This window comes from Streptomyces sp. NPDC025806 (genome assembly GCF_055558275.1).
In genome coordinates this window covers 1-54,759 of sequence record NZ_JBVHMU010000021.1, presented here as the reverse complement: position 1 = coordinate 54,759, position 54,759 = coordinate 1, and the positions used below count along the sequence as shown (strand labels likewise).

At 71.2% G+C, this 54,759-nt stretch carries 53 protein-coding genes and 3 pseudogenes (1 of these 56 only partly in view); 25 read left to right on the top strand and 31 right to left on the bottom strand.

Annotated features, from left to right (window positions below):
- Positions 1–487: the 3' portion of an alpha/beta fold hydrolase gene (locus tag ACZ4E1_RS34335; RefSeq protein WP_467546885.1), read on the top strand. The gene continues 359 nt to the left of window position 1, outside the view; 487 of the gene's 846 nt are visible here — the last part of the coding sequence; its start codon lies beyond the left edge, outside the window; it ends in the stop codon at positions 485–487.
- Positions 488–595: 108 nt separating this feature from the next.
- Here ACZ4E1_RS34335 and ACZ4E1_RS34330 read toward each other — a convergent pair whose 3' ends face one another.
- Positions 596–1,138 carry a GlcG/HbpS family heme-binding protein gene (locus ACZ4E1_RS34330; protein ID WP_467547009.1) on the bottom strand — a complete coding sequence of 181 codons (543 nt, stop codon included), beginning with the start codon at positions 1,136–1,138 and terminating at the stop codon, positions 596–598.
- 203 nt (positions 1,139–1,341) lie between these two features.
- Entirely contained in the window at positions 1,342–2,160 is an 819-nt protein-coding gene (locus ACZ4E1_RS34325) for an SAM-dependent methyltransferase (protein ID WP_467546884.1), read from the bottom strand.
- A 219-nt stretch (positions 2,161–2,379) separates the two neighbouring features.
- Between ACZ4E1_RS34325 and ACZ4E1_RS34320 the strand changes: the two genes are divergently transcribed.
- Positions 2,380–3,690, top strand: a complete 1,311-nt coding sequence (locus ACZ4E1_RS34320) for a hypothetical protein (RefSeq protein WP_467546882.1) — start codon at positions 2,380–2,382, stop codon at positions 3,688–3,690.
- Positions 3,691–3,714: 24 nt separating this feature from the next.
- Here the strand turns inward: ACZ4E1_RS34320 and ACZ4E1_RS34315 are convergent, their stop codons facing one another.
- The 3 genes and pseudogenes from ACZ4E1_RS34315 to ACZ4E1_RS34305 form a co-directional block, all read right to left on the bottom strand.
- Entirely contained in the window at positions 3,715–4,671 is a 957-nt protein-coding gene (locus ACZ4E1_RS34315) for a helix-turn-helix transcriptional regulator (RefSeq protein WP_467546880.1), read from the bottom strand.
- A 108-nt stretch (positions 4,672–4,779) separates the two neighbouring features.
- A pseudogene (locus ACZ4E1_RS34310) lies at positions 4,780–5,364 on the bottom strand (rhodanese-like domain-containing protein).
- A 54-nt stretch (positions 5,365–5,418) separates the two neighbouring features.
- Positions 5,419–6,807 (bottom strand): MBL fold metallo-hydrolase, encoded by a 1,389-nt coding sequence (locus ACZ4E1_RS34305; RefSeq protein WP_467546878.1) that lies wholly within the window; start codon positions 6,805–6,807, stop codon positions 5,419–5,421.
- A 173-nt stretch (positions 6,808–6,980) separates the two neighbouring features.
- Here ACZ4E1_RS34305 and ACZ4E1_RS34300 point away from each other — a divergent pair, with 173 nt between their 5' ends.
- Positions 6,981–7,244: a metal-sensitive transcriptional regulator gene (locus ACZ4E1_RS34300; protein WP_467546876.1), complete on the top strand. Its 264-nt coding sequence runs from the start codon at positions 6,981–6,983 to the stop codon at positions 7,242–7,244.
- A 61-nt stretch (positions 7,245–7,305) separates the two neighbouring features.
- Here the strand turns inward: ACZ4E1_RS34300 and ACZ4E1_RS34295 are convergent, their stop codons facing one another.
- Together ACZ4E1_RS34295 and ACZ4E1_RS34290 are read right to left on the bottom strand one after the other, a co-directional pair.
- Complete coding sequence (locus ACZ4E1_RS34295) at positions 7,306–7,671, bottom strand: hypothetical protein (RefSeq protein ID WP_467546874.1); 366 nt, start codon at positions 7,669–7,671, stop codon at positions 7,306–7,308.
- A 39-nt stretch (positions 7,672–7,710) separates the two neighbouring features.
- Positions 7,711–8,166, bottom strand: a complete 456-nt coding sequence (locus tag ACZ4E1_RS34290) for a MerR family transcriptional regulator (protein ID WP_467546873.1) — start codon at positions 8,164–8,166, stop codon at positions 7,711–7,713.
- A gap of 27 nt (positions 8,167–8,193) precedes the next feature.
- Here ACZ4E1_RS34290 and ACZ4E1_RS34285 point away from each other — a divergent pair, with 27 nt between their 5' ends.
- Positions 8,194–8,964: a methyltransferase domain-containing protein gene (locus tag ACZ4E1_RS34285; RefSeq protein ID WP_467546871.1), complete on the top strand. Its 771-nt coding sequence runs from the start codon at positions 8,194–8,196 to the stop codon at positions 8,962–8,964.
- Between the two features lie 627 nt (positions 8,965–9,591).
- The gene (locus ACZ4E1_RS34280) at positions 9,592–10,857 is read left to right on the top strand and encodes a ricin-type beta-trefoil lectin domain protein (protein ID WP_467546869.1); all 1,266 of its coding nucleotides are present in this window, start codon (positions 9,592–9,594) and stop codon (positions 10,855–10,857) included.
- 239 nt (positions 10,858–11,096) lie between these two features.
- Here ACZ4E1_RS34280 and ACZ4E1_RS34275 read toward each other — a convergent pair whose 3' ends face one another.
- Positions 11,097–12,599 carry a glycosyltransferase gene (locus tag ACZ4E1_RS34275; protein WP_467547007.1) on the bottom strand — a complete coding sequence of 501 codons (1,503 nt, stop codon included), beginning with the start codon at positions 12,597–12,599 and terminating at the stop codon, positions 11,097–11,099.
- Between the two features lie 420 nt (positions 12,600–13,019).
- Here ACZ4E1_RS34275 and ACZ4E1_RS34270 point away from each other — a divergent pair, with 420 nt between their 5' ends.
- Positions 13,020–14,282, top strand: coding sequence for a DUF6056 family protein (locus ACZ4E1_RS34270; RefSeq protein ID WP_467546867.1), 1,263 nt, complete (start codon positions 13,020–13,022; stop codon positions 14,280–14,282).
- A gap of 53 nt (positions 14,283–14,335) precedes the next feature.
- Here ACZ4E1_RS34270 and ACZ4E1_RS34265 read toward each other — a convergent pair whose 3' ends face one another.
- Entirely contained in the window at positions 14,336–15,013 is a 678-nt protein-coding gene (locus ACZ4E1_RS34265; protein WP_467546865.1) for a hypothetical protein, read from the bottom strand.
- Positions 15,014–15,127: 114 nt separating this feature from the next.
- The gene (locus ACZ4E1_RS34260; protein WP_467546863.1) at positions 15,128–15,649 is read right to left on the bottom strand and encodes a hypothetical protein; all 522 of its coding nucleotides are present in this window, start codon (positions 15,647–15,649) and stop codon (positions 15,128–15,130) included.
- Positions 15,650–15,841: 192 nt separating this feature from the next.
- On the opposite strand from ACZ4E1_RS34260, the gene ACZ4E1_RS34255 reads away from it, so the two are divergent.
- The 4 genes from ACZ4E1_RS34255 (at position 15,842) to ACZ4E1_RS34240 (ending at position 18,411) form a co-directional block, all read left to right on the top strand.
- Positions 15,842–16,339: a hypothetical protein gene (locus ACZ4E1_RS34255; protein WP_467546861.1), complete on the top strand. Its 498-nt coding sequence runs from the start codon at positions 15,842–15,844 to the stop codon at positions 16,337–16,339.
- 54 nt (positions 16,340–16,393) lie between these two features.
- Positions 16,394–16,819, top strand: coding sequence for a BlaI/MecI/CopY family transcriptional regulator (locus ACZ4E1_RS34250; RefSeq protein ID WP_467546859.1), 426 nt, complete (start codon positions 16,394–16,396; stop codon positions 16,817–16,819).
- Positions 16,816–17,721, top strand: coding sequence for a M56 family metallopeptidase (locus ACZ4E1_RS34245; RefSeq protein WP_467546857.1), 906 nt, complete (start codon positions 16,816–16,818; stop codon positions 17,719–17,721). Before ACZ4E1_RS34250 ends, ACZ4E1_RS34245 begins: the two co-directional genes overlap by 4 nt.
- Before the next feature lie 234 nt (positions 17,722–17,955).
- The gene (locus tag ACZ4E1_RS34240; protein WP_467546855.1) at positions 17,956–18,411 is read left to right on the top strand and encodes a hypothetical protein; all 456 of its coding nucleotides are present in this window, start codon (positions 17,956–17,958) and stop codon (positions 18,409–18,411) included.
- Positions 18,412–18,798: 387 nt separating this feature from the next.
- Here the strand turns inward: ACZ4E1_RS34240 and ACZ4E1_RS34235 are convergent, their stop codons facing one another.
- On the bottom strand, positions 18,799–19,287 hold the full coding sequence (locus ACZ4E1_RS34235) for a glutathione peroxidase (RefSeq protein WP_467546853.1): 489 nt from the start codon (positions 19,285–19,287) through the stop codon (positions 18,799–18,801).
- 166 nt (positions 19,288–19,453) lie between these two features.
- On the opposite strand from ACZ4E1_RS34235, the gene ACZ4E1_RS34230 reads away from it, so the two are divergent.
- Complete coding sequence (locus tag ACZ4E1_RS34230) at positions 19,454–19,699, top strand: Chromate resistance protein ChrB (protein ID WP_467547005.1); 246 nt, start codon at positions 19,454–19,456, stop codon at positions 19,697–19,699.
- 38 nt (positions 19,700–19,737) lie between these two features.
- Positions 19,738–20,898 (top strand): MFS transporter, encoded by a 1,161-nt coding sequence (locus ACZ4E1_RS34225; protein ID WP_467547003.1) that lies wholly within the window; start codon positions 19,738–19,740, stop codon positions 20,896–20,898.
- A 37-nt stretch (positions 20,899–20,935) separates the two neighbouring features.
- Here ACZ4E1_RS34225 and ACZ4E1_RS34220 read toward each other — a convergent pair whose 3' ends face one another.
- Positions 20,936–22,303, bottom strand: coding sequence for a sensor histidine kinase (locus ACZ4E1_RS34220; protein ID WP_467546851.1), 1,368 nt, complete (start codon positions 22,301–22,303; stop codon positions 20,936–20,938).
- Positions 22,300–22,968 carry a response regulator transcription factor gene (locus tag ACZ4E1_RS34215; RefSeq protein ID WP_467546849.1) on the bottom strand — a complete coding sequence of 223 codons (669 nt, stop codon included), beginning with the start codon at positions 22,966–22,968 and terminating at the stop codon, positions 22,300–22,302. Before ACZ4E1_RS34215 ends, ACZ4E1_RS34220 begins: the two co-directional genes overlap by 4 nt.
- Positions 22,969–23,118: 150 nt before the next feature.
- On the opposite strand from ACZ4E1_RS34215, the pseudogene ACZ4E1_RS34210 reads away from it, so the two are divergent.
- From ACZ4E1_RS34210 to ACZ4E1_RS34200, 3 genes and pseudogenes are all read left to right on the top strand, one after another.
- A pseudogene (locus ACZ4E1_RS34210) lies at positions 23,119–23,538 on the top strand (DUF4956 domain-containing protein); the annotation flags it as partial.
- 229 nt (positions 23,539–23,767) lie between these two features.
- Positions 23,768–24,592, top strand: a complete 825-nt coding sequence (locus tag ACZ4E1_RS34205; protein WP_467546847.1) for a polyphosphate polymerase domain-containing protein — start codon at positions 23,768–23,770, stop codon at positions 24,590–24,592.
- Positions 24,589–25,449, top strand: a complete 861-nt coding sequence (locus ACZ4E1_RS34200) for a phosphatase PAP2 family protein (protein ID WP_467546845.1) — start codon at positions 24,589–24,591, stop codon at positions 25,447–25,449. Before ACZ4E1_RS34205 ends, ACZ4E1_RS34200 begins: the two co-directional genes overlap by 4 nt.
- A gap of 79 nt (positions 25,450–25,528) precedes the next feature.
- Here the strand turns inward: ACZ4E1_RS34200 and ACZ4E1_RS34195 are convergent, their stop codons facing one another.
- From ACZ4E1_RS34195 to ACZ4E1_RS34155, 9 genes are all read right to left on the bottom strand, one after another.
- Positions 25,529–26,089, bottom strand: a complete 561-nt coding sequence (locus ACZ4E1_RS34195; RefSeq protein WP_467546843.1) for a hypothetical protein — start codon at positions 26,087–26,089, stop codon at positions 25,529–25,531.
- A gap of 121 nt (positions 26,090–26,210) precedes the next feature.
- Complete coding sequence (locus tag ACZ4E1_RS34190) at positions 26,211–28,772, bottom strand: ATP-binding protein (protein ID WP_467546842.1); 2,562 nt, start codon at positions 28,770–28,772, stop codon at positions 26,211–26,213.
- Between the two features lie 7 nt (positions 28,773–28,779).
- Positions 28,780–29,472, bottom strand: a complete 693-nt coding sequence (locus ACZ4E1_RS34185) for a response regulator (RefSeq protein WP_467546840.1) — start codon at positions 29,470–29,472, stop codon at positions 28,780–28,782.
- 61 nt (positions 29,473–29,533) lie between these two features.
- A complete protein-coding gene (locus ACZ4E1_RS34180; RefSeq protein WP_467547001.1) occupies positions 29,534–30,202 on the bottom strand; it encodes a potassium-transporting ATPase subunit C in 669 nt (222 codons plus the stop codon).
- Positions 30,203–30,227: 25 nt separating this feature from the next.
- A complete protein-coding gene (gene kdpB / locus ACZ4E1_RS34175; RefSeq protein WP_467546839.1) occupies positions 30,228–32,402 on the bottom strand; it encodes a potassium-transporting ATPase subunit KdpB in 2,175 nt (724 codons plus the stop codon).
- A complete protein-coding gene (gene kdpA / locus ACZ4E1_RS34170; protein ID WP_467546837.1) occupies positions 32,402–34,063 on the bottom strand; it encodes a potassium-transporting ATPase subunit KdpA in 1,662 nt (553 codons plus the stop codon). The genes kdpB and kdpA overlap by 1 nt, the downstream gene beginning before the upstream one ends.
- 8 nt (positions 34,064–34,071) lie before the next feature.
- A complete protein-coding gene (gene kdpF, locus ACZ4E1_RS34165; RefSeq protein ID WP_467546835.1) occupies positions 34,072–34,161 on the bottom strand; it encodes a K(+)-transporting ATPase subunit F in 90 nt (29 codons plus the stop codon).
- Positions 34,158–34,295 carry a hypothetical protein gene (locus ACZ4E1_RS34160; RefSeq protein ID WP_467546833.1) on the bottom strand — a complete coding sequence of 46 codons (138 nt, stop codon included), beginning with the start codon at positions 34,293–34,295 and terminating at the stop codon, positions 34,158–34,160. Before ACZ4E1_RS34160 ends, kdpF begins: the two co-directional genes overlap by 4 nt.
- A gap of 125 nt (positions 34,296–34,420) precedes the next feature.
- The gene (locus tag ACZ4E1_RS34155; protein WP_467546831.1) at positions 34,421–36,265 is read right to left on the bottom strand and encodes an APC family permease; all 1,845 of its coding nucleotides are present in this window, start codon (positions 36,263–36,265) and stop codon (positions 34,421–34,423) included.
- Positions 36,266–36,574: 309 nt separating this feature from the next.
- Here ACZ4E1_RS34155 and ACZ4E1_RS34150 point away from each other — a divergent pair, with 309 nt between their 5' ends.
- Both ACZ4E1_RS34150 and ACZ4E1_RS34145 read left to right on the top strand, forming a co-directional pair.
- Positions 36,575–37,099, top strand: coding sequence for a hypothetical protein (locus ACZ4E1_RS34150; protein ID WP_467546830.1), 525 nt, complete (start codon positions 36,575–36,577; stop codon positions 37,097–37,099).
- Between the two features lie 454 nt (positions 37,100–37,553).
- Positions 37,554–38,374, top strand: a pseudogene (locus tag ACZ4E1_RS34145) (SDR family NAD(P)-dependent oxidoreductase).
- 80 nt (positions 38,375–38,454) lie between these two features.
- On the opposite strand, the gene ACZ4E1_RS34140 reads toward ACZ4E1_RS34145, so the two are convergent.
- Complete coding sequence (locus ACZ4E1_RS34140; protein ID WP_467546828.1) at positions 38,455–39,510, bottom strand: hypothetical protein; 1,056 nt, start codon at positions 39,508–39,510, stop codon at positions 38,455–38,457.
- Positions 39,511–39,666: 156 nt separating this feature from the next.
- On the opposite strand from ACZ4E1_RS34140, the gene ACZ4E1_RS34135 reads away from it, so the two are divergent.
- Complete coding sequence (locus ACZ4E1_RS34135; RefSeq protein WP_467546826.1) at positions 39,667–40,065, top strand: DUF6193 family natural product biosynthesis protein; 399 nt, start codon at positions 39,667–39,669, stop codon at positions 40,063–40,065.
- 34 nt (positions 40,066–40,099) lie between these two features.
- On the opposite strand, the gene ACZ4E1_RS34130 is transcribed toward ACZ4E1_RS34135, so the two are convergent.
- On the bottom strand, positions 40,100–40,732 hold the full coding sequence (locus tag ACZ4E1_RS34130; RefSeq protein WP_467546824.1) for a vWA domain-containing protein: 633 nt from the start codon (positions 40,730–40,732) through the stop codon (positions 40,100–40,102).
- 86 nt (positions 40,733–40,818) lie between these two features.
- Positions 40,819–41,784, bottom strand: coding sequence for a pirin family protein (locus ACZ4E1_RS34125; RefSeq protein WP_467546822.1), 966 nt, complete (start codon positions 41,782–41,784; stop codon positions 40,819–40,821).
- Between the two features lie 210 nt (positions 41,785–41,994).
- Here ACZ4E1_RS34125 and ACZ4E1_RS34120 point away from each other — a divergent pair, with 210 nt between their 5' ends.
- The 3 genes from ACZ4E1_RS34120 (at position 41,995) to ACZ4E1_RS34110 (ending at position 44,401) form a co-directional block, all read left to right on the top strand.
- Positions 41,995–42,678, top strand: a complete 684-nt coding sequence (locus tag ACZ4E1_RS34120; RefSeq protein ID WP_467546999.1) for an ABC transporter permease — start codon at positions 41,995–41,997, stop codon at positions 42,676–42,678.
- Between the two features lie 77 nt (positions 42,679–42,755).
- Positions 42,756–43,427, top strand: coding sequence for an ABC transporter permease (locus ACZ4E1_RS34115; RefSeq protein WP_467546820.1), 672 nt, complete (start codon positions 42,756–42,758; stop codon positions 43,425–43,427).
- On the top strand, positions 43,424–44,401 hold the full coding sequence (locus tag ACZ4E1_RS34110; protein ID WP_467546818.1) for an ABC transporter substrate-binding protein: 978 nt from the start codon (positions 43,424–43,426) through the stop codon (positions 44,399–44,401). The genes ACZ4E1_RS34115 and ACZ4E1_RS34110 overlap by 4 nt, the downstream gene beginning before the upstream one ends.
- Before the next feature lie 47 nt (positions 44,402–44,448).
- Here the strand turns inward: ACZ4E1_RS34110 and ACZ4E1_RS34105 are convergent, their stop codons facing one another.
- The 4 genes from ACZ4E1_RS34105 to ACZ4E1_RS34090 are packed head-to-tail and all read right to left on the bottom strand — an operon-like array spanning position 44,449 to position 48,527.
- Positions 44,449–45,612 (bottom strand): betaine/proline/choline family ABC transporter ATP-binding protein, encoded by a 1,164-nt coding sequence (locus tag ACZ4E1_RS34105; protein WP_467546816.1) that lies wholly within the window; start codon positions 45,610–45,612, stop codon positions 44,449–44,451.
- Between the two features lie 22 nt (positions 45,613–45,634).
- Positions 45,635–46,282, bottom strand: coding sequence for a LutC/YkgG family protein (locus tag ACZ4E1_RS34100; RefSeq protein ID WP_467546814.1), 648 nt, complete (start codon positions 46,280–46,282; stop codon positions 45,635–45,637).
- A complete protein-coding gene (locus tag ACZ4E1_RS34095) occupies positions 46,279–47,757 on the bottom strand; it encodes a lactate utilization protein B (RefSeq protein WP_467546812.1) in 1,479 nt (492 codons plus the stop codon). Before ACZ4E1_RS34095 ends, ACZ4E1_RS34100 begins: the two co-directional genes overlap by 4 nt.
- The gene (locus tag ACZ4E1_RS34090; protein WP_467546810.1) at positions 47,754–48,527 is read right to left on the bottom strand and encodes a (Fe-S)-binding protein; all 774 of its coding nucleotides are present in this window, start codon (positions 48,525–48,527) and stop codon (positions 47,754–47,756) included. Before ACZ4E1_RS34090 ends, ACZ4E1_RS34095 begins: the two co-directional genes overlap by 4 nt.
- Before the next feature lie 261 nt (positions 48,528–48,788).
- Here ACZ4E1_RS34090 and ACZ4E1_RS34085 point away from each other — a divergent pair, with 261 nt between their 5' ends.
- A complete protein-coding gene (locus ACZ4E1_RS34085; protein ID WP_467546808.1) occupies positions 48,789–50,093 on the top strand; it encodes an alpha/beta fold hydrolase in 1,305 nt (434 codons plus the stop codon).
- 262 nt (positions 50,094–50,355) lie between these two features.
- Positions 50,356–51,105 carry a PIG-L deacetylase family protein gene (locus ACZ4E1_RS34080; RefSeq protein ID WP_467546806.1) on the top strand — a complete coding sequence of 250 codons (750 nt, stop codon included), beginning with the start codon at positions 50,356–50,358 and terminating at the stop codon, positions 51,103–51,105.
- Here ACZ4E1_RS34080 and ACZ4E1_RS34075 read toward each other — a convergent pair.
- Together ACZ4E1_RS34075 and ACZ4E1_RS34070 are read right to left on the bottom strand one after the other, a co-directional pair.
- Positions 51,095–52,489, bottom strand: coding sequence for an MFS transporter (locus ACZ4E1_RS34075; protein ID WP_467546804.1), 1,395 nt, complete (start codon positions 52,487–52,489; stop codon positions 51,095–51,097). The two genes, ACZ4E1_RS34080 and ACZ4E1_RS34075, sit on opposite strands and share 11 nt — an antisense overlap.
- The gene (locus ACZ4E1_RS34070) at positions 52,486–53,106 is read right to left on the bottom strand and encodes a TetR/AcrR family transcriptional regulator (protein ID WP_467546802.1); all 621 of its coding nucleotides are present in this window, start codon (positions 53,104–53,106) and stop codon (positions 52,486–52,488) included. The genes ACZ4E1_RS34075 and ACZ4E1_RS34070 overlap by 4 nt, the downstream gene beginning before the upstream one ends.
- A 180-nt stretch (positions 53,107–53,286) precedes the next feature.
- Between ACZ4E1_RS34070 and ACZ4E1_RS34065 the strand changes: the two genes are divergently transcribed.
- Both ACZ4E1_RS34065 and ACZ4E1_RS34060 read left to right on the top strand, forming a co-directional pair.
- Positions 53,287–54,126 carry an enoyl-CoA hydratase/isomerase family protein gene (locus ACZ4E1_RS34065; RefSeq protein ID WP_467546800.1) on the top strand — a complete coding sequence of 280 codons (840 nt, stop codon included), beginning with the start codon at positions 53,287–53,289 and terminating at the stop codon, positions 54,124–54,126.
- A gap of 99 nt (positions 54,127–54,225) precedes the next feature.
- The gene (locus ACZ4E1_RS34060) at positions 54,226–54,657 is read left to right on the top strand and encodes a PPOX class F420-dependent oxidoreductase (protein ID WP_384627361.1); all 432 of its coding nucleotides are present in this window, start codon (positions 54,226–54,228) and stop codon (positions 54,655–54,657) included.
- Positions 54,658–54,759: the final 102 nt, after the last annotated feature.

Here is a 54,759-nt window from a genome sequence, read left to right as displayed (position 1 = left end):
CCTGGCCGGGACCCGGCCGGTCGCGCCGGGCCCGGTCGACGACGACCTCCCCGACCACGATCAGGCGGCGCTCGGCCGGCTGTTCTCGCGGACCCTGCCCGACTGGAGCGACCGGGCGGCGGTGGCGGAGTTCGCCGCGGCCGGCGCCGAGGTGCTCGGCAACGACCCGGACGCCGCACGGGAGAACGCGGCGCGCGTATGGGACCGCACCCCCGGCACCGACCCCCGGGTCCACGCGGCCAACCAACTGGGCATGGTGTTCTCCCGGCTCGACTGCGGCCCCCGATGGCGCGAGCGGCTGCCCGGCCTCGCGCGCCCCACGCTCGTCGTCCACGGCCGCCGCGACCCGTTCTTCCCCGTGGGCAACGGGGAGGCGCTCGCCCGCGAGATCCCCGGGGCGCGGCTGCTCGTCCTGGAGGAGTGCGGCACCGCGATCGGCGCCGCGGCCTTCGGCGAGGTCGCCGAGGCGATGCTCGCGCTCGGGTAGGGGCGGGGCGGGACCTCGACCTGAATTCCGGGTACGACGAAGCGGCACCCGAGTCAGGAAAACCCGGGTGCCGCTTCGGTGTTGCCGCAGTGCGGCGGGGGACGCGGACTACTGCTCCAGCGCCGCGACGCCCGCCTTCGCGAACTTCTCGTCCAGGTCGCCCGACGGGGCGCCGGCCACACCGATGCCCGCGATCGGCGCGCCCTCCGCGGCGACCGGGGCACCACCGGCCAGGAACAGGGTGCCCGGGATGTCCTTCAGGGTCGGGGCGTTCGTGAGGCGCTTGGCCAGCTCGGAGGTCGGGGCGTTCCAGGAGACGGCGGTGAACGCCTTCTTCTCGGCGGCCTCGTAGGACTGCGGGCCGGCGCCGTCACCGCGCAGGGTCAGGACGGTGTTGCCGTCGCGGTCCACGACGGCCACGGAGACGCGCTGGCCCTCCTTCTCGGCGGCGTCGAGCGCGGCCTGGGCGGCCTTCGACGCGGCGTCGACGGTGAGGTGCGTGGTCTGGCGCAGGTGGTCGCCGGAGGCCTCCGCGACCGTGGCGGCAGGCGTGGTCTCCGACGCGTTGGCGGAGAGCACCCCGGCGGTACCCGCGGCCAGGACGGCGGCGACACCCGCGCCCATCAGTACCCGCTTGCGACGGGGCTTCATTGCGTGCTTCAACGAGGGCTCCTCAGGAAATGCCGGGGTGGTGCGGGAACCAGCCGTCCCGCTCTGCCCTCAGTCTCGGCGCCGGATCCGGCGACTCCTTCGGAATCTCGGCTGCGTTCCGCACACCGATCGGAGGGGGGAAGGATCATCCGATCGGTTGATGCGGGCCCGCACGCGAGCCTGCCCCGTCCCCGCGGAGTCCGTCAGCGTTTGTGCCCGACCCCGCCGAACATCGCCACCTCGGTGGGCAGTTCTGCCGCGGCGTCGTCCGGACGCCAGTGGTTGCAGGAGACGACGCCCGGTTCGAGGAGTTCGAGACCGTCGAAGAACCGGGCGACCGCGGCCGGTGTCCGCTGGGTCAGCCGGGGCGTGCCGTGCTCGTTCCAGAACGCCACCGCGGCGTCGACATCGGGCATGTCCGACCGGGTGATGGTGTGCGAGAGGACGAGGTGGCTGCCCGGGGGCAGCGCGTCCATCAGCCGCCGGACGACCCCGTACGCCTCCTCGTCCTGCTCCACGAAGATGACGACGCCGAGCAGGATCAGCGCCACCGGCTCGCTGAAGTCCAGGACGCGCGCGGCCTGGTCCAGGACGGCGTCGACGTCCCGGAGGTCCAGATCGAGGTACGCGGTGCGGCCCTCCGGCGTGCTCGTCAGCAGCGCCTCGGCGTGGGCCAGCACGATCGGGTCGTTGTCGACGTAGACGACGCGGGACTCCGGCGCGACGCGCTGGGCGACCTCGTGCGTGTTGTCGGCCGTCGGCAGCCCGGTGCCGACGTCGAGGAACTGCCGGATCCCGCGCTCGGCCGCGAGGTACCGCACGGCGCGCCCGAGGAACTGCCGGTCCGCGACGGCGTAGTCGCCGATCCCCGGATGCAGCGCACGGATCTGGTCACCCGCCGCCTGGTCGACCTCGTAGTTGTCCTTGCCGCCCAGCCAGTAGTTCCAGATCCGGGCGGTGTGCGGCTGATCGGTCCTGATGCGCCCGAGCGCCTCGATCGACGCGGCGGATATGTCAGTCACGCGGAGTCCTCCGGATCATGCCGATGGTCGGTCAAGGGCCAATCTAACGCCAGGAGTTGCCGCGTCTGAGCCCGGTCGCGGAGCTCAACTCGCCTGTCCGGCACCGGACATGTCTGATTCCCGTCAACGCGCGGGCCTTCCGCCGCTCGTCCTGGCATCGCTTGAATGCGGGTCAAGCCCAGGTAAACCGAGCCTGGCCACACCGAGGAGTCGGTACGGATGAAGCGTCCTCTTCTGGCGGCCCTGGCCGTCGTGTCGCTCACGACCCTGTCCCTCACCGGGGCGACGGCAGCCACCGCGAACACCCCCGCCCCGGCCGCCGCCTCCGCCACCGGCGGAGCCACCGCCTCCCAGGATGTCGCGCAACTGCGCCAGGAGTTCAACACCTACGTCGCCGGGCTCGATCTCGACCCCGCCACCAGAGCGGCTGCCGAGGAAGCGGGATCGTCCGACGAGGCGCTCGTCGCGGCCACCACCCGGTCACGGAACCAGATCAAGGCCGTGCTCGCCGACGCCGGCGTCGAGAACGAGTGGGCCTCCGGGGCGCTCGACCCCGGTGACTACCAGTGCTCCACCACGGACTTCCGCGAGTGGGCCCGCGCCGAGATCGCGAAGATCGACCCCGACGCGTGGAGCTGGTACCAGAACGGCTTCCTGGGCCTCTCGCCCGACCTGCTGGTCCAGTACTGGACCCTGATGAAGACGCCCACCGACCCTCACCGGACCGCGCTCGGGCCGGGCGGGGCGAACACGCAGGAGCTGGCCCGCACCTTCACGAACCTCCAGGGGTTCTGGGACGTCGACACCAGCAACGTCGGACTGGTCTCGCTCGACGGCAAGGTCCTCGGCCCCGACGCCGCGGCCGACCGGCAGTACGTCTACGACGGCCTCGCCAAGATCAGCCCGCTCGCCTCGCTCTTCCTCCGCCTGGGCGTCGAGGGCGGCCTTGCCTCGGGTGAGCTCGGCGGGTTCCCGGGCGGCGTCGACAACCCGATGTTCTCCCTCAACGCGTTCGCGATCGACCCCGCCCACGCCGGTGACTCCCAGGAGATGCTGGAGACGCTCGGCATCACCCGGCGCGTGGCGATGGGCCAGGGCATCCTCCAGATGTGGAACGAGCTCGGCCTCGGGCAGGCCGGCGGACGCGCCGTGCTGGCCCATGAGTTCGGCCACCAGGTCCAGTACTCCGACAACCTCTTCGAGACCGACATCACCGACGAGGCCGAGGCCACCCGCCGCACCGAGCTGATGGCCGACGCCCTGGGCACGTACTTCACGGTCCACAAGCAGGGCGAGGCGCTCAACAAGGCGTACACCCTCCAGGACCTGCGGACGTTCTACAACGTCGGCGACTGCGGCTTCACCAATCCCGGGCACCACGGCACGCCCAACCAGCGCTACCGCAGCGCCGCCTGGGGCGCCGACCTCGTCAAGAGCGCCGACGACCAGGGCCACATCCTCCCGAGCCTGACCGTCGCCGGCGCCTTCGACAAGGCGCTGCCCGAGCTCGTCGCCCCCGACGCGAACTGACGCACCACGCCCCCGGCCGTCGGGTCACACCCAGCCGTGTCTGGCGATCTGCAGTCCCAGCTGGAAGCGGGTGTCCGCTCCGAGCAGCTCCTGCAGGCGGGTGACCCGGCGGCCCACCGTCCGTTCGGACACGCCGAGTTCGCGGGCGATCGACCGGTCGGTGAGCCCGAGGCTCAGCAGCCGCACGAGGTGCTGGAGGTCCTTCGAGCCGTCCCGTGCGAGGCGCTCGTCGGCGAGCGGCATCGACAGCTGCCAGTACGACTCGAACACGCGGCGGAGCCCCGCGACGAGCCGGCGATTGCGGATGTTGGCGACGTGCACCTCCTCGTCGCCGTCGACGGTGACGTTCGCGGAGACCATGTCGTCGACGATGACGAGATTGATCGGAACTCCGGGGAACACCCGCGCCTGTTCCCCGGCCGCCATGCACGTCTCCACCACCTCGATCGCCTCGGGGAACTCGAACAGCCGGCTGTCGTACACGGCCCTCACCACGACCCCGCGCGCCAACGCCTCGAAGAGACCGGCCGCGGTCGCGATGGGCCGGTCGTTGCGCGGCCCCAAGGTCAGCGCGTCGATACGCGCCGACGCGGTGGTGATCAGCTCTGCGTACTCCCGCAGCGCGCCCTCGCCGGTCGTGATGTCGACGCCCACGTCCGCCCGCCGGGACGCGTTCCACGCGTCCGTCAGCTCCTCGCCGATCTCCCGGATGCGCGCCGCCGACCGCGCGTACGCCTGCGCCGTCGCCTCGAGCGGGCCACGGGGCGCCCGCGCCTCGACCATCCCCTCGGCCTGCACGGCGAGGCCCGAACGCAGCAGCGGTCCGAGGGCCCGCTCGTCCGTCTCGGCCAGTGGCCGCCGTCCCGCGGTGGCGAGCCGCACATAGAGCGCCCGTGCCTCGTCGTCGAGCCCCAACGGCACCTGTTCCGCGGGCGGAACGGGCCGAGGAACACGCGCCGCCGCCACTGGATCCCCAGCCATCCCCACTCCTGCCGCCCACCCCGCCCCTGGCCCGGCCCGGCAACTGCCGACCGGGCCGTCAGTCTATGAGCAAGCCCTTTCTATGGGCCCCCGCGATGCGCGCGGTGATCACGCACGGCTCCGCAAAGAGGCGATCACGGTGCGGATGTCGGTGCGCGGGCCGCGGTTGTAGGGGAGCTTGGAGAGCATCAGGCCCATGGCGCAGGTGTTGCTGAGGGCGGCGAAGGTCAGTCCGGCGCCGATCGCGGTGCCGATCAGGTGCACGCCGGGGACGAAGAAGCCCACGACGCCGGTGACCAGGACGACGGAGCCGGCGATGAGACGGACCTGGCGCTCGAGTTCCCAGCGCTGCTCACCGCGGTCGACCGGGGCTCCGGACGCCTCCCAGGCGCTCATGCCGCCGTCGAGGACGCGCAGGTTGGGCAGGCCGGCCTCGGCGAGCGCCTGCTCGGCCTACGTGGCGCGGGCGCCGGAGCGGCAGACCAGCACCACGTCCTCGTCGAGGTGGTTGCGCAGTTCCGTACGGTGCTCCCGCAGGGTGTCCAGGGGGACGTTGTAGGCGCCGGGAATGTGGCTGGTACGGAACTCGCCGGGCGTGCGCACGTCCAGCAGGCGCGGGCCGTCGCCGCTGCCGATCAGGTGCTGGAGGGCGGCGGGGGTGAAGGTGGCGGCGCGCGTGGCGTCGGTCGTCATGAGAACTGCTCCATGGAAGCGAAAAGGGGACGGGGGTGATGGGTGGGGGACGGTTCAGGCTGCGGCGTGCGCGTTGAGCAGGGCCCAGGCGGTGTAGCCGCCCAGTACGTCGGACACGTCGTCGAAGCCGTGGTGGCGCAGCAGGCTCGCCGCGATGGAGGAGCGGTGACCGCCGGCGCAGTGCAGGACCAGCGGTCGGTCGCGGGGGATCTCGTCGAGACGGCCGGGCAGTTCGCCCAGGGAGATGTGCCGGGCGCCCTCGATGAAGCCGGCGTCACCGCGCTCGCCGCAGGTGCGGACGTCGACGACCACCGGCGGGTTCTCTCCCTCCAGTGCGGAGCGCAGCTGTGCGGCGGTCAGGCGGCCGGCCGGGGCGACCTCCTCGGCCATGGCGGCCAGAGCCTCTTCGGGGGCATCCAGATGTCCGGCCGCGCGGTCGAACCCGATCCGGGCGAGCCGCGTGACGATCTCCTCCTCACGGCCCTCGGGCGCCACGACCAGCAGCTCCGCGTCGAGCGGCAGCACGGTGCCGGCCTGCTCGGCGAACCGGCCGTCGGCCGGGACGTTGACCGACCCGCGCACATGACCGGCGGCGAACTCCTGCGGATCACGCGCGTCGACGACCACCGCGCCCGCCGCGCGCCGGGCCAGGAAGTACTCCGCGTCCAGCGCCCGCGGAGTACTCGCCGGGTCGAACAGCGCGCGCTCCCGGCGGTTGAGGTCCGCGTCGTAGGCGAAGTAGCCCGGAGCCGCCGACTGCCCGGCGGTGACGATCGCGACGAACTCCTGCTCGCTCATCGGCGCGCACGCGTAGTTCGTCGCCCGCTGCTCCCCGATCGTCGACTGCCGCTCGGTGGACAGGTTCTTGCCGCAGGAGGAGCCGGCGCCGTGCGCGGGGAACACGCGCACCTCGTCGGGCAGGCCCATCAGCTTGTGCTGCACGCTGTCGTGCAGCATCACGCCCAGCTCCTCGGCGCTCAGTCCGACCGAGGCCAGCAGGTCGGGGCGGCCGACATCGCCGATGAACAGCGCGTCACCGGTCAGCACCCCGTACGGGACCGTTTCCTCGGCGCGCTCGTACACCAGCACGCTGATCGACTCGGGGGTGTGCCCCGGAGTCTCCATGATCTTCAGCGTCACGTCGCCGAGGCTGATGGTGTCTCCCTCGGCCAGCGCGCGTATCGCGTACTCGGTCTCGGCCCGCCGCCCGTAGCCGATCCACGCGCCGGTGCGGGAGGCCACCTCCAGGTGCCCGGCGACGAAGTCCGCGTGGAAGTGCGTGTTGATGACACCCACCACCTCGAAACCGCGGGCCTCGGCATCGCTCAGGTACTCCGACACGTCCCGGCGCGGGTCCACGACCACGGCCCGGCCGGTGGTCTCGTCGGCGATCATGTACGACGCCTGGGACAGGCAGTCGAGGTAGTACTGCGAGAAGAACACGGATGCCTCCGGAGAACTGACGTGCTGGGATACCCCAGGGGGTATTACGTCTCCGAACGTAAACAGGCGGGCTTCGTCCTGTCAAATACCCCTGGGGGTATTGGAGCGCGAAGGAAGATCCCGATATGGATACCCCTATGGGTATGATGGAAGGAAGTGTGGAGGAGGATCACATGCAAGTGGACGAAGCATCGGTGCGGCCCGTCCTGAACCGGCTGCGGCGTGCTCAGGGGCAGCTGGCCGCCGTGATCGCGATGATCGAGGCGGGCCGTGACTGCAAGGACGTCGTGACGCAGCTCGCGGCGGTGTCCCGTGCGCTGGACCGGGCCGGATTCAAGATCGTCGCAGGTGGAATGCGGCAGTGCCTCGCGGGGGACGCCGACGCTCCGCCCATGACGCAGGAGGAGCTGGAGAAGCTCTTCCTGGCCCTCGCGTGACCAGCTGCCGGCTGCGCGACCTGTCCGGTCGGGCGCGGGCGATCCGCCCTGCGCCCGCGCCTCAGATGCCGTCCGTCAGTTCCTCCGCGTACACCTGCGCCAGCGGCTGCGGGCCCACGTACCGCTGGCAGTTGCACTGCCCGGCCTCGTAGCGCAACGGCTTCTTGTTCTCGTCCCAGGCGGTCGGAATCTCGACGCGCTCGTGGCAGCGGCCCTGCTTGTCGTGCTTGGCCAGATGGTGGGTGCAGCCGCAGATCGGCTCCGGCGGCCGGTGCGCCGCTTCCAGGGCCAGGCGTTCCTGCTGGGCCGCTTCCATGAGCTCCAGCTTCCGCTCGTGCCTGCTGCGCAGCGCCGTGCGGACGGTGTCGGCGAGCCAGGCGAATCCGCCCGTCCAGAAGATGATCAGTACCCACCAGAACCAGTCCATGGCCATGTCCCCCTGACGGCGTCGACCCGGCAAAAGCGGTCAGGGCAAGGATAGTTCGGGGTCCGCTCCGATGCGCTCCGTCAGCGCCTGCCGGAAGTGGGCGCACCGCGTGAAGTCCTCGTGGTCGCAGTCGAGGGCGCCTTCGATCAGCGCGAGCGAGGCTTGCGCGGCGGCGATGCGGGCCCTCAGCGCGCCAGCTTCCGCGCGCAGGGTGTCCCTTCGTCCGGCGGGGTCGGAGGCGGCGGCCAGTGAGCGGATGGCGTCCAGCGAGAGTCCGGCTTCCTTGGCGCGCAGGACGACGGCCACGCGGACGAGGTCGGCGGTGCCGTAGCGGCGGCGGCCGGCCGGATCGCGGGCCGGTGTGAGCAGGCCCGACGCCTCCCAGTGCCGCAGTACGTGCGTGGCCAGCCCGAACCGTTCGGCCACGGCGCCGATGCTCATCCACTCGCGTGCGGCGCCGGAGCCGCCGGACGTCGCGGGGTTGTTTGACTTCATGCCGACATTAAGTCGCAGCCTGGCCTCATGACCAAGGAAACGGCACGGACCCCGTCGCCCCCGGACGCCCTGATCGCCCTCCTCGACGCCGCCGACCTGCTGCCCCAGGCCCAGGAACTGCGCTCCCTCTCCTACGACCTGCTCCGCGCGAAGCCCGGGACGTCCGTGGTGGACGTCGGCTGCGGCGCCGGCCGGGCCGTCGCCGAACTGGGGGAGCGTGGCGTGCGCGCCCTCGGCGTCGATCCCGACGAACGCATGATCGACGTGGCCCGGCGGCGATGGCCGGGGGCGGATCTCCGGATCGCGGGCGCCTACGGACTGCCGCTGGAGGACGCGTCCGTGGACGGCTACCGGGCCGACAAGGTGTTCCACGAACTGACCGACCCCGAGCGGGCGTTGACGGAAGCACGCAGGGTCCTGGTGCCCGGTGGACGGATCGTGCTCCTCGGTCAGGACTGGGACACGTTCGTCATCGACTCCGACGCCCCGGCTCTCACCCGCACGATCGTGCACGCCCGCGCCGACCTGACCGCCGCTCCGCGTGCCGCCCGCCGGTACCGCGGACTCCTCCTTGACGCCGGCTTCGAGGACGTGGAGATCCAGGTGCGCACCGGGGTGTTCACGGGCCCGACGATGCTGCCCCTGCTCACCGGCCTGGCCGAGGGGGCCCGCGCCGCGGGTGCCGTCACGCGCGGACGGGCCGACGCCTGGATCGCCGAGCAGCGAACCCGGGCCGAGACCGACCGGCTCTTCCTGGCCCTGCCGATGTTCGTCGCGGCGGCCACCGCGCCGAAATGAGTACAGCGGCGGAGCGGCAAGCGCGAGGGATCAGGTGTCGCAGCCGATCCCGTTGCCGTCGCCAAGGCCACCCGAGGGCGGGAAGCACGAAGCGCTTGCGTGCCCCCGGGGGCGCGGGGCGGCACCCGCCCCCCCGGGGGGGCACCCATCCACCACCAAAGGGGGGCGCCTTGAGCAGTCCGTACATGCTTGGGCAGCCGGTTGCGGGCCTGACGGTCAGGTCGCTGACGCACCAGGCCGCGTTCCGGCCGGGAAGTCCTCCGGCGCGTCGCGTGAAGATCTGGCACATATAGGGGCAATATCTGGCATGCGTGATGATCGGGCCCCAAGGGCTTGCGACGCGGGGCGCGGCGATCACGCGCTCAGGGGCCGGTCCGGGCCCTCTTCTCCTGGATCGGCCCCTGCCCAGCGCTGGATCATCTGCCGCGGCGAAAGGACCGATCCCTGGTGGGCCGGCAACTGCGATCCCCGGACCGGCTCCGCCGCACGCGGGCACTCGCCGTCCTGATCGCCTGCCTCCTGCCGGCCACGGCCTGCTCGGGTGGGAGGGACTCCGGATCAGGGACGGGTACGCCCACGGCTTCGTCCACCAAGGGAGCAAGGCACTGCGAGCGCACGCTCGTCGGCGTGGCGCACCCCGATGACGACCTCTTCTTCCTCAACCCGGAGGTTCGGGAGACGATTCGCGCCGGGTGCCCGGTCGACACGGTGTACCTGACCGCAGGCGACGCGGGCAAGAAGAACCGGGTCACGGCCCTGGAGTACGTCGACCGCAGGGAGTACGGCGTACGGGCGGCCTACGCGGAGGCGGCGGAGGCCGCCAACCGCTGGGAGCGGGACGATGCGCGGGCCGACGGCCAGGCGGTCCGGTCCTACCGGCTCACGGACAAGGACCGGGACACCGATGTGCGGCTCGCCTTTCTCGGCCTCCACGACGGACTGCCGCGCGGCCAGTCACCGAACAGCCTGCTGAAACTGTTCGACGGAAGCCGCAAGAGCATCGAGTCGTTCGACGGGGGCCGGCGGTACACGGAGGACCGGCTGGTCGCGGTCATGACCGCCCTGGTCCGCAGGAGTCACGCCGCGCGCATCCTGACGATGGACGCGGACAACGCCTCGTTCGCCTTCGGCCTCGCAGGCGGAGTCGACCACAGCGACCACGGCATCGGCGCCCGCTACTTCCGCAGGGTCGGCTACACGCTCGGCATCCCCGTGACCTCCTACCTCGGCTACACCATGTCCCCGCTGAAGCCGAACCTCAGCCCGGCGCAGTCGGCGGAGAAGGAGGAGGAGGTGGCGCGTTCGTACGTCGCCCACAGGACCTGCCGTGCCACCGGGACCTGCGCCGAGGTCGCCCCGTACAAAGGTCCCCTGCGCGAGGACTGGCGTCTGTGGATCGACCGCCAGTACGAACAAGTGCGCAGGGGGCCGCGCCCGGGGGAGATCCTCGGCGACGTCGGACGCACCACGTACCACTCGGGACGGGACCCCGCGCAGTGCCTGCACGCCGCAGCAGGGCCCCGGAACGCGCGAGCGGTCGAGCTGCGCGGAGGTGACGGATCGTCCGCCCAGAAGTGGGACATCCGCCACGACGGCACCATCGGACCCCGCGCCGACCGAGGCTCCTGTCTGACGGCGAACGGCTCCGCGGCGGACCTCGAACCGTGCGCGTCCGGTGACCGGGACCAGCGCTGGGAACGCGAGCCGTGGAAGAGCGCGACCTGGAAACGCGCGGCCTGGCGGATCTCTCAGCACGGGCAGCGTTGTCTGTACCAGGACGACCGCGCCTTCCCCGCCCGCTGGAACGCCCACGACAGGCAGCACCCGCGGCTGGAACTCACCGCGTGTGGCACGCGGCCTCAGCCCGAGATGTACTGGCGCTGGAGAAGTTGACCAGCAGGGTCGCCGTCACCGGACCCTCATGGAACGGACGAGCTCGAGAGGACATCTGCGGATGAGTGACGGCGAGCTTGTTCCCGTTCGATGGCGGTGCACCTCGTGCGGAGCCGAGGCCGACGCGGAGTCCGACGTGTGCTGTGAGTCCGGTGAAGTCGCGGCGGACTCGGACGACACGGCGTGGCCGACGGAGGAAACCGAGGAGTAGAGGTCCAACCTTCCGAACGAGGTGAGATTCAGCGGAGGGAGCTGCTGCTCTTCTCCAGCTTTGTCGCCCCGGCGGGCACACGTCCCGAGGGCATTGAAGTCTCCGTGACGGTGTCCGCCTGGGGGGAGGAGGCGGCACCCGAGTCGATCGCCCAGCGGGCCACCAGGAAGGTGAGAGGGGTGGCCAGGATGCCGGCGGCCAGGGCCGCCACGTTCTTTCCCATCCCCAGGGAATGGACGCCCAGGAAGAGGAGTGCGCCGCTGGCCACCAGGTTGACGAGGCCCGACAGCGGGAAACGGAAGAACGCTCGCCAGGTGGGCCGCGTGCGGCAGGTGATGTACGTGTTCAGAAGGAACGAGCCGATGATGCTGACCGTGAACCCGAGGACATGAGCGGCCAGATAGGGAATCGAGCGATTGAGCGACGCGTAGACGGCCATGTAGACCGCCGTGTTGACGACGCCGATGGAACCGAAGGCGAAGAACTGCCGCAGAGTGCGAAGCCTTTTGACCCTCCGCTGCGAGCTCGCGTGCTGGACCGGGATTCCCGGTTCGCATGCTGTGCGGGTGGCGGAAGCCGGGGGAGTGGTCGGCGCTCCGGCGGTGTCCTTTTCGGTCTCGCGGACCACGTAGAGGGGGCGGCGCTTCGTCTCACCGTAGATGCGTCCCACGTATTCGCCGATGACGCCGAGCGTGGCCAGCTGGATTCCGCCCAGGGCCACGACGGCGGTCAACAGCGTGGCGAACCCCGGAACTTCCACTCCCTGGACGAGCACGGTCACGACGATCCAGAGCGCGTACGCGAATGCGGCCAGCGCCAGCGTGAGACCGATGTAGATGACCACACGCAGCGGTCGGCTGTTGAACGAGATCAGGCCGTCGATACCGTAGTTGAGAAGGCGGCGGCCGCCCCATTTCGAAAGGCCCGCGGCACGGCACACGTTCTCGTACGTGAAACTGACGGTGTCGAAACCGATCCAGGAGAAGATTCCCTTCGAGAACCGGTTCGCCTCCGGCAGGGCGAGGACGGCGTCGACCGCTCGGCGCGACAGGAGCCTGAAGTCACCCTCGCCGTCGACGATGTCGACGTCCATGCAGTGGCCGATGGCCCGGTAGTAGGCCGAGCTCGCCGCCCGGCGCAGGGCGCCCTCGCCGGAACGGTCGCGACGGGCGATGACCTGGTCGTAGCCGTGCCGCCGGAGTTCCAGCATGCGGTGCAGGAGACCTGGTGGGTGTTGCAGGTCGGCGTCCATGAGGACCACGTCCGCTCCGCGCGACATGCGCAGACCCGCGAGCATCGCGGCTTCCTTGCCGAAGTTCCGGCTGAAGGACGTGTACCGGACACGAGGGTCCGCTGCGGCGAGGCCGCGCAGTCGCGCGCGGGTGGTGTCGCCGCTGCCATCATCGACGTAACAGATCTCGAAGGACCGGTGCGTCGCTTCCAGGACCGATGTCAACGCACCGTGGAAGGTGTCGATCACCTCTTCCTCGTTGAAACACGGCACGACAATCGAGATCTGGCACACGTCCATTCGCCACCTCGGCCGGTGTGAGGGCAGTCCTTTCGAGCTGTCGACAGCATCATGACACCGCCTCATTAAGGCAACATAAAGCAAGGTGTGTCGGGTGAGAGGGCGGTAATTCTTCTCTTGAGTTCTCTCGTCGGAGCCGATCGCGGTTGTAGGTTTGCGCCGAGAAGATTGTCCTTCTTGGCTCGATGGGGAAGAGAGCGGACCGTGAGGCAAGCCCCGGAAGAGGCTGTTCGGAATCAGGCCTCAGAAGGCCGTGCGGAGGCCCGCACGACCTGGAACGGGAGCGGGGCAGTCGTAGGACTTCTGTCGTTCCTGCCCCTGGCCCTGCTCGGATTCGCGGCCTGGGCGGCCCGGTGGGTACGGCCCGGCGGTGACGACTGGTGCTTCATCCCCGTGGTGCACGACGGTGGCTTGTCGGGGATGGTGCACAAGTTCTACTTCCACGACAACGGGCGGCTCGTCAACGCCGTGTTGGTGTGGGCGTACGCGCGGTTCGACGTCGCCGGACAGCAGTGGTTCGCACCGATCAGCGCGGTCGTCATTCTGGCCCTGCTGTGGGTGTTCGTCTCGGCGGTTCTGAGCGCCGCACGCATCGCGGCGCCGCGAGGGGTTCCGTTCCTGGTGGCAGGGATGGCGACGGCTCTGTTCCTGTTCGGCTCCACCAACACGTACACGACGTTCTACTGGCCGGCCGCCTCCGTCTCGCACACCCTCCCGCCGGTCCTCGCCTGCGCGGCGGCCGTGCCCGCCCTCCGCGCCAGGTCGACGCGCGGCAGGGTCCTCGCACTCGTCACGGTCTTCGTCGTGGGCGGAATGCTGGGCACGCTCTCGGAGGAGACGAGCGTCGTCGTGCTCGCGGTGCTGGGGACGGTCCTGCTGCTCGGCGGGCGGCTCGTACCGGCCGGCCGACGACGCTTCCTGCGCCGGTGGTGCACGGCGGGCATCGCCGGGATCGTGGTCGGGACGCTGATCCTCTACACCTCCCCGGGCGCCGCGCACCGGCGCCGGGTGAAGGACGCCTCCACCATGCTCACCGCCGACTCGCTCGCCGGCTCCCTGCGCGTCTTCGCCCACATCGTCGTCACCTGCCTGACGACCTGGCCGTACGTGGGAGCCCTCGCCGTCGGACTCGTGCTCGGCCTGCTCGCACGCGGCCCCCTCAGCGCACGCGCCCTCGGGAAGAACGAGGCACTGCTGGCCGGGGCCGGAGCGTGCGTGCTGCTCGTGTCCGGCTACGTGTGCACGGTCATCACGTACCCGGTCTTCGGGCTCGGTGTCCTGGACAGACCCCGGCTCTGGAACGACTACGTCTTCTTCTACGTGCTGTTCCTCGTGCTCCTGGGCGTCCTCGCGGCACGGGCCTGGTGCGGCCGTACCCGCGGGACCGGCCCGGTCCTCGCCGCCGGGGCAGCGGTGTGCGTCCTCGTCTGCGCCTCCCTCGCCGTGTCGCTGGTGAACCTCGAATCGGACATGACCGCGCGAGCACACGCGTGGGACCAGCAGGACCGCTGGATGCGGGGCCAGGCCGCGCAGGGCGAGCGTGTGCTCCCGTACCACCGGCTGGTCATCAGTCACATGACGGAGCCGTTCGGCCACGGGCCGCACCGCTCGACCTGGCCGGCCACCTGCGTGGCCGACTACTACAAGGTCGATCGCATCTACCCGGCGAGCGAGCTGCCCTGACCACCTGACCGGACTCCGCGGTTCCGGCCCCTTGGGGCCGCCCGGCCGACGACTCAGGCGCAAAAGCGAATCGCGTCCTCCCAGGCGCCGGGACTTCGGTAGTGGTTCCTGTGCCCCGCGGCGAGCACATGGCGCAGTTCGGCGAGGTGCCGCGTGTCCGGTGGCAGAGTCAGCCGATCGAGGAGGGCCAGTGCGGCAGCCGGCTCCAGGTCGCCGTAGACGTCGTGGAAGCTCGTCAGGAGGCCGCGGAAGACGGCCGCGTGCAGGGCGGGGAGCAGCATGGCGGTCCGGTACGCCGGCTCCTTCACCGTCCAGCGCACCGGACCCGAGCACTCCAGAACGCGCCGAGCTCGACGGAGCGGGGCTTCCGATCGCTCGGCCACCACGCGGTCGATGTCGTCGCCGAGAACCTCGGCGAAGGCCGTCGCGGAGGTGGCGTGGTCCTCGAACCAGTCCACCCACAGCGAGTAGGTGACCGGCTCGGCGTCCCGGTCGGCCTCCAGGCGCCGGCGGTAGCCGTCCCACAGCACGTCGGCCGGCAGAGGGCCCTCGGCGTCCTCGTTCGCGAACCGCATCTCGCACGTGACCCAGTACGCGTCGAGGAGGTCCAGCAGCCCGAAAGCCAACCGCACTTGCCCGGCCGCATCCAGGTCTTCGGCGAACACGTCACCGGCCCAGGATCGCGCCACCTCGTCGGCCGACAGCAACGCGTCCGGCTTCGCGTCGCTCACCCACCCGCCGGACACCTGCCGGACGCCCTGATCCGCCAGCCAACGCCGCGCTGCCTCCTCGGCTCGCCTCTCCACCCGGGAAGTATGACAAGCCTCGCGGGATCCGCTCCGGCCTCAGTCGCCGCGGCGCACCACGTAGGCGGTGCCGACCGTTTGGGGTGTGGCGGAGTCGGCCCGGACCGCGAGGCGCGGCGCCGCCGTGGTGAGGAGGAACGACTTCGTCACGGGGCGCGCGCAGTCGAGGCGCTCGGCGGCCCTGACGGTGCCGGACACGGCCGTGAACGTGACCGTTCCCTTTCCCGCGCAGGCCACGTCCACGCGCAGCGCGGTGTCGGACCCGACGGTCTCGTCCAGATTCTGTCCGGGGATCGCGAGCGTCCCGGACGCGATGAAGTCGTCGCCGTCCATGCTCGTGCGGCCGGTGCGGTCGAGCACGCGGCGGGCTTCGCTGTCGAGCCGCTCGTGGTCGGGCCGGGAGCCCTTCCGCGCTGGGGACGCGACCGGAGCGCCGGCCGTCGTCCCGTTCGATGAGGAAGCCCTTGGTGTATCGGTCGAGCCGGAGCAGGCCGATGCCACGGCCGTCAGGAGGGCGACGGCGGCGAGAGCGGCGGCGGTACGGCGGGTGCGGCGGTACATGTGATCCCCCGAGCGGTGCAAGCCGGACCGGGCAGGTGCCCGGAACCTCGTGATGATGCCGTGCCGATCCCCGGACCGGAAGTGCCCGTCCAGGCCCGGTGGGTCCGAACGGGCGCTCTCTGTCGCCTGCTCGTCCTTAAACTCTTCAACCGGTGCTCGAACGCGGGACCGCTCAGACGAAGGAGGCTCGCGATGCGCGAACCCAAGACACAGGGGTCCCCGTTCGGCTGGACGGCCACGAGCGACGCGGAGGGCACGACGGTGTCCCTGCACGATCCGCAGGGGCAGTGCCGGGCGACCTGGAAGCAGCAGGAGCGGGAGGCCCGCCTGCAGGTCATCCGCCTCCGGTCGCAGCACCGGCACACGGTGTGGATCTCTGACGGCGCGCATCCGGTCGGCGAGGCGGCTGTCGACAACGGGCGGCCTCGTCCGGTGCGTCGTCGGGACCACGACGGGGCGATCGCCCTGCACGGCCGCAGGTACGACGTGCGGCACACGCGGCGCTGGCGCTCGACGCTGTCGCTGGACGGCCGCCTCGTCGCCGTCGGGCGCAAGGGCTGGTTCGGCCGGTCCGTGCTGCAGCGTTCCCAGCCCGTCGACCCGATCGACGAACTGGCCCTCGCGCTCTTCTGGTTCGCGGTCGCTCCGGGCCGGCCGGGCATGATCTGGATGACCTTCGAATCGGTCTGATCGCCCGAAACAGGGCGGAGGCCGTCCGGCCCCACGCGCCGTAAGGTGAGTTCCATGGCAGGCAACTCCCCTCCTCAAGGCGGTCGAGCGGAACGACGCAACGCAGGCGAGCTGGAGAGCGAGGTGCTGGCCGCCCTGTGGGCCACCGACGGAGCCCTCACGACGGCCGACATCCAGGCGCAGCTCGGCGACGACCTCGCCTACAACACGGTGCACACCATCCTGAAGCGCCTGCACGACAAGGGACTCGTCCTGCGGGACGCCGACGGGCGCCGAGGCTCGTACCGCCCGGCCACGAGCGCCGCCGAGCACACGGCGGACGCCATGCACCAGGCTCTCGACCGGGGCCCTGACCCCATCGCCGCACTGCAACAGTTCGTCACCGGCCTCAGCCCCGCCGAGGAACAAGCCCTGCGCGCGCTGCTCGGCGACCCGGACGGCCACGCCGAGGGGCCCGCGCGACTTCGGGACGGCCCATGAGGATCGACGTCTACATCCCCCTCGTCCTCTCCCTCCTGCTGGCGTCGATCGGCCCCGCCGTCGGCCGCCGCCTGGCGCCTGCTCTCGCGGCTCGGGCTCTGGCCACCGCCGCGGTGGTGACGGCCGCGGCCACCACCTGGGCGTTCGTCCTGCTCGCCACCACGCTCGTCGGCGAGATTCCGCAGGTCGCCGCCGAGGCCCGCGCGGACGGCCACCGTCTGCCGGAACCCGTCCCCGCGGTGATCGGAACCCTCGCCGCTCTGCTCCTCGTAGCCCTGATCCACCGCGTCTGCTCAGCGGCACGCACCGAGTACGTGACCCGGCGCACCCTGCGCGCCCTGTGCCAGGGCCACCCCGAGGACACCGAGCTCATCGTCGCCGCCTCTCCCGAGCCGCAGGCCTTCGCCATCCCGCCCACCGCCACCGGCAAGCCCGGCCGCATCCTCGTCACGGCCTCCATGCTCGCGGCCCTCGCCCCCGCCGAGCGCCGCGTACTGCTCGCCCACGAGCGAGCCCACCTCGCTCACCGGCACGCCGTGCTCTGCACCGCCGTCACCCTCGCCGCGGCTGCGAACCCCCTCCTCACGCCGCTCCGGACGACCGTCACGTATCTCGTCGAGCGGTGGGCCGACGAACACGCCGCCACGATCGTCGGCGACCGCGGTATCACCGCCCGGGCCCTGGCCCGGGCCGCGCTGGTCGCCCACCGTCCGCGCCCCGTGTGCGCGCTCGCCTTCACCGACCAGACCGTCACCCGTCGCATCACCGCACTCCAGACCGCCCCGCCGCCGAGCCTGCGCGCGCTCACCGCGGCGGTGCTCGTCCTCGGCATCCTCCCGGCGCTGGGTGCGGTCGCCGCCACCCACGACCTCTTCGAGCTCGTCGAGCACGTCATCACCTGACCGTCCCGGGGCGGAACGGGCGGGCGGCCGGACCGGCGGGCGGCTCACCCGCACGGCCGTATCCCCGTCGTCGGCAGGCAGTGGCACTCCACCCACCAGGCCCCTGCCGGGCCGGGTGAGGGGCGACGCGGACCGACGGGTCGACAGGTCGACGACCCTCCACCGTTTCCCTACGAGGCGTAGGGTTCCACTTGCCTGTAAGTCGTGACACCAACCACGGAGTCGATGGCAAGCATGGAGAAGACAGATCAAGACGCTCGGACGTGCAGCGCGAAGGCGACCGCGGTCCTGAGAGGTGACGGGCAGAGTCTGCTGCTCTCGTTCCTCGTCCGTCCGCCGGCCGAGAACGCCACCCTGATCCTGACGGCGCACGGATGCGGACACGCGGAGCTGCGCCTGCCCGCCGACCCGCTGGGCGGACATGCGTTCCAGGCACACCTGCCGCTGGAAGCGCTGCCCCCTGCTCGCGGCGCACAGAAGTGGATCTGGGACATGCACATCGACACGGGCACGGGCGCGCGGCCCGCCCGGCTGAGCGGAGGCCCGATCGGCCTTGCCGGCGCGTCACTTCCCCACGCGGAGGCGGACCGGCCGAGCTCGGGCGTCCGGGTGGAACCGTACGTGACGAGCCGGGGGCACCTCTCCCTCGCCTGCGCATGGGCGAGGAGCGCGGGTGACGTCGACGCCTGACGTCAGGATGCGGCCGTGGCGCTTCGTCGTGTGGTTCGGCGGCGTGAGCATGCTGGCGGACATCGTCTACGAGGGCGCGCGCTCGATCACCGGCCCGCTCCTTGCTCCCTGGGCGCCTCCGCGCTCGTGGTCGGGGTGGTCACCGGCGCCGGCGAGGCGGCCGCTCTGGGGCTGCGTCTGGTCTCGGGACCGCTGGCCGACCGCACGCGGCGGTACTGGGGTCTGGCGATCGGCGGGTATGCGCTGACCGTGGCGTCGGTGCCGCTGCTCGGGGTGGTCGGCGTGCTGTGGGCGGCCTGCGTCGGGCGCCCTGCTGACGCTGATACCGGTCGCGCGGCACGGCCGTCCCGCCTGAGCCCACTCGTGCCTTCCGGGGGCGCCGCCGCCTCAGGCGGGCAGGACTTCCTCCAGCGCCTCCACGACTTCGTAGGAGTTCGGGGTGGTCTCGGGGGAGAAGCGGGCGGCGACGGTGCCGTCGGGGGCGACGAGGAACTTCTCGAAGTTCCAGCGGATGTCGCCCTTGTGCCCGTCGAGGTCCGCGGTGCGTACGAGCTTCGCGTACAGGGGGTGCCGCCGGGGGCCGTTCACCTCGACCTTTTCGGTCAGGGGGAAGGTGACGCCGTACGTGGACGAGCAGAACTCGGCGATCTCCTCGGGGGTTCCGGGCTCCTCCGCCGCGAACTGGTTGCAGGGGACGCCGAGGACGGTGAATCCCCGTGCCGCGTACTTCTTCTGGAGCTGCTCCAGTTCGGTGTACTGCCGGGTGAGGCCGCACTTGGAGGCGACGTTGACGACGAGGAGCGCCTTGCCGCGGTACTGGGAGAGGTTCGCGGGGCCGCCTTGGAGAGCGTCGATCCGGACTTCGTAGAGGGACATGTCGGAGATGCTAAGCGCCACCGGGATTCCCCGGCTCACCGCACTCGGTGGGTCGCCCGCAGCGCGTCGTCAGACCGCGGGGGTGACGTAGGCGGAGGTCGGGTTGCGGAGGCAGGCGCGGCCTGACAGGGCCCCGATACGCGCGCGACAGCAGAGAATGTGACGGCTGATAGAGGAGATCGCCAAGGAGATCCGCATGGCGAAGTTCACCCTTGCCGAACTGGAAGAGGAAGAGCAGTCGTTGGAGCAGCTGCGCCGCCGGCATCGTGATCTGACCGCGCGGGACGTCTTCGGCGTGCCGGAAGCACCCGGCGCCGTCCGGCGGCTCAAGGAGTGCGCCGCTGCGTGCGAGGCCTCTGCGGAGCGGGTCTTCACCGGCCTTCACGACGGCGCGCAGGAGCAGACACCATGACGCGGTCACATAAAGGTGAAGCGCTCTCGAACCGCCAGATGTGGCCGCTCTACGCGGCCGGCTTCACCACGGCCTTCGGGGCGCACGGTATCGCCGCCACGCTCGGTGGTGGTGCCGAGGGCGCCGTCACCTCCCTGCTCGTTCTGGGCGGCCTGCTGGCGTTCTACGACGGCGCCGAGGTCGTGCTCAAGCCGTTGTTCGGCACGCTGGCGGATCGAGTCGGGGCCCGACCCGTTCTGCTCGGCGGCCTGGTCGCGTTCGCCGCCGCCTCCGCGACATACGCCGTGGCCGACAGCTCAGGGTGGCTGTGGGCGGCCCGGCTGGGCCAGGGCGGCGCGGCCTCCGCGTTCTCGCCGTCCGCCTCGGCTCTCGTGGCCCGGCTCAACCCTGCGGCGAAACACGGCCGCGCCTTCGGCTCGTACGGCTTCTACAAGTCCATCGGCTACACGCTCGGCCCGCTGCTGGGCGGCGTGCTCGTGTGGGGCGGGGGACTGAGGCTGTTGTTCGTCGTCCTTGCCGTGCTCGGTGCGGCGGTCGCCCTCTGGGCCGCGTTCGCCGTGCCTGCGGTGCCGCCCTTGCCCAAGACCCGGCAGACGGTGCTCGACCTGGCCCGGCGCCTCGTCGATCCCGTGTTCCTCACCCCGACGGCTGCCCTCGCCGCCGCGACCGCGGCGCTCTCCGTGGGCGTGGGATTCCTGCCGGTGTCCGGCCGTGTCGTCGGCTTGGGGACCATCGCCACGGGAGCGGCGGTGTCGCTGCTCGCCGCCTGTGCCGCGATCGTCCAGCCACGGGCGGGGCGTGCTCTGGACGCGGGGCGGCTCACGCTCCGTACCGGATTGGCCGTCGGCCTGATGACCACCGCCGCAGGCCTGCTCTGCGCGATGTTCCCCGGACTCGCCGGCATCCTTGTCGCTGCCGCGCTGATCGGCATCGGTACGGGACTGATCACCCCGCTCGGCTTCGCGGCGCTGGCCACCTCGACCCCTCGGGAAAGACTCGGACAGACGATGGGCGCGGCCGAACTCGGACGCGAACTCGGTGACGCAGGCGGTCCCTTGTTCGTTGCCGCCATCGCCTCGCTCGCCACGCTGACCTACGGGTTCGGCGCGCTCGCCGGGCTCATCGCGCTGGCCGGCGTCGCCACCTTCGCGTACCACCGTGCTGTGCCGGCCTCGGGCGAGACGCCCGAAAGGCCCTAGTTCTCCGGCCTGTCGCGGCACACTGCGGCGCGCCCGGTCAGCAGGGCAGGTCGAGGGAGACGGTCGTGCTGGACCCCGTGCTCGCCACCTGGGCCGTGCCTTGGTGGGCCGTGGCGACGGCGTGGACGAAGGCGAGGCCGAGACCGGACCCTTTCGTGGTGCGGCTCGCCTCGGCGCGGGCGAAGCGGTCGAAGGCCCGGGGAAGGAACTCGGGCGGGAAGCCCGGCCCCTCGTCGGTGACGGTCAGCCGCAGCCGACCGTCGTGCACGGTGGCGCTGATGCGGACGTCGCCCCGGCCGTGCCGAAGGGCGTTGTCGATCATGTTGCCGAGTGCGGGCCGCACCCAGCGGGCATCGACGTCGACGCTGCGGTCATCGGCCTTGACGACAAGCTGCCGGCCGGCGCGCACGGCGGTGCTCCGGTGGGACTCGACGGCCTCCTCCACGAGATCGGTCAGGTGAGTGGGCGCGCGGCTGATGTGGTCGCTGAGTTCTTCAAGGTCCAGCAGGGCGTTGGAGAGGTCGATGAGGCGCCCCACCTCGTGGTCCACGGAGCGCAGGGTCTCGGTGAGCTCGTCGGCGCTGCGGGGGCGGTGCAGGGCGACGTCGAGTTCGGCCCGCATCAGCGTGAGGGGAGTGCGGAGTTCGTGGCTGGCGTCGGCGACGAACCGGCGCTCGCGCTCGGCCGAGGCCTCGAGGCGGTCCAGCATGTGGTTCAGAGTGTGTCCGAGCCGGGTGATCTCGTCGTCGCGGTCTTTCGGAACCTCCAGGCGCAGGTGTTGGCGACCGTCGGCAAGAGCGGCGGCACCACTGCGGTAGCGCTCGACGGGCCGCAGGGCGGCGCGCGCGGTGCGGTAGCCGACGTAGGAGGCGGCGATCAGGGTGAGCAGGGAGGCGAACGCCAGTTGGGCCAGGAGTTCGCGCAGGGCCTCGTCGCGGTGGCCGCGACGGACGGCGGTCACCACGATCCGGGGCTGCCCCCGCGCCGTGACCCGCTTGGCCTGGAGGCGCATCGTGTCGGTGTCGATCGGCAGCAGCGAGCCGACGTCACGGCGCACCGTGGCCCCGTCGGCGACCGACTCCACCTCGGCAGAACTCAGCAGCCTCTGGTGGCGCACGGACCCGCTCGACCGGAGCAGGTGGCCGTCGGCGTCCAGGATCTGGCGCAGACTGCCGCTCGGGCCGGGAGGCAGCGGATTCCCGGCCCGTACCGCGTGGTCGAGGCTGCGCTGGTACTTGGCCAGGTCGTCGTTCAACTGCTGGTCCAGGGCGGTCTTCACCCGCCAGTAGACGAGTCCGGCCGTTCCGGCCAGGACCAGCGACATCGTGAGAGCCACGGCCAGCACCAGGCGCGTGACGACGGGCAGCCTCCGCAACCGCCCGCGGATGCGCCTGGGCAGCTTCACCTGGTCTCCAGGCGGTAGCCGCGCCCCCGCAGCGTGGTGATCGTCGTCCGCTGGAAGGCCCGGTCGACCTTGGCCCGCACCTTGGACACGTGCACGTCGATGGCATTGCTGCGCAGGTCCGTCTCGCCGTCCCAGACCTCGTCGAGGAGCATGAGCCGGGTGACGACGCGGCCGGCGTTGCGCATGAGCACGCGCAGGACGTCGAACTCGCGTCGGGACAGGTCCAGTTCGGTGTCGCCGCGCCAGGCGCGCTGCTGCTCGGGGTCGAGGAGGAGATCGCCGACCTGGAGGCGCCCGGTGCCCTCGGACCGACGCCGGTGGAGGGCCCGCAGCCGCGCCAGCAGTTCCTCCATGGCGAACGGCTTGACCACGTAGTCGTCGGCGCCGGCGTCGAGTCCGGCGACCCGCTCGGAGACCCCTCCGCGCGCGGTGAGCAGGATGACGGGGACGTCGATGCCCTCGTCGCGCAGGGTGCGGCACACCTCGATGCCGTCGAGGCCGGGGAGCATCACGTCGAGCACGACGGCGTCCAGGCGGGGATCTCGTGCGGCGGCGAGTCCGGACGGCCCGTCGTACCGGCCTTCCGCCGTGTTCCCGGACTCCGTCAGGTAGTGGACGACCAGGTCCGTGAGGCGCTTCTCGTCGTCGACGACCAGGTAGTGCATGCGGGGCAGGCTATCCGCCGGAGGCCGGGCCGCGGACGGCCGGCAGGGCTTCATGGTTCGTTCATGTGAAATCCCTACCTTCGTTCACGTCGCGGTGCCCCGCGGGCCGCGGACGGTCCGCTGCTGTGCGCCGTGGCGGAAGGGATTGTCATGCACGCAGGGGCCACCATGCTCGCCAAGGGCATCACCGACCACCTCGCCCCCTCGGACCTTCTGGCCCGGGGCGGGCTGGACGTCATCGCCCTTCTCATCCTGGTGGGCTGGCTCTACCGGCGTCGGCCCAGCGCCGGCGCGATGCCGCTGGTGCTGGCCGCGCTGAACGTCGGTCTGTTCGCCGCGATGAGCACGATCAGCTCGGGGAAGTTCCCGACCGGCGTCGGATTCGGGCTGTTCGGCATCCTCTCCCTGGTCCGCCTGCGCAGCGCGGCCTTCACCCTGCGCGACGTCGCGTACACCTTCGTGGCGCTGGTCGTCGCGCTGTGCACCGGTCTGCCGCAGCGCCAGACCTGGCTCGTCGTCGTCCTGGTCACGGCTGTCCTGCTGGCTGTCCTGCTGGTCGACGACCCCGCACGCCACGAGCCGCCGACCCGGACGGTGAAGCTCACGCTCGACCGGATCTACTCCGACCCCGCCCGCTCGCCGAGGACGTGGCCCTGCGCTTCGGACCGACCCCGCTGGCCGTCACGGTGGACGAGGTGGACTACGTACGCGAGACGACGCGGGTCTTGGCGAGCTTTCCCGTTGACGGCGCCGACCGCACACCGGCCTCCACAGAGCCGATCCTCCCGGTGGAGGCCGTATGAGCAGCGCATCGGCGTTCGCCGGGCAGCTCGGCCTGTCCGTGTTGCGCGGCGCCAGTCTGGCCGAGGTCGACGCCGCCGCCGCTCTTCAGCACCGTACGGACCGCAAGTACCTGATCCCCCTCGACCGGGCGCAGAACCTCGTCCGCGCGCTGGCCGGCAGCCACCACGTCCTCGACCTGGAGGGACGGCGCACGACCACCTACTCGAGCGCCTACTTCGACACCGAGCACCTGGCCGCCTGGCGGGCCCACGTCCAGCGCCGCCGGCACCGATGGAAGGTGCGCACCCGCCTCTACGAGGAGGACCGGCTGTGCCGCGTGGAGGTCAAGACCAAGGACGGGCGGGGCGCCACGGTCAAACATGCCCTGCGGGTGAGCCCCGCGGAACACGGTCGACTCGCCCCGTCCGCCGCGGAATTCGTCGACGATGTGCTGACGGGCGCGGGCGTCACTCTCAAGGTCGCGGAGCTCGCGCCCACCGCCGAGATCCGCTACGTGCGCGCCGCCCTTGCCGATCTCGTCCACGGCACCCGCGTCACCTTCGACGGCCTCCTCACCTGCCACCGAGGCGACCGCTCCGCCGGCCTCAGCCCGGGCCACGTCCTCGTCGAGACCAAGGGCGGCATCCGGCCGGCCCCGGCCGACCGGCTCCTGCTCCGCCTGGGCGGCCGGCCCGTCTCGCTCAGCAAATACGTCGTCGGGCAGGCCCTGCTCACCCCTGGCCTGCCCGACAACGACAGACGACGCCTGGCGCGCACCCACTTCACAGTGGGCCCACGCCCGCACACCGATGAACCCTGCGAAAGGAACGTCGCCGCATGAACACCCTGCGCGGCATCAAGTGGCCGTACGCCGTCATCGCTCTCGTCGACGTCGCCGCGGTCGCCTTCGGCCTCCTGCGACCGCAGACGAGCCCGGCCGCCACCGCCTCGGACGCGAAGAAGAAGCCCGGTGCCACGGACCGGATCAAGCAGAACCCGCCCCCCACGCTCTTCAGCGACGCCGAGATCGCCACGATCGGCCGTCAGGCGTCCGACCAGCACAAGAAGGCGGACGCCCTGTTCGCCCGGTGGAAGGCCGAGCACGGCACGACCCGCGACGACAAGGCGTTCGCCACCTGGGCAGCCGCGCAGGTACCGGCCCCGGTCGCGGCGAATCAGCGGGCCGGTGAGCTCCACCAGGTGCAGGCCCTTGCCAAGTCCCGTACGGCGGCGGGCCGGAAGGCCGCCACCTGGTTGGAGGCCAACGGCAAGAAGGACATCTGGAAGCTGTACCTGCACGATCAGCGCGAGTTGATTCCCGCGCAGCAGGGCAAGGCAGAGAAGCACGAGCTCAAGGCCGCGCTGAAGCTGGCCAAGACCATCAGCGACCAGGTCGCGGCGAAGGACAAGCAGCCCGCACCCTTCGTCACCGACCCCAGCCTGCGCCCGGACAAGCACCTCAAGCCCGGCGCGAAGGGCCCGTACTCCTACCCGTCCCGGCACGCCGCCCGCTCGGCCGCGGCCGTGACCTACCTGAGCGCCTTGTCCCCGCACCGGGCCACGGACTACGAGTGGATGCGCGCCGAGGTCCTGTACTCGCGCCTCTACATGGCCGGTCACGTCACGAGCGAACTGACCGCCGGAACCCTGCTCGGTGACCTGATCGGCGACTACGCCCTGGCTGTGCACGGCCACTGACGCGCCGTCCTTGTGGCAGGGCCGTCCGGTGAGGAGGCCGCGACCCGGTGCGCCACGACCACGCCGGCCCGGAGAGCGCTCAGCTGAGGCCGGAGGCCTTGAGGAGGGCACGGGCCGTCTCGGTGTCGATGTGGTGCGACAGCCGCTCGAGGTCGGCCGCACCGTGGTGGAGCGTGCCGAGTGCCCGAGCCGTTCCGGCGTCCTCTTCGAGCCGGAGCCACAGGGCGGGGTTGGCGAGGAGGACCTGGAGGTCGACCTCGGCCCGGGCGCCCGATGCGTCGCGCAGCAGGAGACGTTGTTGTGTTCCGCCCGGCCACCTGGCTGACGTCAGTCGGTCCGTGTGGACGGTCCGGGTGACGCACAGGCTCTGGACGGTGAGCACGCCCGGGGCGGCACTCACCCGGGCCGGCAGAAGGATCACCAGCAGGAGGACGGCCAGGGCCGTCCAGCCGAGCACGTGGAGCAGGGACAGGCCACGCGCCGTGGCGTCGATGACCAGCCCCGTCCCCCACAGCAGCCCCGCCGACACGAGGGCGGCGCGGGCGTTTCCGGGCCAGTCCGTGTCGTGCAGCACCTGCGACGCCGCCGAGCCGTCGGCGGGGCCCGGGCCGGGACGAGGAGTGGGGAGCGGAGGCTGCATGAGGCCGACGTTAGGCGCGCTCACACCCCGTGCGGCCGAACGCTGCGCACCCTTGACGCGGTGGCCGCCACCTTTGACGCCTCCCTGACGCGGTGGCCCGAAGGCGCGCTGCAACTTTCCGTCACTGGGGCAGCGTTCCGTCCGCCTCGTTCACACGGCCGCTCATGGCCGCCACGACGGTGGCGCGGAGGGTCAGCACCATGGTGAGCCCGCCGCCGGGGGTGTCCTCCGCGGTGAGCGTGCCGCCCATGGCCTCGGCGAAGCCGCGTGCGACGGCGAGGCCGAGGCCGACTCCGGCGCCGCGTGGAGCGTCGCCGTATCGCTGGAACGGGGCGAAGATACGGTCCTTTCCCTCGTCGGGGACGCCGGGACCGCGGTCCACGACGCGCAGTTCGACGCGCTCGCCGTGGGCGCTGGCCGCGACCAGGATCGGCACCCCGTCAGGCGTGTACTTGACCGCGTTCTCCACGATGTTGGCGACAGCCCGTTCGAGAAGCCCCTTGTCGACGGACACCATCGGCAGTGTTTCCGGGATGTCCAGGCGCACCAGGGGCAGGCTCTCGTCCGGGACGCCGCCGAGTGCCATCGGTACCACCTCGTCCAGGTCCGTCTCCCGGATGAGAGGGGTCACGGTGCCGGTCTGCAGACGGGACATGTCGAGAAGGTTGTCGACGAGGTGGTCGAGGCGGTCGGCGCCGACCTCGATGGCTTCGAGGAGGTCGGCCCGGTCGCTCTCGGACCAGTCGACGTCGTCGGCGCGGAGCGAGGAGACGGAGGCCTTGATGCCGGCGAGCGGGGTGCGCAGGTCGTGGCTGACCGCGGCGAGGAGTGCCGTACGGATGCGGTTCCCCTCGGCGAGCGTGTGGGCCTGCTCCGCCTCGGACTCGAGGCGTTCACGGTCGACGGCGACCACGGCCTGCGCGGCGAAGGCGGCCAGTACCCGGCGGTCCTCGGCGGGCAGGATCCGGCCGGACAGGACGAGCGAGGTGTGGTCGCCGACAGGCATGTCGACGTCGGCGTCCTCGGGGCGGCGCAGATCGGTCTCCGGGCCCACCCGGCCCGCGCAGGTCCACGGCGCGGTGTCGGTCTCCCGCTCCAGGAGGGCTGCGGACTCCATGGCGAACGTCTCCCGTACGCGTTCCAGGAGCGCCTGCAGTCCCGTCTCGCCGCGCAGCACGCTGCCCGAGAGGAAGGAAAGGATCTGCGACTCGGCGCGCAGCCGGGCCGCCTGATGGGTGCGCCGGGCGGCCAGGTCGACGACCGACGCCACCGACGCCGCGACGCCTACGAAGATGGCCAGGGCGAGGATGTTCTTGGGGTCGTTGATCGTCAGCCTGTGGACCGGTGGCGTGTAGAACCAGTTCATCAGCAGGGAACCGAAGGCTGCCGACGCGAGGGCCGGCAGCAGACCGCCGAGCAGGGCGGCAGCCACGGTCACGGCGAGGAAGAGCAGCATGTCGTTGGCGAGACCGAGGTTCGGCGCGACGTTGCTGATCAGCGCGGTGAGCAGCGCCGGGCCCACGATGCCGATGGCCCAGCCCCACAGGGTGCGGCCGCGTCCGACGCCCGCCCGTGAGGCGGGGGTGAGGCCCCGGCCGCTGCCGATCTCGTCGTGCGTGACGAGGTGGACGTCGAGGTCGGGCCCGGAATCGCGGGCGACGGTGGCGCCGACGCCGGGGCCGAACATGTACTGCCAGGACTTGCGGCGCGACACACCCAGCACTATCTGGGTGGCGTTGACGCCGCGCGAGAAGTCGAGCAGAGAGGTCGCCACGTCGTCGCCGACGACATGGTGGAACGTGCCGCCGAGATCCTCCACCAGCGTGCGTTCGAGGGCGAGTTCCTTGGGCGAGGCGGCGGTCAGACCGTCGCTGCGGGCGATGTAGACGGCCAGTACCTCGCCGCCCGCTCCCTTCTCGGCGAGCCTGGCCGCGCGTCTGATCAACGTACGTCCTTCGGGGCCGCCGGTGAGGCCGACGACGATGCGCTCGCGTGAGCCCCAGATCTTGGAGACGCGATGCTCGCTGCGGTACTCCTGGAGGTACTCGTCGGCCCGGTCGGCGACCCACAGGAGCGCCAACTGCCGCAGGGCGGTGAGATTTCCGGGCCGGAAGTAGTTGGACAGGGCCGCGTCGACCTTGTCCGGCGTGTAGATGTTGCCGTGGGCCATGCGGCGGCGCAGCGCCTGGGGCGACATGTCGACGAGTTCTATCTGATCGGCGCGGCGCACGAACTCGTCCGGGACGGTCTCCTTCTGCCGCACTCCGGTGATGGACTCGACGACATCGCCCAGCGATTCGAGATGCTGGATGTTGACCGTCGACACGACGTCGATGCCGGCGGAGAGGAGCTCCTCGACGTCCTGCCAGCGTTTGCTGTTGCGGGCACCCGGGACATTGGAATGCGGCAGCTCGTCGATCATGGCGACCCGGGGGCGCCGCGCCAGCACGGCGTCGACGTCCATCTCTGTGAACGCTGTGCCCCGGTACTCCAGTTGCTGCCTCGGCACCTGTTCGAGACCGTGCAGCATCACTTCCGTACGCGGCCGGTCGTGGTGCTCCACGAACGCGACCACGCAGTCGGTCCCGCGCTCGACACGGCGGTGAGCCTCGGACAGCATCGCGTACGTCTTGCCGACACCAGGTGCCGAACCGAGGTAGATCCTGAGCTTGCCGCGCGCCATCTGCTCGTCAGTTCCCTGGGTTCTCGAATCGGTAGCCCATGCCGGGCTCGGTGATGAGATAGCGCGGATGCGAGGGATCCACCTCGAGTTTGCGTCTCAACTGGGCCATGTAGACCCGCAGATAGTTCGTCTTGTCGCTCCGGGAGACTCCCCAGACTTCTTGGAGGAGCTGCTTCTGGCTGACGAGGCGGTCCGGGTTGCAGACCAGGATCTCCAGCAGATGCCACTCGGTCGGGGTCAGGCGGACGTCGTGCCCGTCGCGTGTGGCCTTCTTCGCCACCAGGTCGACGGTGAAGTCGTCCGTGGTGACCGTGCTCGTGCTCGGTGTCGTGGGCGCGGATGCGCCGCGCCGCACCGCCGCCCGCAGGCGGGCCAGCAACTCGTCCATGCTGAACGGCTTGGTGACGTAGTCGTCGGCGCCGGCGTCGAGTGCGGCGACCTTCTCCTCGGAGGCGCGGCGGGCCGAGAGCACCATGATCGGAGCCCGGGTCCCTTTCCGCAGCGCCTTGATGACGTCCACGCCGTCCATGTCGGGCAGACCCAGGTCCAGGACGACCACGTCCGGCTGCCGCGCGGCGGCCAGACGGAGCGCGGTGGCTCCGTCCGGCGCCGCGTCGACCCCGAACCTGCGGGCCTGCATGGTGATGACCAGGGCCCGGACGAGCTGGGGGTCGTCCTCCACCACCAGTACCCGCGTCATCGAAGTGCCCCCTTCGTCGTGCGTGCCGCACCGCCGCGCGCAGTCCTGCCTAACGCCGCCATCAGTTCTTCTGCGTCAACTGCTTGAGCGAAACGTTGAGTTCGAGAACGTTGACGGTGGGCTCGCCCATGAAGCCGAGGAGCCGGCCGTCCTTGTGGTCGTCGACGAGCTTCTGGACCCGCTCGACGGAGAGGTGGTTCCGCTCCGCGACGCGGTGGACCTGGAGGTCGGCGTACTCCGGGGAGATCGCCGGGTCCAGGCCCGAGCCGGAGGAGGTGACGGCGTCGGCCGGGATGTCGGCCGGGTCCACCCGGTACGTGGCGGTGGAGCTGTCCGCGACGACGGCGGCGCGGGCCTTCTTCACCTGGGTGACCAGCTCGGGGCTGTCACCGGCGAGGTTGGTGGCGCCGGAGAGGATCAGCTTGTACCGGGTGTTGACGCTGTTCGTGCCGAGGCCGTTCTGCGGGCGGCCCTGGAACCACTTGAGGTCGGGCTTCGGAGTCTCGTTGGCGCTCTTGGCGGGAAGGTTGTAGCTCTGTCCGATGAGGGACGAGCCGACGACCTTGCCGTCCGACCTGACCTCGGAGCCGTTGGCCTTGTCGTGGAAGACGGCCTGTGCGACGCCGGTCACCGCGAGTGGATAGATGACGCCGCAGACGACGGTCAGGACGATCAGGGCACGCAGCCCAGCCCACAGCAACCGGCCCGTGTTTTCAACAGAGTTGTTCATCGTGATCAGCACGCTTTCTGCGGGGTCACAGCCCGGGGACGAGTGAGATGAGCAGGTCGATGATCTTGATCCCGATGAAGGGCGCGATCAGGCCGCCGAGGCCGTAGATTCCGAGGTTGCGGCGGAGCAGCTTGTCGGCGCTGACCGGCCGGTACCGGACGCCCTTCAGGGCGAGCGGGACGAGCGCGATGATGATGAGCGCGTTGAAGATGATCGCGGACAGGATCGCCGAGTTCGGGCTCGACAGATGCATGATGTTGAGCGTGTTGAGCCCCGGGTAGATCGCCGCGAAGAGCGCCGGGATGATCGCGAAGTACTTGGCGACGTCGTTGGCGATCGAGAAGGTGGTCAACGCACCACGGGTGATCAACAGTTGCTTGCCGATCTCGACGATCTCGATCAACTTGGTCGGGTTCGAGTCGAGGTCGACCATGTTACCGGCCTCCTTCGCGGCCGACGTGCCCGTGTTCATCGCGACACCGACGTCCGCCTGGGCCAGCGCGGGCGCGTCGTTCGTGCCGTCGCCGGTCATCGCGACGAGTTTGCCGCCCGCCTGCTCCCGCTTGATGAGGGCCATCTTGTCCTCGGGCGTGGCCTCGGCGAGGAAGTCGTCGACACCGGCCTCCTCCGCGATGGCCTTGGCCGTCAGCGGGTTGTCACCCGTGATCATGACGGTCTTGATGCCCATGCGGCGCAGCTCGTCGAAGCGCTCGCGCATGCCGTCCTTGACGACGTCCTTGAGGTGGATGACACCCAGGACACGCGGACCCCTGTCGTCCTCGACCGCCACGAGCAGCGGAGTTCCGCCGCCCTCGGAGATCTTGTCGGAGAGACGGTCGGCGTCCTCGGCGACCTGGCCGCCGCGCTCCTCGACCCAGGTGATGACCGAGCCTGCCGCGCCCTTGCGGATGCGCCGCCCGTCGACATCGACACCGGACATCCGGGTCTGGGCGGTGAACTCGATCCACTCGGCGCCCACCAGTTCGCCCTGGTGGCGTTCGCGCAGCCCGTACTTCTCCTTCGCGAGGACGACGACCGAGCGGCCTTCGGGAGTCTCGTCGGACAGCGAGGACAACTGTGCCGCATCGGCGACCTCGGCCTCCGTGACACCTCGTACGGGGACGAACTCGGCGGCCTGGCGGTTGCCGAGGGTGATGGTGCCGGTCTTGTCGAGGAGCAGGGTGGAGACGTCGCCGGCGGCCTCCACCGCGCGGCCCGACATCGCCAGTACGTTGCGCTGGACCAGGCGGTCCATGCCGGCGATGCCGATGGCGGAGAGCAGGGCGCCGATCGTGGTCGGGATGAGACAGACCAGCAGGGCGACCAGGACGATCATCGTGAGGTGCTGGCTGCTGCCCGCGTTCGCGAACGACCAGTTGGCGATCGGCTGGAGCGTGGCCACGGCGAGGAGGAAGACGACGGTCAGCGAGGCGAGCAGGATGTTGAGCGCGATCTCGTTGGGCGTCTTCTGCCGGGACGCGCCCTCGACCAGGTTGATCATGCGGTCGATGAACGTCTCGCCGGGCTTCGTCGTGATCTTGACGACGATGCGGTCGGAGAGAACCTTGGTGCCGCCGGTGACGGCGCTGCGGTCGCCGCCGGACTCGCGGATGACCGGGGCGGATTCGCCGGTGATCGCCGACTCGTCGACGCTGGCCACACCCTCGACGACGTCACCGTCGCCCGGGATGATGTCGCCTGCCTCGCACACGACACGGTCGCCCACCTTCAGCTCCGTGCCCGGCACCTGCTCCTCACGGTCACCCGCCAGGCGCCGCGCCACGGTGTCGGTCTTGGCCTTGCGCAGGGTGTCGGCCTGCGCCTTGCCGCGGCCCTCGGCGACGGCCTCCGCGAGGTTGGCGAAGATCACGGTCAGCCAGAGCCAGGCGCTGATGGTCCAGCCGAACCAGTCGGTCGGGTCCTTGAACGAGAACACCGTCGTCAGTACGGACCCGATCAGCACCACGAACATCACGGGCGACTTGACCATGATCCGTGGGTCCAGCTTGCGGCAGGCGTTCGGCAGGGACCGGATCAGCGCCTTCGGGTCGAAGAGACCCGCGCCGACCTTGCCCTCTTCGGGCTGGTGACCGGTCGGCACGTCCGAATGCGGTGCCCGGGTCGGAGTGGCTGTGGACATGCTGTCCTCTGGATTCTGGGTGTTCTGGGTCTTCTTGGTGTCCTGGGTGTCGGTGCTCATCACGCGAGACCCTCGGCGAGCGGCCCGAGCGCGAGCGCCGGGAAGTAGGTCAGGCCCGTGACGATCAGCACCGTGCCGACCAGCAGGCCCGTGAACAGCGGCTTGTTCGTCCGCAGGGTGCCCGCGGTGGCGGGGATCGGCTTCTGTTCGGCCAGCGATCCGGCGAGCGCGAGGACGAACACCATCGGCAGGAAGCGGCCGAGCAGCATGGCCAGACCGATCGTGGTGTTGAACCACTGCGTGTCCGCGGACAGGCCCGCGAAGGCGGAGCCGTTGTTGTTGGCGCCGGAGGTGTACGCGTAGAGGATCTCGGAGAACCCGTGCGCGCCCGAGTTGAGCATCGAGTCCGGCGGGGTCGGCAGAGCCATGGAGACGGCCGTGAAGACGAGCACGAGGGCCGGCGTGATCAGGATGTAGCAGGCCGCGAACTTGATCTCGCGGGTACCGATCTTCTTGCCCAGGTACTCGGGCGTGCGGCCGACCATCAGTCCGGCGATGAACACCGCGATGATCGCCATGATCAGCATGCCGTAGAGGCCGGAGCCGACTCCGCCGGGCGCGATCTCGCCGAGCTGCATGCCCAGCATCGTGATGCCGCCGCCGAGGCCGGTGTAGGACGAATGGAAGGAGTTCACCGCGCCGGTCGAGGTCAGCGTCGTCGACACCGCGAAGAGGGACGAGCCGCCGATGCCGAAACGTGTCTCCTTGCCCTCCATCGCGCCGCCGGCCGCCTGGAACGCGGGACCGTGGTGGGCGAACTCGGTCCACATCATCAGGGCGACGAAGCCGACCCAGATGGTCGCCATGGTGGCGAGGATCGCGTAGCCCTGCTTGAGGGAGCCGACCATCCCGCCGAAGGTGCGGGTCAGCGCGAACGGGATGACGAGGATCAGGAAGATCTCGAAGAGGTTCGTGAAGGCATTGGGGTTTTCGAAGGGGTGGGCGGAGTTGGCGTTGAAGTAGCCGCCCCCGTTGGTGCCCAGCTCCTTGATGGCCTCCTGGGAGGCGACGGCGCCGCCGTTCCACTGCTGAGAGCCGCCCATGAACTGGCCGACCTCGTGGATCCCGGCGAAGTTCTGGATGGCCCCGCAGGCGACGAGGACGATCGCGCCGATCGCGGCGATCGGCAGCAGGATGCGGACGACGCCGCGCACGAGGTCGGCCCAGAAGTTGCCCAGCTCACCGGTGCGGGAGCGGGCGAACCCGCGGACCAGAGCCACCGCCACGGCGATGCCGACGGCCGCGGAGACGAAGTTCTGCACGGCGAGTCCGGCGGTCTGCACGACGTGGCCCATGGCCTGCTCGCCGTAGTACGACTGCCAGTTGGTGTTCGCGACGAAGGACGCGGCCGTGTTGAACGCCTGGTCCGGGTCGATCGAGGAGAAGCCGAGCGAGCCCGGCAGGCTCCCCTGGACCCGCTGGAGCAGGTAGAGGAAGAGGACGCTCACCGCGGAGAAGGCGAGGACGCCGCGCAGGTACGCGGTCCAGCGCATCTCCGCGTCGGGGTTGGCGCCGATGCCCTTGTAGATCCACTTCTCCACCCGCAGGTGCTGTTCCGAGGAGTAGACCCGGGCCATGTAGTCGCCGAGGGGACGGTAGGCCAGAGCCAGCGCCGCGAACAACGCGAGGAACTGAAGCACTCCGGCAAGTACGGGGCTCATATCTGTGCTCAGAACCTCTCCGGGTAGATGAGGGCGAGGACGAGATAGCCCAGCAGGGTGACGGCCACGACGAGGCCGACGATGTTCTCGGCGGTCACAGCTTGGTCACCCCCTTGGCGACGAGTGCCACCAGCGCGAAGACCGCGAGTGTGGTGACGACGAAGGCCACGTCGGCCATCGTGAGCTCCCTGGATGAAGGTTCGAAGCGGACTGGAACGCCGGTCTTGATCAAGCGGATGACCGGACGAATAGAGGAAACCCCCGGTCGTGGGCGGATTCGATCCCCGTTGACGGCTCTCATACGGGGGTGCGTACGCCCTTGACGCGTCCCTTACGTGGATCTGCGGGTGTCGCGACCTACGTGAGGCGGAATCGCAGCCGGCAGATGACGGCATCGGTGTCTCGGCGCACGGCGTGGGCGACGACGGCGCCACGCTGGTTCTGCAGGATCCGCTGCCAGGCATGGGCCGGCTCCACCTCGGGGATGAGCACGGTGACCCGGGTGCCGGGCTCGGCGGCGGCCAGATCACGGACGTACGCGGCCACGGGGCGGCCCAGGCTGCGCCGCTCGGCAGGGATCCGTACGAGGTCGACCCCCGGGTCCCACAGCGCCCAGTCACGCGTCAGGGCTTCCGTGGCGTCCCGGTCCTCGGGGTCGGTGTGGCACACGGTGACGGCGCGCACCTCGTCGCCGAGGGAGTTCGCGGCGGACAGGGCCTCACTGGTCAGCCGGGAGATTCCGGAGACGGGGACGATCACCAGGGAGCGGGTGCGGGTGGGGCACTGCGGGATGCGGCCGATGCCGAGCCGCTCGCCGATCCGGTCGTAGGCGTGGTGCACGGCCTGGAACGCGAGCACGAGCAGCGGCAGCGCCACCACGATGAGCCAGGCTCCGTCGTGGAACTTGGTGGCGGTCACGACGACCGCGCTGACGCCGGTGAGGACCGCGCCGAAGCCGTTGAGCAGCGCCTTGCCGATGCTCCCCGGGACGCCGCGCCAGTGCAGCACCATGCCGACCTGGGCGATGGTGAAGCCGACGAAGACGCCGATGGCGAAGAGCGGCACGAGGGTGTTCGTGTCGCCGCCGGAGAAGACCAGCAGGCCGGCGCTGATCCCGGCGAGGGCCAGGACGCCGTGCCGGTGAACCTGGCGGTCGGCCTTGAGGGCGAAGACGTGCGGCAGGTAGTTGTCGCGGGCCAGCAGCTTGAGCAGGACGGGCAGGCCGCCGAAGGACGTGTTCGCGGACAGGGCCAGCAGGACCATCGTCGCGAACTGGACGACATAGAAAGCCCAGTTGTGGCCGAGGGAGGCGTCCGCGAGCTGCGCGAGAACGGTGACACCCTCGACGGGTTGAAGGTGGAACCGGGAGATCAGCACGCTCAGCCCGATCAGCATGACGCCGAGCACGGCTCCGAGCGCGACCTCCGCATGCTGGGCGCGGCGGGCCCGCGGGGCGCGGAAGGACGGCACCGCGTTGGCGATGGCCTCGACGCCGGTCAGCGCGGAGCACCCGGAGGCGAACGCCTTCAGCAGGAGCAGCGCGCCGACGGAGGTCGCGTTGTCGGCGAGCACGGAGGCGTGGCCCGCGGCGGCCGCGGTGGAGACGGGTGCGTCACGGAACAGGCCGATGCCGATGAGGACGAGGATGGCGAGGACGAAGACGGCGGTCGGCACGATGAACGCGCGGGCCGAGTCGACGATGCCGCGCAGGTTGATGGCGGTGATCAGGACGAGGACGCCCAGGCAGATGGCCAGCCGGTCGCCGTACAGGGACGGGACGGCGGAGGTCAGGGCGGCGACTCCGGCGGTGACGGCGACCGCCACGTTCAGTACGTAGTCCAGGACCAGGGACGCTGCCGCCACGAGACTGGTCCGGGCGCCGAGGTGCTTCTTCGCGACCGCGTAGGAGCCGCCGCCGTCCGGGAACGCGGCGATCACCTGCCGGTAGCTCGCGACCAGTACGGCGAGCAGGCCCGCGATCGCGAGGGTGACCGGAAGCGTGAAGCCGAGTCCGTGGGCACCGGCCGCCGCCAGCACCAGCACGATGGCCTCCGGCCCGTACGCCACTGATGCCATCGCATCCAAGGAGAGCGCGGCAAGGCCGGTCAGAGCGGTGAGCCGGTGCCTCTCGCCTGCGGAGTCGTGCGGATCCGGAGGTTCCTCCGCGCTCTTGGTGGTGACGGGCTCTATGACGGCGGTCATGGTGTTCCTTTGCCTGGTCGCCTTCGCGATCACTGATTCGACGATCGGTGCCGCATCCTGCGGCTGGTCGAGCGAGCCCCACGACCTGAGGGGGTGGGGCACACGCTCAGGTTCTGTCCGGAGGGAGCCCACGGCTGCGCGCCCTAGCGCGTTCTTCGCGCGTGGTCTCCCTTACTTGACGACCTGTTGACGCGTTCCGGGACGTTCGGACGCGTTCAGGCGAGGCGGCGTCAAGAAGGTGTCCAGACGTGCGCTTCAACCCCGACAAGACGCGGGACGGATCCCGCGTCGGGCCCTACCGTCGGCCGCATGCGCGACACGAGCGAGGGTCACGAGGCGGTGCTCCGGGACGAGCGTTGGGCCGGAGAAGCGCGCAGCGCCGCGTTGTGCGGCACGCTCCTGCTGGTGCCGCTGTTCGGGATCGACGCCTTGTCCGGTTGGCTCACTCTGTGGCGCTCGGCGCTGTGGGTGCTGCACGGACTCACGTTCTGCCTCGTGCTGTGGCCCTCCCGCGTCAGCGTCTCCGCCGACCGTCTCCCCGCTCGTGGTCCGTGGCGGGAGCGCACCGTGTGCACCGACCGGCTGGTGTCCGTGCGTTGGTCCGACGGCGTGCAGCAGAGGATGGTCTTCCGCGACGAGCTGGGCGGCAGGGTCACGGTCGACCCGCGCGTCTTTGTCGCCAACCCTCCGCTGTGGCGCATGCTCGACGCCGGTGCCCGGGCGTCGGTCGAGCGCGGGCTGCTGCTGTGCGGTGAGACCGCGCTCCAGCAGTTGGCCCGCCGCGTGGACCGAGAGGTGGCGCGGGCCCGGATCCGGTACTCCGGGCTGCGCTGACGCCGACGTGTCGCCCCAGATCACCAGGTGCTGGGAGCGGGCGCCCTCATGTCTCGTAGGCAGATGGAGGGCGAGGCCAAATCGAGACCGACAGCGGCTTCCGGCCCTCCCCCCCGAGAGAAGTCGTACGTGGCGCCGCTCCGGACGGCTGATCCCGGCCCCGGTCTCGGCCGGCCAGGGACATCAGAACCCCGTATGGAAACGGCGGGGACCGTTGCCCGGCCCCGCCCCACCCGGTTCGATGGACAGCGTGAACAGCACGTGGATCCTGCTCGACCGGCCACCTCATCAGGTGCCCCGTCGCGCTCCCCGCTGTTGGCGAACGTCCGCCCTGCGCTGACCAGTTCGCCGATCTCGCCTCGGGGCGCCGTGACCCGTCCGGCGCCCGGTTCCCGATTCCGTTTCCGTACGCCCCGCCTCGCGGGCGAGGCGTACCCCCACCCTTGGACCTTCCATGCCCGAAACATCCCTGTCCGGCCGCACGGTCCTGGTGACCGGCGCAAGCTCCGGCATCGGCTACGAGACCGCCAGGACGCTCGCGGAGCGCGGAGCCACCGTGCTGCTGCACGGCCGCACCGCGGAGGAGGCGAGCGCGGCAGCCGACAAGCTGGTCGCGTCGTCGGCCGGTGTCAGCGCGGACCAACTGTGCGTCTTTGCAGCGGACTTCACCCGTCTCGACGAGGTCGAGACCCTCGCGCACAAGGTCGTCCACGTGCACCCGGACCTGGACGTCCTCGTCAACAACGCGGGTATGGCCGCCCCCGAGCGGCACACCGTCACCGCCGACGGCAACGAGATCGCCTTTCAGGTCAACTTCCTCGCCCACTACCTTCTGACGTGCCTGCTCGAACCCGCGCTGACCACCGACCCGGGCGGTCGCGTCGTCAACGTCTCCTCTTCCCTGCACCGCACCGCCAACATCCAGTGGAGCGACCCCAACCGGGCCCGCCGGTACTCACGCCTCGCCGCGTACGCGCAGTCACAGCTCGCCCTGACGGTGTTCGCGGCGGACCCGCGGGTCACCGCCGTCTCCGTACATCCCGGCGTCTGCGACACCGCGCTCCTGCCGTTGTACGCCGACGAAGGCGTGACGCCGCCGAGGGGGCGGCCCACGTGGTCAGGTTGTGCGATCCGGCGGTGGAGATCGTCAACGGCGCGTACTACGACCGTGACGAGCGCGTCGAGCCGGCGCCTGCCGCGCAGGAGGGCCGCACGGTCAAGCGCCTGAACAAGCTGGCGGACCTGCTGGTCGGCCGCACTGCTACGACGGCTTGAACGCCCTTCCGCCGGCCAGAGGTGACCCCGGCCGCGGGGTGCGCACCTCGACAAGATCCTCTGACGAGGTGCCAAAGGCACTACTGGGTATCGAGGTGCCGGCGGGAGCTTCCCTGCCGGTTGAGGGCCTGGTAGCGGTTCGCCAGGGCGTGGAACACTTCCTTGGGTTCCCAGGGCATGTCCGGGTACTGTCGCGCGTCCGTCGGATAGCCGCTGTGTTCGTCGAGGATCTTGACGATGCCGTAGGAGGCGAGATCGGGGTCCGGTCCGGACAGGCGGTGGGGGGTGCCGTAGCCGGCGAAGCTGAACCAGAAGACGGAGTCGACGCCTTCGGCCTCGAAGACGGGCATGAGCTCGTCGAGACAGCGGACCTGCTCGCTCTCGTCACGCACCAGGTGCGGCTTGGGGGTGACACCGTCCGGCTCCATGGCCACGTACCAGCCCGCGCCGCCGTGGTCACCCGCCCCCTGGAACGTGCAGCAGCCGACTTCCATGACGGCGACCGGCTTGCCGTGGGTGAACTCCCTGCGGAGGTCGTCACGGTATGTGGCCGCGTTGCGGAGTCCCCGGAAGGCATCGAGGCCGACGATGTCGAACGGGCTCCAGTCCACGCCGTCCAGGGGGCACGAGGCGTAGCTGACCGGACCGGCGAAGAGGGGGCGGACGGTGCGGACGACGTCGCCGAGGAAGGCGTTGACCTTGTCGGGCAGGGGCCGGAGCGCGGCTTCGCGATCGGGGCCGGCCAGGACCGGGATGCGGTCGTTGAAGGTGTCGCCGGGCAGGTACCCGCGGGCGAAGATGCTCAGTTCGCAGCCGGTGACAAGGACGACGTCGGCGCCGTCACGGCGCAGGCGTTCGGCCCGCTCGGCGCAGTCGGCGAAGTACGGCAGCATCTCTTCGTCGGTCATCTCGCAGGGGAACGGTGAAAACCAGACCTCCAGCCCGGCGGCTGCCGCATGCCGCGCGGTGGTCTCGATCCGGTCCGGATCGCCGCCCGTGATGCGGATCGCGGTGCAGTGCAGGTCCTCGGCGATGACCCGCATGTCCCGCGCGACGACGTGGGCGTCGAAGACGGGGCGGGAGGTCTCGCCGTTGGGGAAGGTGCCGGTGTCGTAGTGGATGCCTTTGCCTCGCATGCCGTGCGCCTCCGATGAGAATCCGCGTGTCGCCTACAGCGCGATCGTCGAGCCTCCAGCGGCGTCAGAGTCAAGCAAGCCCGGACAGTGACGAGCCGTTCGACTCCGGTCGCCGTCTCGGCATCCGCGCGTCTGGAAGCGAGCGAGAATTCGGCCATGACGACGGACGCTTCAGGCGCGGACAAGGTGGAAGCGGCATGGCAGGAGCTGCTCGACTCCGACCGTGTGAGCGCCGAATTGATTGCGGCGGCACACGCCGAGCCTCGGCTGCGGCAGCTCTTTCCCTGGGTCGGGATGTGGGAGCTGCACTTTAGCCGCTGCACTGAGCGGCGTTGGACCTGGGACGTGCCCTACATCGGCCCGGCAGCAGCCGGACCGGGCCACGCCGGGCCGTACTACGTGGAGGGACCTTCGCGGACCCAGAAGATCGGGAGAGCTGATACAGCGCAGGAGGCGATCGCGATGGTCGTGGACCGACTGCCTCTCCACTGTGGCCCCGCGTTCAGCGGCACGCCCGAAGAGCTGGCCGTGTATGAAGGGGCAAGAAACCTGTGATCGACCGGAGTTGCCGACTGGGGGGGCGGGTCGCTCAGCTGCGCAGCGGGGTCCGGCGGCGCCAGCGATCCGCCGCCTTCTTTATCTTCCGAGTCCGCCACCATCCGCCGAATTCCGACTCCCACCCCTGCGTCTTCAGGACCAGGACGTTCTCCGGGTCGCCGGAGCGCTCACCGAGCGTGTCCAGTGCGCCGAGGTGCACATCGCGCTCGAAGTCGTCGTTCGCCCCGATGAACGCCCAGAAGACGGGAGCGTGGGCCGCCCGCTTCAATGTGGCGATGACGGCGGCTCCGTCGTGCGGTGCGGCGGTCAGCACGACGACGGCGAGCGTGGGTCCGGCCAGGTCGCCCGTGGCCGTGACGATCGCTTCGAGCGTCGGCGCGAGCGTGAATCCCCCTGGCCCGAAAGCCTTGTTCTCCCTCACCAGGTGCTCGGCCGCGTTGCCCCGGCTCTCACCCCGCAGGGCGTCGACCGGGTCGCGCCTGGCGAACCACTCGCCGACCCATTGCTCCATATCTCCCGGCCCGGGTACCGGAATCCGGACCGGGTCCCGCCGGAACAGCCAGAACGCGGCGGGCGTCTCACGGAAACTCCTGCGGGCCATCTCCACGCAGAACCGCGCGCCGTCGACGGCCAGATAGTCCAGATCCCCTTTGGGAGCTCCCACCGCCACCGCTATGTGCACAGGAAATCTCCTCAGTGGCGCGCAGGAGTCGTCGGGATCGTCCGCCGTCGTCCTGACGGAAGGTCAGGTCAGCGCACCCGCCCCCGCGGCTTGAGGGGAACGGACGGAAGTTCCGGAGCCGCCAACGGCTCCCCGTCGTACCCCTTCACGTCCCCGAATCTCGAACCCGTCATCCAGTCCTCACGGGCCTGGGCGATATCGTCCTGCGACCTTCCGATGAAGTTCCACCACATGACGAGCTCCTCCTCGAACGGCTCGCCGCCCAGGAGCATCAGGCCCGCGTCCGAGCCCGCCCGCACCGGAAGCTCCGTACGGCCGCAGCCGAGGTAGAGCATCGAGCCGGGGAGGACCGGGACGTCGTCCACGTGGGACTCGCCGGACATGGCGAGGACCGCGTACTCGAAGTCCGGGTTCAGGGGGACGTGGACATCGGCGCCCGCGGTGAGCGTCAGGTCCGCGCCGACGAGGGGGCTGTACGTCGTGCCGGGGGACGTCGCGCCGTCGAGCGAGCCCAGGATCACCGTGGCGGTGAGGCCCGGGGCCGTCACCGTCGGCAGCTCCGCATGGTGCTGGAAGTGCGGCTCGACGTGGCGGTGCGTGTCCGGGAGCGCGACCCACAGCTGGGCGCCGTGAAGGTACCGCGCGTGGGTCTTCGGGCTCTCCTCGGAGTGCGAAATGGCGCGGCCCGACGTCATCAGGCCCAGCTCGCGCGGGCGGATCGTCTGCAGGCTGCCGGTCGAGTCGCGGTGCAGCACCTCGCCCTCGTGCAGCCAGCTCACCGTCTGCAGGCCCATGTGGGGGTGGGGCGGCACCTGCATGCCGGGCTCGTCCGCGATGTCGTCGGGGCCGTAGTGGTCGACGAAGGCCCAGGCGCCCACCATGCGGCGGCCCAGGTTCGGCAGCAGGCGCCGGACCTCGGTGGACTCGCCGAGCTTCACGCGGCGCGGGCTGAGAAGCTCACGCACCGGTTCCGCCACGACGAAACCCCGTCCGCCGCACACGGAGGGAACCGCCTCACGATCAAGATTGCTCATGTCGGACAACCTAGGGCCTGCGCGGCCTTCCGTCAGTCCCGCGGCGGGAAGTCGCCCCGACGGGCGGCGCGCGCACCGGCGCGTCCGCCGCCCGTACGGGTCACCCGGCGCGCCATCCGCACCGCCGGCCACTGCAATGGACGAGTGCCCCAAGTGACCGCGGCGTACCAGACGACCCTGGCGAGCCAGGCGTACCAGGCGACCCCGGCCGTGGACGCCGCGCCGCCGGACGACTGCCTCGCCCGCAACGACTGGATCTGCGGCGCGTACCTCGACACGCGCCGGCACATCCTCGTCGACGCCGTCGTGCAGCACCTGCAGATCACCGCGGTCGCCGTCGCGATCGCCCTCGTGATCGCCGTGCCGCTGGCCGTCGTCGCCCGCCGCTGGGGCTGGGCCGCCGGACCCGTGCTCGCGCTCACGACCGTGCTCTACACCATTCCGTCGCTCGCCATGTTCTCGCTGCTCCTGCCGGCGTACGGGCTCTCCGCGACGCTCGTCGTCGCGGGCCTTGTGCTGTACTCGCTCACCCTGCTCGTCCGGAACATCCTCGCCGGACTCCGCGCCGTCCCCGAGGAGACCCGGCAGGCCGCCCGGGGCATGGGCTACGGGCCGATCCGGCTGCTGCTCACCGTCGAACTGCCGCTCGCGCTGCCCGCCGCGATGGCCGGGCTGCGCATCGCCACGGTCTCCGCCGTCTCGCTCGTGACCGTCGGGGCGATCGTCGGCTACGGGGGCCTGGGCAACCTCATCTACTCCGGCATGAACACGTACTTCAAGGCGCAGGTGCTCACCGCCTCCGCGCTGTGTGTCGTGATCGCCGTCGTCGCCGACGTGCTGCTCCTCGGCGTCGGCCGCCTCCTGACCCCCTGGACGAGAGCGAGCCGTTCATGACGACAGGAAGTCCCGCGTGAGGGCAGGGAAACCGCTCGTGACGACAAGGAGCCGCTCGTGACGACAAGGAGGCGGTCGTGAAGACGCTCACCGACGCCTGGGACTGGCTCGCCGACGCCTCGCACTGGGCCGGCGACGACGGCATCTGGCACCGGCTCGCCCAGCACCTCGTCCTGACCGTCGTGTGCCTCGTCGTGAGCTGCCTCGTCGCCCTGCCGATCGCCCTCGTGCTCGGCCACCTGGGCAAGGGCGGCGCGCTCGCCGTCAACATCTCCAACGTGGGGCGGGCCGTACCGACCTTCGCCGTCCTCGTCCTGCTCCTGCTGACCCCGCTCGGCCAGTACGGCGAGGGGCCCACCGTCGTCGCACTGGTGCTGTTCGCCGTGCCGCCCCTGCTCACCAACGCCTACGTGGGCATGCGCGGTGTCGATCGCGGCGTCGTCCAGGCCGCTCGCGGCATGGGCATGACGGGGAAGCAGATGCTGCTGCGCGTCGAGGTGCCCCTCGCGCTCCCGATGATCATGAACGGGGTGCGGATCGCCGCCGTGCAGCTCGTCGCCACCGCCACCATCGCCGCCCTCGCGGGCGGCGGCGGACTCGGCCGCATCATCACCGCCGGGTTCAACCTCGCCAGCACTCCGCAGGTCGTCGCCGGTGCCTTCCTCGTCGCGGTCTTCGCCCTCCTCGTGGAGGGCCTGTTCGAGGTCGCGGAACGGTTCGCACCGTCCTGGGCGCGGGGGAGCGGATGACCGGGCGAAAACTCGCCGTGTTCGCGGCGCTCACCGCACTGCTCGCCGGCGGCTGCTCAAGCGGCCCCGCCCTGGAGGACCAGGGCGCGGTCACCGCGCCGCCCGGCGACAGCAAGCACCTCGTCATCGGCTCCGCCGGCTTCACCGAGAGCGACCTGCTCGCCAACCTGTACGCCCTCCTGCTCGACGACGCCGGATACGGCACCCGCATCCTGTCCGTCAACAACCGGGAGCTCTACGAACCCGCCCTGGAGGCCGGCCAGATCGACGTCGTCCCCGAGTACGCCGCCACGTTCGCCGACTGGCTCAACGCCAAGGCCAACGGGGCCGACGCCAAGCCCGCCGGGTCGCCCGACCTCGACACCACCATGTCCGCCCTGCGCGCTCTCGCCGGGCCCCGCGGCCTCGTCGTCCTCGACCCCGGCAAGGCCGTCGACCAGAACGCCTTCGCCGTGACCTCCGCGTACGCCCGCGCCCACGGCCTGCGCACCCTCAGCGACCTCGGGGCCTCCGGCCAGAAGGTGCGGCTCGCCGCCGGGGACGAGTGCGTCCAGCGGCCGTACTGCGCGCCGGGGCTCAAGAAGGTCTACGGGATCGACGTCACCGGCGTCGACCCGAAGGGCGTCGGCACCACACAGTCCAAGAAGGCCGTGCAGAACGGGCAGGACCAGATGGTGCTCACCACGACCACCGACGCCACGCTCGACGCGTTCGGCCTCGTCCTGCTCGCCGACGACAAGAACCTCCAGAACGCCGACTACATCGTGCCGGTCGTGAACCGCACCCGCGCGGGCAGCGCCAAGGTCGCCGAGGCGCTCGGCAAGCTCAACGCGGTCCTCACCACCCAGGACCTGGCGTCACTGAACGAGCAGGTCGACGGCTGGCGCCGGCTCCCCGAGGACGTGGCCCGCACGTATCTGGAGGACAAGGGACTGCTACGAGGGCCCCACACCGACCGCTCACCCTCAAGGTGAACTTTAGGGTGAGGGTTCAGGGTTGATCCGGAGGCCGCGCGGGCGGCTCAGGCGTCCGCGACCGAGTCGAAATCGACCTCGTCGCGCCCCACGCCCTGCGCGTCCGCGTCCACCGACCGCCGCAGCGCCTCGTGCAGCTTCGCCGGTGTCAGAACGCCCAGGAAGCGGGAGCCGTCGAGCACCGCGACCCAGCCCGCGTCGTGCTGCAGCATCACGCCGAACGCCTGCTTGAGAGGCGCCCCGACCGGGACCCACGCGTTCATCCGGTGCGCCAGCTCACCGACCCGCACGCCCGCGCCCGCCCGGGTCACCTCGTCGACGCCGACCCAGCCGTGCAGGTCCTGCCGCCCGTCCAGGACCACGGCCCAGCGCGCCCCCTCCTCCCGCAGCCGGGCGGCTGCCACGGCCGCCGACTCATCGATCCCGACCACCGCGGGCTGCTCCAGATCGGCCGCCTCGATCGCGGTCACCGACAGCCGCTTCAGCCCCCGGTCCGCACCGACGAACTCGGCGACGTACGGCGTCGCCGGCGTCCCGAGCACCGCCCCCGGCGTGTCGAACTGTTCGATGCGTCCCTGCCCGTACACCGCGATCCGGTCGCCGAGCCGCACCGCCTCCTCGATGTCGTGCGTGACGAGCAGGACCGTCTTGCGCACCGCCGCCTGCATCCGCAGGAACTCGTCCTGCAACTGCTCGCGCACCACCGGGTCCACGGCGCCGAAGGGCTCGTCCATCAGCAGCACGGGCGGATCGGCGGCCAGCGCCCGCGCCACCCCGACCCGCTGCCGCTGACCGCCCGACAACTGCTCCGGATACCGGCCCCCGTACGTCTTCGGGTCCAGGCCCACCAGGTCGAGCAGCTCGGCGGCGCGGGCCCGCGCCTTCGGCTTCTTCCAGCCGATCAGGGCCGGGACGGTCGCCGTGTTGTCGAGGATCGTGCGGTGCGGGAAGAGGCCGACCTGCTGGATGACGTACCCGATGCGGCGCCGCAGCCGCACCGGGTCGACCGCCGCGATGTCCTCGCCGTCGACGAAGATGCGGCCGGAGGTGGGCTCGATGAGCCGGTTGACCATCATCATCGTGGTCGTCTTGCCGCAGCCGGACGGGCCGACGAGCGTGACCAGTTCGCCCTCGGCGACCTCGAAGGAGAGGTCGTCCACCGCCGTCGTGCCGTCCGCGTACCGCTTGGTGACCTGATCGAACCGGATCATGCGCCCACGCTAACCGCGCCCCTCACTCCCCGCTCACCAGCACCACCTCCAGGGTGCGCGGACCGTGCACCCCCTCGACCCGGTCGAGCTCGATGTCGCTCGTCGCGGAGGGGCCGGAGATCCACGTCAGCGGGCGCGCCGGGTCGAGCCGTTCCAGTGCCTGCGGCACCGAGGACACGACCTGGTCGGGCACGCGCACCACGCAGATGTGGTGGTCGGGGATCAGGGTGATGCGGCGCCGGCCCTGGTCGGGGGAGCCGTCCAGGACGATCGTGCCCGTCTCGGCGATCGCGATCGCGCACCCCGTCACGACGCTCTCCACGCGGTCCAGTTCCGCCGGGGTGCTGACCGCCCGGTCGTGGACGCGCGGCGGGTCGGCCGCCGACATCCACTCCGGAGGCAGGCCCGGCGGGACCAGTACCGACTCCGGGCCCCGCTCGGCCAGCAGCCGCATGATCAGGAGGGGCAGCTCCCCGGCGTCGCAGCGGTGCACGATCGCCCGGTAGTCCGCCAGGTTCTCGGCGAGCAGCTCCACCGTCTCCTCGACGCTTCGCCCGCCGTGCTCGCGCAGATAGCTCCGGTCGACGTCCGTGCCGTACGAGGACGGCGGCTCGACCGGGCCGCCGAGTGCCCGCCGCACCCGGCCCAGGATCACGTCCCTGCTGCTCACTTGCCCGCCTCCTTGCCGCCGTCGGTCCGCTGCCACCAGTCACGGAAGGACTCCGCGGGTACCTGCGGGAGATCCCGGGTGTCGGTCCACGCGCGGCCCGGACCCGGCACCGTCCGCGGATGGAAGCGTCGGGTGCGGGCGGCCAGGCGCTGGCCGGCCGCGAGCGCCGCCGGATGGGTGAACGCCCAGCGGGCCGCGCGCATCGCGGCGCGCTCGGCGGCATGTCCCTTGGCCGGCTTGAGGGTGACCTTCGTGCCGCGCCGGGTCACCGGACCGCCCTCCACCACCCGCTCCCGCAGATGGACGAGGACCTCGGGGATGTCGATGGCGACCGGGCACACCTCGTAGCAGGCGCCGCACAGCGAGGACGCGTACGGCAGCGAGGCGTCGATCTCGCTCTGCGTGCCGCGCAGTTGGGGGCTGAGGATCGCGCCGATCGGCCCCGGGTACACGGAGCCGTACGCGTGCCCGCCGGCCCGCTCGTAGACCGGGCACACGTTGAGGCACGCCGAGCAGCGGATGCAGCGCAGCGCCTGCCGGCCGACCTCGTCGGCGAGGGTGTCCGTGCGCCCGTTGTCGAGCAGCACGAGGTGGAAGGTCCGCGGGCCGTCGGAGTCGGTGGTGCCGGTCCACGTCGACGTGTACGGGTTCATGCGCTCGGCCGTGGAGGAGCGCGGCAGGGTCTGCAGGAAGACCTCCAGGTCCTGCCAGGTCGGCACGATCTTCTCGATGCCGACGACCGAGATCAGCGTCTCGGGCAGGGTCAGACACATCCGGCCGTTGCCCTCGGACTCGGCGACCACGAGGGTGCCGGTCTCGGCGACCATGAAGTTCGCGCCGGAGACGCCCACCTTGGCGCGCAGGAACTTCTCGCGCAGATGCAGCCGGGCCGCCTCGGCGAGTTCGGCCGGGGTGTCGGTCAGCCCGTCCGGGGCCGGGCGCCCCCAACTCCCCATCTCCTGCGTGAAGATGTCGCGGATCTCGCCGCGATTGCGGTGGATCGCGGGGACCAGGATGTGCGAGGGGCGGTCGTCGCCGAGCTGCACGATCAGCTCCGCGAGGTCGGTCTCGTAGGCGCGGACACCCTCGGCCTCCAGCGCCTCGTTGAGTCCGATCTCCTGCGTGGCCATCGACTTGACCTTGACGACCTCCCGCTCGCCGGTCGCGAGGACGAGCCGGGTGACGATCCGGTTCGCCTCGTCGGCGTCGGCCGCCCAGTGGACGGTGCCGCCCGCCGCCGTCACCGACTCCTCCAACTGGACGAGATAGTGCTCCAGATGGCGCAGCGTGTGGTCCTTGATCTGCTTTCCGGCCTCGCGCAGCCGCGCCCAGTCGTCCAGCTCGGCGACCGCGCGGGCGCGCTTGTCGCGGATCGTGTGGGTCGCGTGCCGCAGATTGGCGCGCAGCGTCGTGTTCCGTACGGCGTCGTGCGCGGCCTCCGGGAAGGCGGGCATGCCGACAAACGTGCCGCTCATGTGAGGGGCTCCTCTTCCGTGCTCGCCAGGATCTCCGCGATGTGCACCGGCCGCATGCCGACCTGCAGGCGCGACATCGTGCCGCCGAGGTGCATCAGACAGGAGTTGTCGGCCGCGCACAGGACCTCGGCGCCGGTCGCGACCGCGTTGCGCACCTTGTCCGTGCCCATGGCGGCCGAGACATCGGAGTTCTTCACGGCGAAGGTGCCGCCGAAGCCGCAGCACTCCTGCGCGCCCGGCAGCTCCCGCAGCTCCAGGCCCTTCACCGCGGCGAGCAGCCGGGTCGGGCGGTCGCCGAGGCCGAGCGAGCGCAGGCCGTGACAGGTGGGGTGGTAGGTGACCGTGTGCGGGTAGTACGCCCCGACGTCCGTCACGCCCAGGACGTCGACCAGGAACTCAGTGAGTTCGTACGTCTTCGGGACCACCGGCGCGAGGGCGGTTGCGAGCCGGTCGCCGCGTCCCTCCGCGCGGGCCCGCTCGCCCATCCGCGGATACAGCTCGCGCACCATCGCGGCGCACGAACCCGACGGCGTGATGATTGCGTCGTAATCACCCGAGGCGACTCCGGGACCGAAGACATCGGAGTAATGCCGGGCGAGCGGCTCGGCCTCGTGACGGTAGCCGGTGTTGTAGTGGGGCTGCCCGCAGCAGGTCTGCGCGGCCGGGAAGTCCACCTCGACGCCCAGTCTGGTCAGCAGTTTCACCACCGCGCGGCCGGTGTCCGGATAGAGCGTGTCGTTGACACAGGTCAGGAAGAGTGCGACACGCATCGTGGCCCCTTCGTCGGGTCGGCTCGGGTCGATCATCGGATGGGTGCAGCGTACGTCGTCGTGGCCTGCCGGTCACGGGGTGTGCGCGGACGGCCGCGCCCGGCTGACGGTCCGTCACAGGCCGGGGGCCCGTCAGGCCCGGGTCCCGCCCGCCCCGGACGCGAGGGCGTGTGCTGAACTGGCCCCGTCCCGGTCGTCCGGAATCCGGGGCCTTCGTACCGTCATCCGATCCGTCATCCGATCAGTCGTCATGGAGTCGAATTGAGCGCCGCGCGATACCGGCAGGCCGGGGTCGTCCTCACCGACCGCCGTTTCTCCGTCCCGTTGGACCACTCAGCCCCCGACGGCGAGCGGATCGAGCTGTACGCGCGCGAGGCCGTCGCGCCGGGCCGCGAGGACGCGGACCTGCCCTGGCTGCTCTACCTCCAGGGCGGCCCCGGCTTCGGCGCCAACCGCTTCTCCGGCACCCAGGCCTGGCTCGGCCGCGCCCTGAAGGACTTCCGCGTCCTCCTCCTCGACCAGCGCGGCACGGGTGCCTCCGCTCCGGTCAACCGGCAGACGCTCCCGCTGCGCGGCGACGCGCCCCAGCAGGCCGCGTACCTGGGCTTCTTCCGCGCCGACTCGATCGTGCGGGACTGCGAGCTCGTCCGCCGCGAGGTCACCGGGGGAGCGCCCTGGACCGTGCTCGGCCAGAGCTTCGGCGGCTTCTGCACGGTCACCTACCTGTCGACGGCGCCCGAGGGCCTCGCCGCCGCGCTCATCACCGGCGGACTGCCGACCCTCGACGGGCACGCGGACGACGTGTACCGGGCCGCGTACCCGCGCGTCGAGCGCAAGGTCCGCGCGCACTACGCCCGCTACCCGATGGACGTCGAGCGGGCCCGCGAGATCGGCGCATACGTCCAGGAGCACGAGCCCGTCCTGCCGAACGGCTACCGGCTCACCCTGGAGGCCTTCCAGTCCCTCGGCATCTGGCTCGGCGCGGGCGACGGCAGCGACCGGCTGCACTACCTCCTGGAGGACGCGTTCGTACGGACCCCGGGCGGGCGCGAACTGTCCGACGCGTTCCAGGAGCAGACCGGCGCGGCCCTGTCGTACGCGAGCCATCCGCTGTACGCCGTGCTGCACGAGGCGATCTACGCGCAGGGCGGTCGGGCCACCGACTGGTCGGCGGAGCGGGTGCGGGGCGAGTTCCCTCAGTTCGACGGGGCGAAGGCGCTGGCGGACGGGGGCGCGCTGCTGTTCACCGGGGAGAGCGTGCATCCCTGGCAGTTCGACACCGACCCCGCGCTGCGGCCCCTGCGGGAGGCGGCGGAGCGCGTCGCCGGGCGGGTGGACTGGGCGCCGCTGTACGACTCCGCGCGGCTCGCGGCGAACGAGGTTCCTGTCGCCGCGGCCGTCTACCACGACGACATGTATGTGGACACGGGGATGGCGCTGCGGACGGCCGAGGCGATCCGGGGGGCCCGGTGCTGGGTGACGAACGAGTTCGAGCACGACGGGGTGCGGGCGGGTGGGTCCCGGGTGCTCGATCGGTTGCTGGGGATGGTGCGCGGGGAGGTGTAGCGCGCCGTGGCTCCGCGGGTGCGTTCTTCGGTGCGGGCCGGTGGGGCTTCTCGCGCAGTTCCCCGCGCCCCTGAAGGCGAGCGGCTTCGCCGCTCAGCCTTCATCGGGGAAATGCGACGCGAAGCGTCTGCATTTCAGGGGCGCGGTGCTGTATCGATGTGCGGCTCCGCCGCGTGGGCGCGACCAGCCCCCACCGGCCCGCGGCCGCCCCGCCCTCGGAAACATCGTGCCGCCCGCCGCACAGGCGCATACGCTGCCTGGCATGAGCGTGCCCGAAGCGAAGAAGACGCCGCTGGAACCGATGCCGGACGACTGGAGCCGTGCTCTGGCCGTCGTGGCGCACCCCGACGACCTGGAGTACGGATGCGCCGCCGCGATCGCCGCGTGGACCGACGCCGGCCGCGAGGTCACCTACGTACTGGCCACCCGCGGCGAGGCCGGCATCGACACCCTGGAGCCGGAGAAGTGCGGCCCGCTGCGCGAGCAGGAGCAGCGGGCCAGCGCGGCCGTCGTCGGCGTCGACACCGTCGAGTTCCTCGGCCACCAGGACGGCGTGATCGAGTACGGCACGGCGCTGCGCCGCGACATCGCCGCCGCGATCCGCCGCCACCGCCCCGAACTGGTCATCACCCTCAACCACCGGGACACCTGGGGCGGCCTCTACTGGAACACGCCGGACCACGTGGCCGTCGGCCGGGCCACTCTCGACGCCGCGTCCGACGCGGGCAACCGCTGGATCTTCCCCGAGCTCGTCGAACAGGGCCTGGAGCCCTGGAACGGGGTGAAGTGGGTGGCGGTCGCGGGCTCGGCGCAGCCCACGCACGCCGTCGACGCGACCCCCGGCCTGGAGCGCTCCGTACGATCCCTGCTCGAACACCGCACGTACATCGAGGTGTTGACGAAGGAGGACCCGGAGACGTACTGCCGCAATTTCCTCACCGGGAACGCGCAGGCCGCGGCCGAGCGCTTCGGCGGGAAGCCCGCCGTGGCGTTCGAGCTGTTCAGCCGCTGACGTCCGCCTCCACCCGGAGCGGGGCCCTGGCGGGCAGCACGCGCAGCGCGGCCACGGCCGCGAGCGCCGTGAGCAGCCCCAGCACCGTCAGGGTCGTCCGCATCGACGCGGTGAAGTCGGCCCCGTGGGCGGCGGCGGGGGAGACCAGGAGCATCGTCGCCAGGGCCACGCCGAGGCTCGGGCCGATGTTCATCGCCGTCTGCTGCAGGCCGCCCGCCACCCCGGCGTCGGCCCGCGGCGCCCGCCGCACCAGGACCTCCGTCGCGGTCACCATGACGGTGCCGAAGCCGGCCCCCATCGCCAACGCGCAGGCACCGACCGCGAGTCCGGACGCGTCGGTGGCGAGCCGGCCGAAGGCCAGAACGCCCACGGTCAGCACCGCGAGCCCGCCGGCCGTCGTCGTCCGCGCCCCGTGCCGCCGCAGCAGCACCGCGCCCAGCGGCGCCGACAGGATCATGCACAGCGCGGCCGGCAGCATCCGCAGCGCGGTGGCCAGGGCATCCAGGTGCTGCACGTCCTGGAGGAAGTACGTAGCCGAGAACAGTGCGCCGAAGAGCGCCGCAGACGCCGTCAGCAGGATGCCGAGCGAGGTCGCCGTCACCGGTGCGGCGATCACCGCAGGGGAGAGCAGCGGGCTCGGCGCGCGGCGTTCGTGACGTACGAGGAGCGTTCCCGTCACGGCCGCGCCGGCAAGGGCCGGGACGGCGACCGTCGTGTCGGGGAGTGACACGAGCGCCGTGACCAGGCCCGCCAGCGCGCAGCCGAGGAGCAGCGCCCCCAGCGGATCGAGCCCCACCGGCTGCTCACGGGAGGCGTCCGCCGCCTCCGGGTCCCGTACGAGGAGCACGAGCGCGGCGATCACCAGCGCGGGCGGCACGCCGAGGAAGAACACCGAACGCCAGCCGAAGTGCGCCGTGAGCACGCCGCCGACGACCGGACCCGCCGCAGCCGCGAGGCCGATCGCCGCGGTGCGGGCGGCGATCGGCGGGCCGAGCCGGTCCGCCGGGAACGCGGCCCGCAGCATGCCGAGCGTCGCCGGTTGCAACAGCGCCCCGCACACGCCCTGGACCACCCGCAGCCCGATCAGCAGGCCGATGTCCGGAGCGAGCCCGACCCCCGCCGAGGCCGCCGCGAAGCCGAGCATGCCGTACCCGAACAGGCGCCGGTGGCCGTACCGGTCGCCCAGCCGGCCCGCGAACACGAGCAGGCTCGCCACCGTGATCAGATACGCGGTGCTGGTCCACTGGACCTGGCCGAGACCGGCCCCGAGGTCGTCGCCCAGCGCGGGCTGCGCGACGGTGAGGACGGTGCCGTCGAGCGCGACGAGCACCGCTCCGACCACGCTGCCCGCGAGGGTGATCCGGCGGTGCGCCGTGCCGCTCATCGGGCGACCGGGCCCAGGTGGGCGTCCAGTACGGCGGTGAGGAGCGGGTCGACGGCCTCGGACCCGGTGGCGAGCTGAAGGCTGCCCCAGCCCCACAGCTGGGCCACCCCGTGCAGGTTCGCCCACAACGCCCCGGCCACGACGGCGGGTCCGGCCTCCGGGCGGACCTCGGCGATCAGCTCCACGAGCACACCGAAGAGCGGCAGGCTCGTCTCCCGCAGCCCGAACCGCTCGCTCTCCAGCAGATCGTGACGGAACATCAGCTCGTACATCCCGCGATGGCGAGCCGCGAAGTCCAGGTAGACGCGCGCGAGGGCGGTGATCCGGGCGCGCGGGTCCGCGTCCGCCTCCGCCAGGGTTCCGGCGACGCGCGAGCCCAGATCCGTGAAGCCGCGCCGGGCGATCGCCGACAGGAGTTCCAGATGGGTCGGGAAGTAGCGGCGGGGCGCGCCGTGCGAGACGCCGGCCCGGCGGGCGATCTCGCGCAGTGACAGTGCGGCCGCGCCTTCCGCGTCGACGAGTGCGACACCCGTGTCCACGAGGCGGTCGCGCAGGCTCGCGCCGCCGTCCGGGGCGGGCTCGGGCGGCTGAGGTTCTGACGGTGCGGATTCAGGCATAGACAGTGTCTACCCGATGGGCGTAGACGCTGTCTACTCCTGGCGGGGGGAGGCGGGGTGCGCTGTCCCGTCAAGGCGCTTCATGGCTCTTCGCGGCGCCTCAAGGCCCTTCAAGGTCGAGGCGATTGCCGTTACGCTGCGCGCCGCTCGCGGTGCCGACGACGTCCGGCTGGAGGCAGCATGATCGACACGACCGACGGGGATCTGCCCGACGGGGACGACCTGCGGATGAGGCTCGACGTCGAGCCGGACGGGATCGGGGTGCTCACCCTGTGCCGCCCGGCCAAGCTGAACGCCTGGAGCTGGGAGGCCAGCCGACAGCTCGGGGTGATGGCCGACCGGATCCGCTTCGACGACCGCGTCCGGGTCGTGCTGCTGCGGGCCGAGGGGCGGGCCTTCTGCGCCGGGATCGACGTCGGCGCACCCGGTGGCGGCATCGAGGGTGAGAGCGGGTCGGCGCGGGCGCGCGGCTACTACGAGGGAATCCGCTGGGCGCACGAACGGTTCGCCGCGTTCGCCCGCTTGCCGCAGCCGGTCGTCGCCGCCGTGCAGGGCTACTGCCTCGGATTCGGCTTCGAACTGGCGCTGATGGCGGACGTGCGGATCGCGGCCGAGGACGCCGTGTTCGCCCTGCCGGAGGCGCAGTTGGGGGTCGCCGTCGACGCGGGAGGCGACCTGCGGATCGCGCGGGAGGCGGGGGCGGGGTGGGCCAAACTCCTCGCGCTCACCGGGCGCAGGATCGACACTGCCACCGCGTACCGGCTGAACCTGCTCCAACAGGTCGTTCCCGTCGACGAGTTGGAGAAGACCGCCCGTGCGGTCGCCGCCGAGATCGCCGGGAACGCGCCGCTCGCCGTGCAGTCCGTCAAACGGGACATCGACGCCTACGCCGACGCCGGACTCGATGCGGCGCTCGACCGCGTCGCGATGAGCGCCGCGCTCACGCTGACCTCCCGGGACGCCACGGAGGGGTTCACCGCGAAGGCGGGCCGCAGGCCGCCCCGGTTCCGCGGGGCGTGAGCCGTCCGGGCGAATCCGTACGTCAGGGGGGAAGAAAGCTCGACGGCGGGCGGTTGGTGGACCCCGAGGCCCCTAGTCCGCTCCGTCCGGAAGGCACCCATGACCTCCGCACCGTTCGACCCCCGCGCCCTGCTCGCCGAAAGCCGCCTCGGCGTCCTCGCCACCCTCAAGTCCGACGGCCGGCCCCAATTGTCGCCCGTGCTGCCGTTCTACGACCGGGACACCGAGACGCTGTACGTGTCGATGACGGAGGGCCGCGCCAAGACGGCGAACCTGCGCCGCGACCCGCGCGCCGCCCTGGAGGTCACCGGACCCGGCGGACGCGAGTGGGCCACCGCCGAGGGCGCCGTCGAACTCGTCGGCCCCGGCACCGATCCGCACGGACCCGAAGTCGAGACCCTCGTCGCCTACTACCGCAAGGCCGCGGGCGAACACCCCGACTGGGACGAGTACCGGGCGGTCATGGTCGCCGACCGGCGCGTGCTGATGACGATGAAGGTCGACCACGTCTACGGCCAGCGCCTCGGCTGACTGACGGCGCCTAGGGCGTGTGTCGAAAGTCCCGTCGTTCGCCCGAAGGGCGGGCCCCGCGGTGTCCGGTGCGTGCGATCGCAAGGCGCCGGAGCGTCCTCA

Excerpts from the sequence above, each read along its gene's own strand:
- ACZ4E1_RS34225 (WP_467547003.1), top strand. The coding sequence starts at position 19,738 with ATGTGGCCGCTCTACGCGGCCGGCTTCACCACGGCCTTCGGGGCGCAC.
- ACZ4E1_RS34095 (WP_467546812.1), bottom strand. The coding sequence starts at position 47,757 with ATGAGCGGCACGTTTGTCGGCATGCCCGCCTTCCCGGAGGCCGCGCAC.
- ACZ4E1_RS34290 (WP_467546873.1), bottom strand. The coding sequence starts at position 8,166 with ATGAAGTCAAACAACCCCGCGACGTCCGGCGGCTCCGGCGCCGCACGC.
- ACZ4E1_RS34200 (WP_467546845.1), top strand. The coding sequence starts at position 24,589 with ATGAACACCCTGCGCGGCATCAAGTGGCCGTACGCCGTCATCGCTCTC.
- kdpB (WP_467546839.1), bottom strand. The coding sequence starts at position 32,402 with ATGAGCACCGACACCCAGGACACCAAGAAGACCCAGAACACCCAGAAT.
- ACZ4E1_RS34190 (WP_467546842.1), bottom strand. The coding sequence starts at position 28,772 with ATGGCGCGCGGCAAGCTCAGGATCTACCTCGGTTCGGCACCTGGTGTC.
- ACZ4E1_RS34195 (WP_467546843.1), bottom strand. The coding sequence starts at position 26,089 with ATGCAGCCTCCGCTCCCCACTCCTCGTCCCGGCCCGGGCCCCGCCGAC.
- ACZ4E1_RS34075 (WP_467546804.1), bottom strand. The coding sequence starts at position 52,489 with ATGAGCGGCACGGCGCACCGCCGGATCACCCTCGCGGGCAGCGTGGTC.
- ACZ4E1_RS34295 (WP_467546874.1), bottom strand. The coding sequence starts at position 7,671 with ATGGACTGGTTCTGGTGGGTACTGATCATCTTCTGGACGGGCGGATTC.
- ACZ4E1_RS34300 (WP_467546876.1), top strand. The coding sequence starts at position 6,981 with ATGCAAGTGGACGAAGCATCGGTGCGGCCCGTCCTGAACCGGCTGCGG.
- ACZ4E1_RS34235 (WP_467546853.1), bottom strand. The coding sequence starts at position 19,287 with ATGTCCCTCTACGAAGTCCGGATCGACGCTCTCCAAGGCGGCCCCGCG.
- ACZ4E1_RS34060 (WP_384627361.1), top strand. The coding sequence starts at position 54,226 with ATGACCTCCGCACCGTTCGACCCCCGCGCCCTGCTCGCCGAAAGCCGC.
- ACZ4E1_RS34275 (WP_467547007.1), bottom strand. The coding sequence starts at position 12,599 with ATGGACGTGTGCCAGATCTCGATTGTCGTGCCGTGTTTCAACGAGGAA.
- ACZ4E1_RS34090 (WP_467546810.1), bottom strand. The coding sequence starts at position 48,527 with ATGCGTGTCGCACTCTTCCTGACCTGTGTCAACGACACGCTCTATCCG.
- ACZ4E1_RS34110 (WP_467546818.1), top strand. The coding sequence starts at position 43,424 with ATGACCGGGCGAAAACTCGCCGTGTTCGCGGCGCTCACCGCACTGCTC.
- ACZ4E1_RS34150 (WP_467546830.1), top strand. The coding sequence starts at position 36,575 with ATGCGCGACACGAGCGAGGGTCACGAGGCGGTGCTCCGGGACGAGCGT.
- ACZ4E1_RS34125 (WP_467546822.1), bottom strand. The coding sequence starts at position 41,784 with ATGAGCAATCTTGATCGTGAGGCGGTTCCCTCCGTGTGCGGCGGACGG.
- ACZ4E1_RS34215 (WP_467546849.1), bottom strand. The coding sequence starts at position 22,968 with ATGCACTACCTGGTCGTCGACGACGAGAAGCGCCTCACGGACCTGGTC.
- ACZ4E1_RS34180 (WP_467547001.1), bottom strand. The coding sequence starts at position 30,202 with ATGAACAACTCTGTTGAAAACACGGGCCGGTTGCTGTGGGCTGGGCTG.
- ACZ4E1_RS34330 (WP_467547009.1), bottom strand. The coding sequence starts at position 1,138 with ATGAAGCCCCGTCGCAAGCGGGTACTGATGGGCGCGGGTGTCGCCGCC.
- ACZ4E1_RS34285 (WP_467546871.1), top strand. The coding sequence starts at position 8,194 with ATGACCAAGGAAACGGCACGGACCCCGTCGCCCCCGGACGCCCTGATC.
- ACZ4E1_RS34320 (WP_467546882.1), top strand. The coding sequence starts at position 2,380 with ATGAAGCGTCCTCTTCTGGCGGCCCTGGCCGTCGTGTCGCTCACGACC.
- ACZ4E1_RS34080 (WP_467546806.1), top strand. The coding sequence starts at position 50,356 with ATGAGCGTGCCCGAAGCGAAGAAGACGCCGCTGGAACCGATGCCGGAC.
- ACZ4E1_RS34270 (WP_467546867.1), top strand. The coding sequence starts at position 13,020 with ATGGTGCACAAGTTCTACTTCCACGACAACGGGCGGCTCGTCAACGCC.
- ACZ4E1_RS34185 (WP_467546840.1), bottom strand. The coding sequence starts at position 29,472 with ATGACGCGGGTACTGGTGGTGGAGGACGACCCCCAGCTCGTCCGGGCC.
- ACZ4E1_RS34155 (WP_467546831.1), bottom strand. The coding sequence starts at position 36,265 with ATGACCGCCGTCATAGAGCCCGTCACCACCAAGAGCGCGGAGGAACCT.
- ACZ4E1_RS34105 (WP_467546816.1), bottom strand. The coding sequence starts at position 45,612 with ATGATCCGGTTCGATCAGGTCACCAAGCGGTACGCGGACGGCACGACG.
- kdpA (WP_467546837.1), bottom strand. The coding sequence starts at position 34,063 with ATGAGCCCCGTACTTGCCGGAGTGCTTCAGTTCCTCGCGTTGTTCGCG.
- ACZ4E1_RS34205 (WP_467546847.1), top strand. The coding sequence starts at position 23,768 with ATGAGCAGCGCATCGGCGTTCGCCGGGCAGCTCGGCCTGTCCGTGTTG.
- ACZ4E1_RS34255 (WP_467546861.1), top strand. The coding sequence starts at position 15,842 with ATGCGCGAACCCAAGACACAGGGGTCCCCGTTCGGCTGGACGGCCACG.
- ACZ4E1_RS34140 (WP_467546828.1), bottom strand. The coding sequence starts at position 39,510 with ATGCGAGGCAAAGGCATCCACTACGACACCGGCACCTTCCCCAACGGC.
- ACZ4E1_RS34245 (WP_467546857.1), top strand. The coding sequence starts at position 16,816 with ATGAGGATCGACGTCTACATCCCCCTCGTCCTCTCCCTCCTGCTGGCG.
- ACZ4E1_RS34070 (WP_467546802.1), bottom strand. The coding sequence starts at position 53,106 with ATGCCTGAATCCGCACCGTCAGAACCTCAGCCGCCCGAGCCCGCCCCG.
- ACZ4E1_RS34250 (WP_467546859.1), top strand. The coding sequence starts at position 16,394 with ATGGCAGGCAACTCCCCTCCTCAAGGCGGTCGAGCGGAACGACGCAAC.
- ACZ4E1_RS34315 (WP_467546880.1), bottom strand. The coding sequence starts at position 4,671 with ATGGCTGGGGATCCAGTGGCGGCGGCGCGTGTTCCTCGGCCCGTTCCG.
- ACZ4E1_RS34240 (WP_467546855.1), top strand. The coding sequence starts at position 17,956 with ATGGAGAAGACAGATCAAGACGCTCGGACGTGCAGCGCGAAGGCGACC.
- ACZ4E1_RS34260 (WP_467546863.1), bottom strand. The coding sequence starts at position 15,649 with ATGTACCGCCGCACCCGCCGTACCGCCGCCGCTCTCGCCGCCGTCGCC.
- ACZ4E1_RS34135 (WP_467546826.1), top strand. The coding sequence starts at position 39,667 with ATGACGACGGACGCTTCAGGCGCGGACAAGGTGGAAGCGGCATGGCAG.
- ACZ4E1_RS34065 (WP_467546800.1), top strand. The coding sequence starts at position 53,287 with ATGATCGACACGACCGACGGGGATCTGCCCGACGGGGACGACCTGCGG.